This is a genomic window from Pseudomonas sp. RA_105y_Pfl2_P56, assembly GCF_963970845.1.
Classification (GTDB): Bacteria; Pseudomonadota; Gammaproteobacteria; order Pseudomonadales; family Pseudomonadaceae; genus Aquipseudomonas; species Aquipseudomonas baetica_A.
In genome coordinates, this window is sequence record NZ_CAXAPL010000012.1 from 57,672 (window position 1) to 113,318 (window position 55,647).

A 55,647-nucleotide genomic window follows, 5' to 3' on the forward strand; every position below is an offset into this window, starting at 1 on the left:
GATCGTTGGCGGCGAACAGATCGCCGTGGCTCCACTTGGTGGAGATACCGGCCATCTCGACTTTCCAGATTTCGAACGAGGTACGCGGGCGCAGGCGCAAACCAGCGTCGGAGTTTTCCAGATCCAGCGGCTTGTGAGGGTCGCCGCTCCAGTTGATGTTTTCTTTAACCTCCGGACGGAACCACTGCACGCCGTTATCCACCGGTTTTGGCAGGCTCATGGCAAGCACGCCGCTGGCCACCTGTTGATAGTGCGCGGCTGGCGGGTAAACGCTGGCCAGGTGATGGCTGGCAAATACCGGCTCACCGGTGCCTTGCAGCCATTTGTGCAGCGCACGGATTTCTTCCGGTTCCGGGCAGTGACCGTAACGGTGCAACTGATTGTCTTCAATGATGGCGATACCACCAGCGTTGGTCAGCGCCATGAGCACTTGCGGCTGGTTCGCCAACCCGTCGAAAACATTTTGCGGCGAGTCGATCATCGCCTGATTGAGCAACGCCAAAGCGTCGACTTTTTCTTCACGCTGGCGGCTGAGTTCCAGCGCTTCCATCGCACTGATCTGCAGTGACAGAACCTGACCGATAGTCTGGCAAGCCATGCGCAGGTCGTGTGGAACGTGCAGCGGCTGACGGTTGCCGCAACTGATCAAGCCCCACAGTTTGTCGCCTTTGAGCAACGAGATGCTCATCGATGACAGCACGCCCATGTTCTTCATGTACTGGCAGTGGATCGGCGACACGCTGCGCAGCGTGGCAAAGCTCAGGTCCAGGGGGGTGTGCGTATCGGGACGCAGCTTCGGCACCAGCGGCACTGGCTGATAGTCAGCATCAGGGATGATCCGCAGCCAATTGGTGCGGTACAACTCGCGAGCCTGTTCGGGAATGTCGGAGGCCGGGAAGAACAGGCCGTTGAACACTTCCATCGACGGCGATGAGGCTTCGGCGATCACCTGGCCGTGCCCTTCCTCCTCGAAACGGTAGATCAGCACCCGGTCGTAACCGGTCATGGCCTGGATTTCCTTGACGCTGATGTCGTACAGCGCCTGCAGCGTAGTGGCGGCTTGCAAGCGCTGAAGCATCCGCCCCAGGTGGGTCTGTCTGCCGGCCACGTTGCGCGGCTGGAAGTTTTCGACGTGGATTTCCAGTTCCAGAATCAGCACGCCCTGATGGCGGTGCAGCAGACCTTCGAACGCAGTGCCATTGAGCTGGAAATGCAGCGGCGGGGCATCGAAGAATGCCGACTGCAGCAACGCTTGGCGCACGGTCTGGGCTGGCGCGTCGCCAATCAGGTGCTCAAGCGGCAGGCCGATCAGATCCTCTGGTGTGCGGGCCAGCAAGGTGTCGACGTTGGCGCTGACCTGAATGATGTTCAGCGCAGGCTCGCTCAGGGTCAGCAACAAACCGTGGGGCTGGATGGCGCCAGGGAAACGAATCGGCTCGTCGGCACAGTTGTCCAACAGTTTTTCAAAAGCTTCTTTGTCTTGCGGGCTCATGCCAGTACCTCCCGGCTATCGAGCCAGCGCTCGAAACAGCTGAATGTGTTTTGCGCCGCCAGCACAACGGCTTCGCGTTCGGCGGTGGGCATTGGGCGACTGCCCAGGTATTCAATGAACTCGCGCCAGCGGCGACCGGTGGCGGCGCCGTAAACATCAAGAAACGCGGCACCGTTTTGCGCATCAAGGCCCAAACGGCTGGCGATTTCCCGGCGCAGAATCTGCCCGCCCAGGGTCGCGCCTTCAAGCACGTACAACACGCCAAGGCTGGCGGCGCTTGAGTCGATCAGTGGCAACCGCTGACACATCGGCAAGCTGTCGATCGCCGCCCCGCAATCCCCCAGGGCTTTCAGGTCGCTGTGCAGTGTCTGAGCTTTGAGGCGTGGTGACAGATCGAAATCGGCGGGAATCGCATCGCTGTCCCGCAACGCGCTTTCCAGCGGTAAATAAAAGCCGTAATAGGCCTGGATCAGCCGCTTAAAGGCGGGCACATCAAGGGCGTCGGAGAAAAAAGGCAGACGCTTTTCCAGCGCGATATGCAACTCGGCAGTCCCGGCTCGTAGGTCTTGCAACACCGGTGGCACATAAACCTCACGGGGCTTTGCTTGCATGTAGATCGCTCTTGGTGGGGCCACTTGGGGCCAGGCGGGGTTTGGAGAGACATTGGGCGAAATCTTACACGCCAATCGCCTTTTCTGACCGCAAGGATCAATTTTTTCGCCAAAAGGGACGCCTCAGATTGTTTCTGAGCGGTTCGGTATCCGGAAAGTTCGACCGGACTGACCAACGCCCCTGCCCGTGGTACCACGACGGCGATGGGCCAATAGTTCGCCAGGCCCTGTAACCGTTGTTGCGCAGGCAGTTGTCGAGGGCGACTTCGGCGCTGTTGAAGGCGAAACGCGCTTAAATCTCACACGGGCCTTTGAGTTCGACCTGATTGCCGTCCGGATCAAAGCAGTACAGGGACAGGCCGTAGCCCTCGGCACCGAAGCGGTTGGCGGCTTTTCCCACGGTCAGCCCGAAAGACTGCAAATGCGCAGTCAGCGCGTCCTCATTGAACGGTTCAATGCGCAGGCAGAAGTGATCGACGTTGCGCCGCTCGGCCCCGGCCGCCCCGCCGCCCTTGCGGCCAAGTTCGCCCTGCAGGTCGACGAGGTCGATCATTGAGGTGCCGGCACGCAAGTGCACCAGCCCCAACGGCTCGTTACGCTTGACCACTTCGGCGCCGAACACCTGGCCGTAGAACTCGATGCTGCGTTGCAGGTTCGCAACGCGCAGGACGATGTGATCGATGTGTTGGATGACGAACGGGTGCATGGGTTTGATTCCTCACATTCAGCGACCCGGTGATTGTGCTGCAAATATAAAAAAATTCACTGTCGATTTTTCGGTGGAGCCATCGACAAACTGGTTTTACTCTCACGCCATGAACATACAAACCACTGTCCTGCCGCCCCACGCCGAGATGGTTCGCGCCATGCTCGAACGCGACACTGCTTATGAAGGCGTGTTCTTCACGGCCGTGAAAACCACCGGGATCTTCTGCCGCCCCAGTTGCACGGCGCGCAAGCCGAAACCTGAGAACGTCGAATTCTTCGCCCATGCCGACGAGTGCATGTCCGCCGGTTATCGCGCCTGTCTGCGCTGCAAACCGCTGGACGCGGCGGCCATTGCGCCGGACTGGGTACAAAGCGTGCTCAAAGCCGTGGATGCCGATCCGGAGGTGCGCTGGAGCGATGCGCAACTGCTCGCCGAAGGCATCGAGCCGCTGAAATTGCGGCGCTGGTTCAAGCAGCATTTCGGCATGACCTTCCATGCCTGGTTGCGCACCCGCCGACTCGGTATGGCGCTGGGCGGAATCAAGCAAGGCACCTCCATCGACCACGCGGCGTTCGATTCCGGCTATGAATCGCTGAGCGGTTTTCGTGATGCGTTTCAGAAGTCGTTCCACATCACGCCCGGTCGCGCAGCCAACAGTGAACCGTTGCTGTTTACCCGGCTGACCACACCGCTGGGGCCGATGATTGCCATGGCTGAGCGCCGTGGGCTGGTGTTGCTGGAGTTTCTTGATCGGCCAGCGCTGACACGGGAAGTCGAAGAGTTGCAGAGCCGATATGGCTATGCGGTCGCACCGGGGCACAACGCGCCGCTACAGCAAATCGAACAACAACTGGCCGACTACTTTGCAGGCAACCTCAGCACGTTCAGCGTACCGTTGCACCTGCCCGGCAGCGAGTTCGCCCGCCAGGTCTGGTCGGCACTGCTGCAAATCCCCTACGGCCACACCACCACCTACGGCGCGATTGCTGCCGGTTTGGGCAAACCCGGCGCCAGTCGCGCTGTCGGCCTGGCCAACGGGCACAACCGTCTGGCCATTGTGGTGCCTTGCCATCGGGTGATCGGCGCGGATGGCTCGCTCACCGGGTATGGTGGAGGACAACCACGCAAGGCCTTTCTGCTGAGGCTCGAAAACGCGGCGCGACAACTCACGCAGCCTTGGCTTTTCTAACGATTGGACTCAGCCAGCAAAAGGAATCTCGATGAACACTCCTGAAATCGATGACTTGCTGAATTAGCATGGCGAATGTTTATCGCACAGCCAGTGCGTTTTTGGCCTCAATCGATACCGATTGGCAGCGGCTCGTCGCCACTGTTGGCCCTTGCCTGCATCAACCTTATCCAGCGCGGGATCCCTACGAGTCGCTGGTGCGCTCGATTGCCTATCAGCAACTGCATGCCAAGGCCGGGGATGCAATTGTCGGGCGATTGGTCGGGTTGTTTCCCGGGCAATCGTTTCCGCGGCCGGAGCAGATGCTGGCGACCGATGTTGATCGCATCCGTGGCTGCGGGTTTTCCGCGGGCAAGATTGCGACGATTCAGGGCATCGCCCAAGCCACGCTGGACGGCGTGGTGCCAGATTACGCCACGGCGTTGGCGATGGATGATGAGGCGCTGATCGAGCGGCTCGTCAGCCTGCGCGGAATCGGGCGCTGGACGGTGGAGATGCTACTGATCTACAGCCTGGAACGGATGGACATTTTGCCGGCGGACGACTTTGGCGTGCGTGAAGGCTACCGGCGTTTGAAGGGGCTGGAGGAGCAGCCGACGCGCAAGCAGATGGTTGAGATCGGGGTGCACTGGCGTCCGTTTCGGACGGTGGCCGCGTGGTATTTGTGGCGGGTGCCCAAGTCGTAGACGGCGTTATCGTTCTTGGCGAGCAAGCCTGCTCCCACATTTGTAATGCAGTTTCCTGTGGGTGCGAGCCTGCTCGCGAAGACATCAGTCGATTTAACGCCCATTTACAGGCCAGACTTCAACCGGCTGAATGCCCGAATCAACGCCCGATTGAACGCCTTGCCATTGTCATTCTTGCTGTACAGCGAAGCCCTGACCTGTGCAGAGGGATACGTCCCCGGATCATGACGAATCGCCGCATCGACCAACCCATCGGCCGCGGTAATCGCATTGGCGTAGTGAATGGTGTCGGTGATCGGCGCAATCACCTCGGGGGTCATCAGGTAGTCCATCAACGCGAGCCCGGCCTGCGGATGCGGCGCATCCTTGGGAATGACCATGGCGTCGAACCAGATCAGCGTGCCCTGTTTCGGTATCCGGTAGCTGAGCGTGAACGGCTTGTTGGCTGCCTGCGCCTGCCCCGCGGCGATGGCGACGTTGCCGTTCCATGACATCGCCACACAGGTGTTGCCATTGGCCAGATCGCTGATGTTCAGGTCATTGTCGAAGTAGCGGATGTACGGGCGGATCTTCGCCAGTTGCTGCTCGGCCAATTTCAAGTCATCGAGATTCTGCCGGTTGATGTCCAGCCCCATGTACTTCATGACGGCGGCGAACACTTCGTTGGGATCGTTGAGCAGACTGACCCCGCAATCGGCGAATTTCGACACCACCGCAGGATCGAACAGCATGGCCCAACTGTCTGTTGGCGCATCGGGCAGACGCTGTTTGATCGCCTCTTGCTGATAACCCACACCGGTGGTGCCCCAGGCGTAGATCCCTGCATAACGATTGCCCGGATCAAACACCGCCATGTGCTGGCGAAACTCCTCACCCACCCCGGCGAAATGCGGCACGCGGGCCTTGTCCATCGGTTGAATCGCGCCGCTCTGGATGGCCCGCGACAAGTGCTGGCCGGCGGTCAGCACCAGGTCATAACCGCTGCGCCCGGTGAGCAGTTTGGTTTCGACGGTTTCCAGCGAATCAAAGTGATCGGCCACCACACGAATGCCGGTTTTCGCCTCAAAATTCTTCAACGTATCCGGGGCCAGGTATTCGCCCCAGATGTACAGATTGACCACCAGTTTGTCGGTGTCGGCGGCCTGCACACACAGGGGTGCAAGCACCAGCATTAACGCTTGAGTCAGTTTGTGCAGGCCCATGCTCAGGCTCCTTTTTTCAGGCCGGCGTATTGCGGCATGGTGATGCACGCGACGTTGCCGCCGCCGAGGAGGATTTCCCGGGAGTTTTCGATGCCGACGATCTTGTGCTGCGGGAACAATTGGGCCAGCGTCGCCAGCGCGACTTTGTCCTGACGATCACCAAACAGCGGCACCACGATCGAACTATTGCCGGCGTAATAGTTGATGTACGAAGCACAGATTTTCGTGCCGGCCTGACGGGTGTGGGTACTGTCCTGCTGATCGAGACCTTCGGCCTCTTCGGCGGTCCATTCGAGCACGTCCGGTTGCGGCAGTTTGTGCACGATCAACTCACGGCCACGACTGTCGCGGGTACTGCGCAGGATGTCGTAGGCTTCCTGGTAGATTTCCCACTGCGGATCATCACGGTTGTCGGTCCACTGCAAGACCACTTCGCCGGGACGAACGAAACAGGCGAGGTCGTCGACATGGCCATCGGTTTCATCGAACTTGCACCCGCGTGGCAGCCAGATCACCTGTTCGGCACCGAGGTAATCGGTCAGGCGCCGGGTGACTTCGTCCTTGCCCATATGCAGGTTGCGATTGCGGTTGAGCAGGCACTGTTCGGTGGTGAGGATGCTGCCCTGGCCGTCGCTCTGAATCCCGCCGAGCTCGGCAATCAACGGCGCGCGATAGCGGTCGAAACGCTCGATCTCAAGGATTTTGCTGGCGATCTGGTCGTCCTTGTCCCACGGGTAATACAGCCCGCCGTCGAGTCCGCCATAGGCATTGAATTCGAAATCGACGCCACGCACTTCGCCGCTCTGATCATTGACCACAAAGCACGGGCCACTGTCGCGGAACCAGGTGTCGTTGCAGGTCATCTCGACCACGCGCACCTGGGGTGGCAACTGGCGGCGGGCGGTGGCGAATTGCGCGGCGCTGGCACACACGGTGACCGGTTCGCTGCGGGAGATGGCGGTGACGATCTGCACCCAGACTTTCTGCGCAGGCTTGGCGCCGTTGCGCCAGACATCGGTGCGTTCCGGCCAGCCGAGCCAGCAGCCGGACTTGGCTTCGAATTCGCCAGGCAGACGGAAGCCGTCGTGTTTGGGGGTGGAGTCGAGCAAACGTGCCATGGTCAAACCTCGTCTTCGGGATGGGAATGACCACAGGCTAAGGTCGCAGGGCGTTGGCCCGCCAACGATGATTATTTCGGAACAGTTGAATTCAACTCATCAATCGGCCAGTTGATCGTTGAACCATTCCAGCATCTGCGCCACGGCCGGACGCTCTAGCCGCAAGCGCTCGCAAACCAGCGCGTATTGGCCCAGAGCCGTCATGCTCGATGTGAAGGGACGCACCAGTCGGCCACTCTGCAAGTCTTCCTGCGCGGTGAGGTTGTCGCCCATCGCCACGCCCTGCCCTTGCGCGGCGGCCTCCAGCGCCAACCCGGCATGGGCGAAATACAGCTGACGCTCCGGGCGCTGATCGCCGGCGTGGCGGGTCAGCCATGCAGTCCAGGTCTTGCCGTCCTGGTCGTCGTGCAACAAGCAGTGGCGCGTCAGGTCCTTGGGCGTTTTCAGACTGCCCTGATTGAACAGGCCAGGGCTGCACACCGGGAAGAATTGCAGGTCGGGCAAAGGCCGGACGAAGTAGGCGCTGCTGTCCACCGGGCCGGTACCGTAAGTGATGGCCAGGTCGATGTCCTCGCCCGGTGCACTCGCGTCGATGGGTTGTTCATAGAGGTGCAAAGTGATGTGCGGATAGCGTGCATAGAAATCGGAGAGGCGACTCATCAGCCACTTTTGTGCAAGCTCAGCGGTGACAGCCAGGCGCAGGACCGCCAGCGACGACGGATCGCGCAACTCATCGCAGGCATCGCCCATCAGTTCGAAGGCCTGCTGCAGGCTTTGCATCAGGCGTCCGGCAGCGATGGTCGGACGAATCTGTCGGCCTTCACGGATAAACAGCGACACGCCGAGCTGTTCTTCGAGCTGGCGAATCTGATGGCTGACGGCGCTGTCGGTGACACACAACTCCGCCGCCGCTCGACCGAAATGCGCGTGGCGGGCGGCACATTCGAACGTGCGCAAGGCCGCCAATGAGGGAAGTCGTCGCATGGAAATAGATCCGTTTTTTGTGGGCCATGCTGACCGGCAACGCGGGTGCTCAGAAAACCAAGCACCCGCAGACGCTTAATGCGCCCTGTCCAGCCCCGCCAGCAATGCGCCGTCACGGCTGTAGATGTCGGGCGAATAGCGCACATGGCCCGCGCTGTCGACTTGCACCGTCCAGTAGGTCATCAGGATCGGCACCGGCGCCGCCAAGCGAAACTCATGGGTGGTGCCCGTGGCGAGCAAGGTCTCGGTGCGGGCCCTTTCTGCCGGGGTGAGCAGCAGGTCGCGCAGTTGCATCGGGTGCTCGACCCGCACACAGCCGGAGCTGAATGCTCGCGGCCCCTTGTCGAACAGCGCCTTGCTCGGCGTGTCGTGCAGGTACACCGAGAACGGGTTGGGGAAGCGGATGACCATCTGCCCCAGCGGGTTGCGCGGCCCGGCGTCCTGACGCAGCAGAATATTGCCGGGGTTATCCCAGTCGATGTCGGCTGCCGCCAAGGGCTGACCGTTGGCATCGAGCACTTGCAGGTTCTGGCGGCTGAGGAACGTCTGATCCTTGCGGATCGCCGGCAACTTGTCTTCCTTCCAGATGGTCGGCGGCACGGTCCAGGTCGGGTTCAGGGTCAGGCGCGTAACGCGCGACTTGAGCAGCGGCGTCTGGCGTTCGGCGCGACCGACTTGCGTGCGGGTCTGCCACACGGGTTTGCCGCCCTGATACAGCGTCAGTTCGGCAGCGGCGACGTTGACCAGCAGGCCATTGGGCTCGATGTCTTGCGCCAGCCAACGGAACCGTTCGAGGTTGACCCGCAATTGGTCTCGGCGGGCCAGCGGGCTGATATTGAGTTCGGCAATTGTCCCCGGCCCCACCACACCATCAGCCTGCAACGAATGATTGGTTTGAAAGTTTTTCACCGCCTCCACCAGCACATCGTCGTAGGCATTGGCGGGGGGGGCGATGTAGTCGGCCAGATAACCCTCGCTATAGAGGCGCAGCGCCAGATCCGGCACACGCTTGTCTTCCATGGCCGGGCGCAGCAGCGGTCCGCTGCCGACTGACGGCCATTGTGGCAAGGCTTTGAGCCGTTGCGCGGCGTAGAGCTGACGCAGGCTCTGGTACTGCGCCAGATGCGGACGTGCGAGGTCGAACGCTGCGCGAAGGTCATTTAGCCCCGGTACGGCGATTGCGAGCAATTCAGTCTGACGGTCGCGCGGCGTATCGTCGGCACGCCAGAGCGGCTCGAAATGAGATTGCAGCAATCGACCGAAATGCAGATCCTGCAAGGCTTGCAGGTAATAGCGGCTGATATCGATATCGGCGCATAACTCGCCATCCTGGGGCGGGGTCATCGCGACCGGGTAGCGGTTCGGGTTGAGACCATCGTCGGCCAACAACTGCAATTGCCCGTGCAAGGCCTGCAACCGCCCGGACTCACTGGCCCACACCGGCATCCAGTCCTGCTGCTGATAAAAGGCGTTGAGTCGCTCCAGTGCGGGGCCGTTGAGGTGCGCGGCGATGGCCGGGCATGCGTGTGGCAGACCGATCAGCACAGCCTGCAACGGGCTTTGCGGCTCGACGGGCATTTCGGCCGGCGGCGTGGGCAGCGTCTGCAAGGGCGGCAACGAATCATCGGCACAAGCGACAAACGGCGCAGCGAGCAAACAAATGCTCAAGTAGCATGCGTACTTTTTGAACAACTGCTTTACTCCAATCCATGGCCATCTTGATGATGGCCAACCTTACATCAGGTGCGCTGAACAGTCAGGCCCGATCTGCGGGCTTGCAGGTTATGACTGGGAGTCAGGAGCCAAAGTGCCAAATAAGTAGCCAGTGAGGACACTTTATAAATGTTGACGTTTTTGCGCCGACTTTTGCTGACCAGCGCGACGCTTGTCGCCGTGACCAGCCCAGCTTTCGCCGCCGGCAAACCATCGCCGGTGCTCTTCACCAGCCTCGCGCACGCCGCGCCAGAACTCAATCCCCAAGCGCTGAAAGGTGCCTTGAACGCCATGAAATGCGCCGTCAGCAACGGTGCGAAACCGTCTCGCCACCTGGCAATCATCGATTATTCGCAACCGTCCACCGCGCGCCGACTGTGGATTTTCGATCTGACCCGGAAAAAACTGGTGCTGCGCGACCTGGTCGCCCATGGCTCCAATTCCGGAGAAAACTTCGCCACGCAGTTCTCCAATCGCGAAGGCAGTTATCAATCCAGCCTGGGCCTGTTCCGCACGCAGGAAAGTTACGAAGGCACCCACGGCTATTCGTTACGCATGGACGGCCTGGAACCGGGTTTCAATGACATGGCGCGCGATCGCGCGATCGTGATCCACGCCGCCGATTACGTGAATCCGTTGTGGAGCAAGCGTCAGGGCCGTATCGGCCGTAGCCAGGGTTGCCCGGCAGTGCGACCTCAGATTGCCAGGCAGGTGATCGATAAACTCAAGAACGGCCAGTTCATGTTCTCCTGGTATCCGGATCAGCGTTGGCTGAAAAAGTCGCCGTACCTCAACTGTCAGCCGCAGCAGGTGGCGAGCATTCTGGGTAGCCACGCCAGCTAACGCCCCCCACGGCGCTCCTGTGGGAACGGGCCTGCTCGCGAAGGCTGTGTGTCAATCACCAGACAGGTTGACGGGGCCAACGCCTTCGCGAGCACGCCCGCGCCCACCGTTGAACCCGATTCGGCTGATGATCAGAGCCATGGCCATCAGCACCGTGGCGACGCCGAAGGTGATGTGCATTCCACTGGCGATGACCGCCGCAGGCGCCAGGGTCGGATTACCGGAAGCCATGGCAAACAGCGCCCCCATGGCCGCCGCGCCCGTGATCAATCCCAGATTGCGCGCCAGCCCGAGCAGCGCCGACACCACGCCGCGTTCATCCTGACTGACCGTCGCCATCAACCCGGTATTGTTGGCCGCCTGGAACAGCGCGTAACTGCCGGCGATCAGCGTCATCGGCAACACGTATGCCAGCACACCGAGGCTCATTGGCAAGAGTGCAAGCACAGCGCAGCCACCGATCATCCCGAGCAACGCCCCCGGCACCACCCGCCGGGCACCGAAGCGATCCACCAGACGCCCGGCCGGCACGCCGCCGAGCGCCGCCGACAGTGGCCCGACCGACAACACCAATCCGACCACGGTGCTGGCGAGGCCCAACCCGCGGCTGAGGTAAAACGGCCCGACCACCAGGGTGGTCATCATCACGGTGGCCACAAGTAACGTCATCGCCAGACTGCCGCTCAGGCGCGGGTCGGCGAACAGTGACAGGCGAATCAGCGGCGCCTTGGCTTTCATCTCGACCACAATGAACAATCCTGCGCCGCACAGGCTGATCAGCAGCAACCCCAGCGTACCCTCCTCCAGCGTCATCGCCAGCGCGTAGGCTGCCAGCGTCAACACCAACACGCCTGTACCGAGCCCGTCAAACGCAACACGCGGCCCTGCTGCCCGATCCGCCGGCAGATAGCGATACACCAGCCACGCGTTGAGCAAACCCAATGGCACGTTGAGCACAAATATCGACTGCCAGCCGACATGTGACATCAACAGCCCCCCCAGCGCCGGCCCGAGGCTGGTACCGGCGGCCGACATCGTACCCAGCAACCCCATCGCACTGCCCGCCCGCGCCTTGGGCACTGCGTCAGCCACCAGCGCGACGGTCAATGCGAACATGATCGCCGCGCCAAGGCCTTGCACTGCCCGCGCGCCGATCAGCCAGCCCAGCCCCGGGGCCAGCGCGCAGCACAACGATGCGCTGGTAAAAATACCGATGCCGATCAACAGCAATCGACGTCGACTGATGCCATCTCCCAGACGCCCAACGCTGACAATCAATGTGGTAATCGCCAACAGGTAAGCCAGAACGATCCACTGCACCTGTTGAAACGTCGCATCAAACGCCGCCGCCAATGCCGGCAACCCGGCGTTGGCGATGCTGGTGTCCAGCGACGGCATCAACATCGACAGCGCGAGGCTGGACAGGGCCCAGCGGGCTTGGGTGTTCAAGGGTTGTCGGGGCATGGCGCGCTCACAGGGCAAAGGTCGTGAGCCATAGCGTGAGTCTCGACAACACAAGGCGCAAGACGCATGATTTGCACTCGATACCTGCACAGAACGCCATGTCATGACCGCGCCGGATCTTAACCTGCTGATCACCCTCGATGTGCTGCTGCGCGAAGGCAGCGTCGCCCGCGCCGCCAAATGCCTGCAACTGAGCCCTTCGGCCATGAGCCGCGCCCTTGCCCGTTTGCGTGAAACCACTGGGGATCCGTTGCTGGTGCGCGCGGGTCGGGGCCTGGTGCCGACGCCGCGCGCGCTTGAATTGCGCGAACGGGTCAGCCCTCTGGTGCAAGAAGCCGAGGCCATGTTGCGGCCTGCCAAGGGGCTTGATCCCGGCCAGTTGCAACGCACCTTCACCTTGCGCAACACCGATGGCTTTGTCGAAACCTTTGCCGCCGCCCTGCTCGCCCGTATCGCTGAAGAGGCTCCCGGCGTGCGCCTGCGCTTTGTGCAAAAAGCCGACAAGGACAGCACACCCTTGCGCGAAGGCCGGGTGGATCTGGAGACCGGCGTGGTCGATGACAGCACCGACCCGACGCTGCACAGCCGAATCCTGTTTGAGGATCGCTGGATCGGGGTGGTACGTCAGGAGCACCCCTTGAGTTCGGGCAAGATCAGCGCCAAGCGCTTTGCCGGCGGCCAGCACATTCTCATCTCAAGACGCGGGCGCAGCAGCGGCCCGGTAGACGAGGCGTTGCTCGCCTCGGGGCTGACGCGTGACATCGTCACTTCATTCGGCGGGTTCTCAGCGGCACTGACGCTGGTGCGCGAATCAGACCTGATTGCCACCGTCCCGGAACGTCACACCAGCAAGCTGCGCAAGGGCCTGCACAGTTTTGCCCTGCCCTTCGAAATGCCCCCAGTCAGCGTCTCAATGCTTTGGCATCCGCGCATGGACGCCGACCCGGCACATCGATGGCTGCGCAACTGCGTGCGGGAAGTCTGCGCCTAACGCGCATCGCCGCCAGCGGGTTTATAGAACAGGAATTTTTTTGTCTCGGCAGTTTTACGGTAGGCCTTGGCCCAACCGGGATGCACGTTGCGGTCGTGGAAATACAACGCGCCGTGGGTGCGATCCTTGAGCTGACGGTTCAACGCCTTGCCGGCGATTTCCTTTGCCTGCGCATATTCGGCGTCTTCCTTGACCTGATCCGGCTTGCCATCGCACCACCAGGAAAACTGGCAGGTTTTGGCTTCCGACCCCTGTTTCACCACGGCGCAAACCGTGTCCGGAAACCCTTCGTGGCCAAGACGATTCATCACCACGCTGGCCACGGCTTCCATTTGCGGGGTGTCCTTGCCTTTGGCTTCCCAGTAGATGCTGCGCGCCAGGCAGGTGATGGGATCATCCAGCGGCGCGGCGCCGGCCGGGTCCACTGCTTGCACTTCAGTTGGGGTGATCGCTTCGGATTTTGGCGCCGGAGCAGCGCTGACTTTGTCCGCGGCTTTCTCTTCCAGCACTTGGGCTTTTTCTTCGGCCTTGGCCTGGATCGGCGCCTGATCGGTGGCCATTGCAACGTTGGCTAACAGGGTTAACGCGAAGCAGCCAATCAACCATTTCAATCCCATGTCAGTTCTTCCGGCAGGGCCCGAGTCGGGCAAGGTGTTACGCAGGGGAGCCCCCCGGTTTCCGGGGCCTTGGCTGAGTGTAGACGGCAAAATCGCGGGTAACGTTCCGCTGAAAAAACCACCGAATGAAGAAAAAGACATTGCACCCACCGGGGGCGTTTCGCGCATCATGGGCGCACTCAGCTCAAGGGAGATTTCCATGCGCTTCATGCCATCCGTTTTACGCGTTGCCGCGTTGACCGCAGGCATGGCCTTTGCCGCCTCGGCCATGGCCACCGATGAGTCGCAACTGATCGAGTCGATCAATAAATACCGCAGCGAACCACAACGTTGCGGCAGCCAGGCCTCCAGCGAACTACCGCCACTGTCGAGTGATCCGCGCCTGATCCTGCCGGCCAGCGGCGCCGTCGATTTGCAGCAGGCCATGGTGAGCGCCAGTTACCCAATGAACAAGGTTCAAGCGATCACCCTCAACGGCCCACGGGATGCGGGGGCGGCGATGAAGGCGATTCAGGAAAGTTTCTGTCAGGTGGTGCTGGATCCGCAGTTCGTCGATATCGGCGTCAGTCGCGCCGATCGTGATTGGCGCATTGTGCTGGCGCGACCGCTGTTGTCAGCCAAGCTGGGCGATGCACAAAGTGAGGGCCAGAAACTGCTGGAGCAACTCAATGTCGCCCGCCGTCAGCCACGTCAGTGCGGCGGCCAGGCCTTTAGCGCTGCCCCGCCGCTGGCCTGGAACGCCACCTTGGGCACTGTCTCCCAGGATCACAGCCGCGACATGGCCAACAAGAACTACTTCGACCACAAGGACCGCGACGGCCGCACACCGGGCGACCGCGCAGAACTCGCGGGTTACAGCGGTCAACGGGTCGGTGAAAACATCGCCGCTGGCCAGGACAGTGTGCGCAAAGTCGTCGACGGCTGGCTCGCCAGCCCTGGCCACTGCGCCAACCTGATGAACCCGCAATACAAGGAACTCGGCGCCGCTTACGCGACCGACCCGAAAAGCGATGCAGGCATCTACTGGACCACGATGTTTGGTGCTCAATAGCAACGCAGATCAAATGCGGGCTTGCTCACGAAGAGGCCGACACATCCAGCATCGATGTTGCCTGACCTGACGCTTTCGCGAGCAAGCCCGCTCCCACAGTAGGTCGTCGCTGGATGGAGAATCTGTGTCTGGCCATATCCGTAGGTCAAACCCAGATTGCATCCCATAGCGGGTAATCACCAAGCTTTTCCACCAGCCCTGCCCTTAAGGGATTGGCGACTACATAGCGGGCCAGCTTCACTAAATCCTCCTCCCGTCGCAACGCATGATCATGGAAGCTTGGCTGCCAAAGACTCCCCGTTCTGCCGGTCGCCTTGTTGATTGAACGAGTACTCAAGGATTTGGCCTGGCACATCAATGGGTCCAATGTTCCTTTTTGCAACTGGATCAGCCAGTGGAAATGGTCCGGCATGACCACCCACGCCAATGTTTCAGCAAAGCCCTCCTGCTGTGCTTGTCTGAACTGGTTCACGATCAATCGGCCGAGCCTGTAATCCTTGAACACCGGCTCACGCCCCAAGGTATTGGCGGTTAGAAGGTAGATTCGGTTGTTTTCGCAATAACGGCCGGTTCGCAGGCGATGTGACGAGAATCGTTGGGGCATTCCTTTGCCTTGTTGATGATTTGAGTTCAGAAAAGGCTAGATCAGCGATCACAACACGCAGGCCATGTTTTTTCGCAGAATGTGTCTGCACCGCAGATCCAAGGTGGGAGTGGGCTTGCTCACGAAGAGGTCGGCACATCCGGCATCGATGTTGCCTGACCTGACGCTTTCGCGAGCAAGCCCGCTCCCACAGGGGGATTGGTGGATTGATGAGGATTTGCGGTTGACCACGGTTCAAGGTGGGAGTGGGCTTGCTCACGAAGAGGCCGACACATCCGGCATCGATGTTGCCTGACATGACGCTTTCGCGAGCAAGCCCGCTCCCACAGGGGGGTTGGTGGATTGGCGAAGATTTGCGGTTGACCACGATTCAGGCTGGGAGTGGGCTTGCTCACGAAGAGGCCGACACATTCAGCATTGATGTTGCCTGACCTGACGCTTTCGCGAGCAAGCCCGCACAGGGGATGGGGGTGTATTGGTTCGTGGGTACTTATTCACCCTGCGCACATTGTCTGATTGCTATTCATAACCCCGCGGGCAAAAAATATCTGATCATCGACAGAATCAATCAGCCGTTCATTAACAGTGATTGGACGCCACACAACGTTGTCCATAACCTGCGCGGTCTTGTTCCGTTAATCGCGGATTTCTCACTCCTGCGAGGCTGTCATGTCAGAGCGCGTCCTGATCGATGGTTACAACCGCCGCGTCGACTATTTGCGCATGTCAGTCACTGACCGCTGCGATTTCCGCTGCGTCTATTGCATGGCCGAAGACATGCAGTTCCTGCCCCGGCAACAGGTACTGACGCTGGAAGAAATCCATCAACTGGCGCAAAGCTTCGTCGCCCTGGGCACCCGCAAGATCCGCCTCACCGGTGGCGAGCCGCTGATCCGCCCGGGCGTGGTCAAGTTGTGCGAGCAGATCGCCGCCCTGCCCGGCCTGCGCGAACTGTGCCTGACCACCAACGGCTCGCAACTGGGCAAACTCGCCGCGCCGCTGTTCGATGCCGGGGTCAAACGTCTCAACGTCAGCCTCGACAGCCTCAACCCCGAGCGTTTCAAACAGATGACCCGCACCGGCGATCTGGCTCAGGTGATCGACGGTATCGATGCTGTGCGCAAGGCCGGTTTCACCCGAACAAAACTCAACGTCGTGGTGATGCAGGGCCGCAACGATCAAGAGATCAACGATCTGGTGAGTTTCGCCATCGACCGTCAGCTGGATGTCTCCTTCATCGAAGAGATGCCCCTGGGGATCATCAGCGAGCACAGCCGGGCGGAGTCGTTTTTCTCAAGCGCGCAGGTGCGCGAAAAGATCGCCGAGCGCTATACCCTGATCGACTCTGCCGAATCGACTCAAGGTCCATCGCGCTACTGGCGGCTGGCCGAGGCACCGGACATTCGCCTGGGGTTCATCTCGCCGCACAGCCACAACTTCTGTGGCACCTGCAATCGGGTGCGGCTGACTGTCGAGGGGCGCTTGCTGTTGTGTCTGGGTAACGAGCATTCGGTGGATTTGAAAGCAGTGCTGCGCGCCCACCCTGGGCAACCGCAACGGCTGGAGAAAGCCATCATCGAAGCCATGAAGCTCAAGCCGTATCGGCACAATTTTGAAGTGAACGACGACGTTCAGGTCGTGCGGTTCATGAACATGACCGGCGGCTGAACCGTCACTCATCGGCGTAAACGGGATCGCATTGCATGTGCGGTTGTGCAAGGACAGCGAAGGCTGCGCCGTACAGCGGGCGGCTGCGCCACAAGGTCGGAGCCAGATGCTGGATTCTCAAACTGTCTGGCACTGCGTCACAAAAGCCTGATTAGATAGCCGCTCCCCACGGATTCACCTCAGGAGCCACGCTTGAGTACAACGCCCAAAGATCTACCTCGCCCCGACCCGGTCAGCCTGCGCGATGCCTGGCGCTTCTGGCTCAAGCTTGGCTGCATCGGTTTCGGCGGCCCGGCCGGGCAAATCGCGATCATGCATCAGGAACTGGTCGAACGCCGGCGCTGGATTTGCGAGAGACGTTTCCTCCACGCACTCAACTATTGCATGTTGCTGCCCGGCCCTGAGGCCCAGCAACTGGCGACCTACATCGGCTGGCTGCTGCACCGAACCTGGGGCGGTGTGATCGCGGGTGTGCTGTTTGTCTTGCCGTCGCTGTTCATCCTGATTGCACTGTCGTGGGTCTACATCGCCTTCGGTGATCTGCCGGCAGTGGCCGGGGTGTTTTACGGGATCAAACCGGCGGTCACGGCGATTGTCCTGCACGCGGCCCACCGCATCGGTTCGCGGGCGTTGAAAAACGCGTGGCTATGGGCCATTGCCGGCGCCTCTTTCGTGGCGATTTTTGCCTTCAATGTGCCGTTTCCGTTGATCGTGCTTGGCGCCGCAGTGATCGGTTATTTCGGTGGACGACTGGCGCCCCGGCGATTCGCTAACGACGCCCAGCGCAGCGGCGGAAAATCCTTCGGCGCCGCGCTGATCGATGACGACACCCCGACACCCGAGCACGCACGATTCAGCCTGCACAAATTGCTGAGAATCATGCTGATCGGTGCAGCGCTCTGGTGTTTGCCGATGGCGTTGCTGACCGCTCTATTGGGCTGGGACGGCACCTTCACACAAATGGGCTGGTTCTTCACCAAAGCGGCGTTGCTCACCTTTGGCGGGGCCTATGCGGTGCTGCCCTACGTCTATCAGGGCGCCGTCGGGCATTACGGATGGCTGACACCAACGCAGATGATCGACGGCCTCGCCTTGGGCGAAACCACGCCGGGACCGCTGATCATGGTGGTGGCGTTTGTCGGCTTTATCGGTGGTTATGTGCAACCGGCGTTCGGCCCGGAACATGCATTCGCCGCTGGCGCGTTGGCGGCGACGCTGGTGACGTGGTTTACCTTCCTGCCCTCGTTCCTGTTCATCCTCGCTGGCGGGCCATTGGTGGAGTCGACTCACAACGAGCTGAAGTTCACCGCTCCGTTGACCGCCATCACCGCAGCGGTGGTGGGGGTGATTCTGAATCTGGCGTGCTTCTTTGCCTACCACGTGTTCTGGCCGAACGGCTTTGCCGGGCACATGGACTTTTTCTCGGTGACGCTGGCGGTTGCAGCGGCGTTGGCATTGTTCGTTTTCAAGCGTGGCGTGATCACTGTGCTGATCGTTTGCGCCCTTGCCGGGCTGGCCTTTCACTTGATGGGCTGAAACGCAGCCAGCCAATCTCCCGTTTACACGCCCGTGGATTGCCCCTTACTATCCGGGCACACCGGTCGGCGGGTCAGTCCCGCCACCGACGTTTTCCGCCAACGGAAACACGCGTTATGAGTACGTCACCACAACAACGAAACTCGTTGAACGTCTCCGCTAAGTGCGCCCTCCCTCACAGGGGCCGCGCATGAATCGTATCGTCAATCTCCCCATGGCCCTGCGCCGTTCCAAGCTGCGTCACTCCGCACGCCCGCCGGATATCGCCCTGCCTGCCTGATCGCGCCTGAAAGAAGCCGCGACAGCCCCCTACTCCTTGATATACCTGCCAGGACGCCCGCGCCTAATGCCGAGCTGCGTCCGGACCGATTCTGCGCGCCTGTGCGGCGCCATCGTGAGTGATTGATTATGAAATTCGCAGCCATTGAAGACGCACGCCTGTTCCTTGAACAGAACCCCGATATCGACATGATCGAGCTGTTCATCCTCGACGCCAACGGCGTGCCGCGCGGCAAGCTTCTGCACCGCGAAGAGCTGCTCGCCGTGTACGAGATCGGCCGTCCGTTGCCAAGCACCATCCTTGGCCTGACCGTACAGGGTGACGACGTCGAAAACTCGGGGCTGGTGTGGGACGTCGGCGATATCGACTGCCGCGCCTACCCGCTGCAAGGCAGCCTGGTGCGCTTGCCGTGGCGGCAGATTCCGACGGCGGCGGTGCAGGTCAGCATGCACCCAAGCGAAGGTATGCCAGCGAGCATCGCCGACCCGCGTCACTTGCTGATAAAGGTCATCGACGGCCTCAAGGCCGAGGGTTATAACCCGATCATGGCCTGCGAACTGGAGTTCTACCTGCTCGACGCGAAACGCGATCACAACGGCCGTCCGCAACCGGCGCTGGATGCCGACGGTGGGCGACCGCGACACACTCAGGTCTACGGCTTACGTGAGCTGGAGCAGATCGAACCGTTTCTCGCCGACCTCTACAGCGCCTGCAAACTGCACGGCATTGCGGCGCGCACGGCGATCTCGGAATACGCACCGGGGCAAGTGGAAATCACCCTTGAACACGGCGACGCTCTGGAGGCGATGGATCAGGCGGTGCGCTACAAACGGCTGGTCAAAGCCATCGCGCACAAGCACGGCATGCAAGCGACATTCATGGCCAAACCGTTCGATGATCTGGCCGGCACGGGCATGCACATGCACGTCAGCCTCGCCGACGCCGAGGGGCGCAACCTGTTCGCCTCCGAAGACCCTGCCGGCACGCCGCTGCTGCGTACGGCAATTGGCGGGATGCTCGCATCCTTGCTCGATTCGCTGCTGCTGTTCTGCCCGAACGCCAACTCCTACCGGCGCTTTCAGGCCAACAGCTACGCGCCTTTGGCGCCGACCTGGGGCGTCGATAACCGCACCGTCAGCCTGCGCGTGCCGGGCGGTCCGGCCAATACCCGGCACATCGAACATCGCATCTGCGGCGCCGACGCCAACCCGTATCTAGCAGCGGCGGCGATCCTGGCGGGCATTCATCGCGGCATAAAAGAAGTCATCGATCCGGGCGAACCGGTGCAAGGCAATGGGTATGCGCAGGCGAAAGAATTGCTGCCGACCGACTGGCTGACCTCGCTCACGGCGCTGGAAAATTCGGTGTGGGCACGGGATGCGCTGGGGCAGGAATTTCTTGGGGTGTATCTGGCAGTGAAACGTGCGGAGTACCGGCAGTTCATGGCCGAAGTGGGTGAGCAGGACTGGCGCTGGTACCTGACCGAAGCCTGATCTTTTTTCCTCTTTTTGCCTTGGATACCGACATGACTGAACGCAGCAACTCCTACTACACCGCAACCCTCAACCGCGACACCGACTACCCGACTCTGCAAGGCAGGCACAAGGTTGATGTGGTGATCATCGGCGGCGGTTTCACCGGCGTCGCCAGCGCCGTCGAGCTGGCTGAAAAAGGCCTGAAAGTCGCCATCGTCGAAAGCCACAAAATCGGCTGGGGTGCCACCGGGCGCAACGGCGGGCAAGTCACCGGCAGCCTCTCCGGCGACGGTGCGATGCGCAAACAGATGCGTCCGAAACTCGGCGACGAGGTCGATGATTTCATCTGGCACCTGCGCTGGCGCGGGCACGAGATCATCCAGCAGCGCGTGGAAAAATACGGCATCCAGTGCGACCTCAAACACGGCCATTTGCACGCCGCGTACAAACCCGGCCACATGACCGGTTTGCGCAGCGATTACGAAGAAGCCGTGCGCCGCGGCCTGGGTGATGAAGTCAGCCTGCTCGACCGCAGCCAGGTGCGCGACTTGCTGCAAAGCGACCTCTATCACGGGGCGATCAAGAACACCCGCAACCTGCATCTGCACCCGCTCAACCTGTGCATCGGCGAAGCGCGTGCGGCGGAAAGTCTCGGGGCGCTGATCTTCGAAAACAGCGAAGTGCTGGAGATCATTCACGGCGCTACGCCAGGTGTGAGAACCGCCCAAGGCCAGATCGACGCCAATCAAGTGATGCTCGCCGGTGACGTCTACCACAAACTCGAACCGGGCCAGCTCAAGGGCAAGATTTTTCCGGCCATGGGCGGCATCGTCACCACCGCGCCGCTGGGCGATCTGGCCAAACAGATCAACCCCGAAGACCTCGCGGTCTACGACTGCCGCTTCGTCCTCGACTACTATCGCCTGACCGCCGACGGCCGCTTACTGTTCGGCGGCGGCGCCAACTACAGCGGCAAGGATTCACGCGACATCGCCGCCGAACTGCGCCCGTGCATCGAGCAGACCTTCCCGGCGCTCAAAGGCGTGCAGATCGATTACCAGTGGAGCTGCGCGATGGGTATCGTCATCAACCGCATCCCGCAACTGGGCAAACTCTCGGACAACGTCTGGTACTGCCAGGGCTACTCCGGGCATGGCATCGCCACCACCCACATCATGGGCGAAATCATGAGCCGGGCGATCACCGGGCAGATGGAGCAGTTCGATACGTTTGCCGCGTGCCAGCACATTCGCGTGCCGATGGGGGATTTGCTGGGTAACCCGTTGTTGGCGGCGGGGATGTGGTATTACCAGATGCTTGAAAAGTTGCGTTGACTGGACTGACCCCATCGCGAGCAGGCTCACTCCTACAAGGGGAATGCATTCCAACTGTAGGAGTGAGCCTGCTCGCGATGAGGCCCTGAGCCGCTATACAAATCTCAATCGGGCAACTGCTCCACCTCAATCCCCAAGCGCCGGTAATCCTCGAGACTTCCCGACGCCAGATGCTGCTCGGTAATCAACGTATGCACCCGCGTGCACGGCGTCACCACAAACGGCTCAACCGCGCCCAGCTTGTCCGCCGTGGTCACCGCGATCACCTGCGCGGCGCTTTCGAACAGCGCCTGTTTCACCGGCACTTCATCGAAATAAAGCGAACTCAGTCCCACCTCCGGATGAATCGCGCACACCCCGGTAAACAGCAGGTCAGCCTTGATGCTTTGCAGCAGACGCACAGTTTCGTGACCGCTGACCGACATGGTCGCCAGGTTCAACTGCCCGCCCGCCAGAATCACCTTGATGCCCTTGTATTCGGCGAGAGTGATGGCGGTCATCGGCGAGGTGGTCACCGCGGTGATGCGGATATCCGCTGGCAATGACCGCGCAATCTGCAACGTGGTGGTGCCAGAGTCGAACAGCACAATCTGACCTTCCTTCACCCGCCCGGCGGCAAGCTGCGCCAGGCGCGTCTTTACCTCATCGGTTTCACTGATGCGGGTGAAGTAGTCCTTGCCGGTGTCCTTCGGCCTTGGCAAAGCACCGCCGTGTACCCGTTGCACCAGGCCGGCATTATCCAGTTCGGCGAGGTCGCGGCGGATGGTGTCTTCGGACACAGCGAAGTGCTGGCTCAACTCGGACGCCATGACCTTGCCGTCGCGTTCGAGGATCAGGAGGATTTTCTGCCGACGCAGGGATGGGAGTTCGGTGACCGAATGATCGTGCATGGTTATGCCTGTTTATGCTTGTAATTGCAGGTTTTAACCGAGATTAGCCAAAGCCCCGGGCAAACACAAACAGGTGGGTATCAATTGTTTCGATCATTGGAATCAACACGCCGATTTTTTTCTTTGCATTGCGCCTGTTCAGAATGGCCCCACTCTCAACAGGCTCAGGATGACCACCTTATGAATCTCAATTTCGCTTTCGCTTGCATGATCGTCGTGTCTTTCGCGGTTGCCTTGGGTCACGCCTGAGGCATCAAACCGACGCTGCCAGATGCTCGCGAAACCACTTGTGCGCGGGATCACGGTGCAGTCGCTCGCCCCAGAACATCGCCATTTCGTAGCCCGGCACCTGCAGCGGTGCCTCGACCACTTGCAGTGCCGGGTTACCGCGCACCAGCCGTGACGGTAGCATCGCCACCAGATCGGTGCTCGCCAGCACCGCCATGACCATCAAAAAGTGCGGCACCGACAGCACCACTTTGCGCGACAGCCCCACGTCGGCCAGCACCTTGTCAGTCACCCCGAAAAAGCCCCCGCCTTCACGCGACACCAGCACGTGTTCCAGTGCGCAGAACTCATCGCGGCTCGGTTTACCGGTCAAACCGGGATGCCCGAGACGCCCGGCCAACACGTAACGCTCGGTAAACAGCACCCGTTGATGCAGGTCCAGCGGCGCGTCTTCGGTGATGTGCAGCGCCAGATCGAACACGCCCTGCTCCGCTTGCTTGACCAATTGCGCTGGCATCAGGTCGATAACCGCCAGCCGAGTGCCCGGTGCCTGCGTACGCAAACCACTCAGGGCTGGCAGGAGAACGGTAGATTCGCCGTAATCCGTCGCCGCGACTTTCCAGGTCTGGGTCGCCAGTGCGGGGTCGAACGCAGCAGCCGGCGCCACCGCCCGTTCCAGTGCTTGCAGCGCCTCGCGCAAAGGCTCGCGCAACTCATCGGCCCGCGCCGTCGGACGCATGCCGCGTGGGCCGGGGAGCAACAGCGGATCGCCAAAGATGTCACGAAGCTTGGCCAAATGAACGCTCACCGAAGGCTGCGAGAGGTTCAACCGTTGCGCCGCGCGGGTGACGTTGTGCTCGGACAGCAACACGTCGAGGGTCAACAGCAGATTGATATCCAGCCGTCTCAAATTATTCATGGCTATACCAGACATATCAGACATTCATTTCCAATATACCTGTGGAACGCCGATCCTGCTGCCATTCAGCCACGGAGTTCCCCCATGAAAGTGCTATTGGTCTACGCCCATCCCGAACCCACCTCCCTCAATGGCTCGCTCAGGGACTTCACCGTCCAGCGCCTCGAAGCCGCCGGTCACAGCGTGCAGGTTTCCGACCTTTACGCGATGAACTGGAAAGCCACCCTCGACGCCGACGACGCCCCAGAGCGCGATAAAAACCAGCCGTTCCACGCCTCCCTCGATTCGAAACGCGCCTACGCCCAAGGCACACAAGCCGCCGACATCGCCCGCGAGCAGGAAAAACTGCTGTGGGCCGACGCGCTGATCCTGCAATTCCCGCTGTGGTGGTTCACGATGCCGGCGATCCTCAAGGGCTGGGTCGATCGGGTTTACGCCTACGGGTTTGCCTACGGTGTGGGTGAACACTCCGACAGTCGTTGGGGCGAGCGTTATGGCGAAGGGAAGATGAAAGGCAAACGGGCGATGTTGATGGTCACCACCGGTGGCTGGGAATCGCATTACAGCCCGCGCGGGATCAATGGGCCGATGGATGATCTGCTGTTTCCGATCCAGCACGGGATTCTGCACTACCCCGGTTTTGAGGTGCTGCCGCCGTTCCTGATTTACCGCACCAGTCGCATGGATGAAGCGCGGTATGCCCAGACGACTGATGAACTGGGACGGCGTCTGGATGAGTTGTGGAGCACGCGGCCAATTGCGTTTCGACATCAGAATGCAGGGGATTACGAGATTCCGGCGTTGACGCTCAAAGATGCCATTGCCCCGGACAGTGAAGGTTTCGCCGCACACATTCGTTAAGCCCAAAAAGATCGCAGCCTGCAGTAGCTCTTACCGGGGGTACGCAATCCCAACGCAGGAGTTGCCGCAGGCTGCGATCTTTTGATCTTAATCAGCAACCACCACCCGCGCCTTGCGCACAAACAACGCATGCGCCTTCTCCCAGAAATTCCCGCCCAGCACAAAAAAACTGCCAATAAACATCAAGTCGCCCAACAATTGCAGTTGCCACAGATTGGGCCGCAACCCCGGCCAGAAGTTGTCGAAATACGGTTCCAGAAACGACGTCAGCAACGGCAGGCAAAACATCACCACGCCCACCCGATGCCGCAGCGGCGAGACTTCCGCGACAGGCGTCGGCAGCATCCCCGAGACATGCCGGCCAATCGTGCGCTTGAGTTCAGCGAACCCCGCCTTGCCCATCACCGCGATGACCAGCAGCAACAACACCTTGTTACTGATGAACAGCACGCCGGTCAGCGCCGCGACCTTCGAGCCGGGTACATCGAGGGCGGCGGCCAGCGGCACCATCAGCCACGAGCCGAGCATCAGGCAGATGATCCCGACACCGACTTTGAAGCGCCAGGTGGCGTGGCCCGGTGTCACCGGATCTTGGGCAGTTTCCATGGTCTCGTACCTGTTTGGGTGGGGGCTGATGCCCGAAAAGCGTAGCAGCAGATTCGCCCGAACAACTTGCAGTTCGTCGTCTATGCTCCACTGATACTTGCGGGTCAGGGACATAACGCAATGCCTTGGACAACAGCTCTGCTGACGCGGCCCGGTCATCTGTTGTTGCTTGTCGCCTTGAGTTTGAGCGGCTGCGTGCGCCTGGGGCCGGATTTCCAGCCGCCCGCCGAGACGTGGAGCAAGCAATGGAACAGCGTGGCGCTGGAACAAGCCAGCGAACGTGCCGCCGAGCCGGATCTGCGCCAATGGTGGCAAGTGTTCGCCGACCCCGTACTCGATCGCCTGATTGCCGAAGCCGATGCGCACAATAGCAGTCTGAAAATCGCCGGCTTGCGGGTGCTCGAAGCCCGCGCGCAACTGAACATCGCCGAGAGCGGTCGCTACCCGCAACTGCAACAGGTCGGCGTCGACAGCTTGTACGTCGACCGCCATCAGTCCGGGGGCAACAACCCACAGGATCTGCATTTCTGGCAACACAGCGCCGCGTTCGATGTCGGTTGGGAGCTGGATTTCTGGGGCCGTTTCAGCCGAGCCATCGAGTCGTCCGACGCCAGCTACTTCGCTGCCCAGGCCAACTACGAAGACGCGCTGGTGCTGTTGCGCGCGCAAGTGGCCGACACCTATTTTTCCCTGCGCACCACCGAAGCCCGGATGCGTGTCGCCCGGGAAAACGCCGTCCAGCAAAAGCGCAACTTCGAGATCACCGAAAAACTCTTCACCAGCGGCCAGACTGCCGAACTCGACTTGCAACAGGCAAAAACCCAATACCTCGGCACCCTGAGCAGCATTCCGGCGTTCGAAGATCAGCTACTGCGCACCCGTAACGCCCTGGCGGTGCTGGTCGGCCAGCCGCCCGGTGGCGCGGCGTTGCTGGCCGAACAAACCGGGCTGATTCCGTTACTGGATCGCGCGGTGCTGCAAGACGTCCCGGCCAATCTGCTGTTGCGTCGTCCGGATATACGCGCGGCAGAACTGAACGTCGCCGCGCAATCGGCGCTGGTCGGTGTCGCCGAAACCGATCTGTACCCGTCGCTGACCTTGCTCGGCAGCATCGTCTGGTCCAGCGATACCCTCGGCGCCACCCCGCGCAGCCTCGATCTGATCGGCGGCCCGAGCCTGCGCTGGAACATCTTCGATTACGGCCGTATCCGCAACAACGTGCGGGTACAGGACTCGCGCTTGCAGCAACTGATCGAAGCCTACCGCGACAAGGTACGCCAAGCCGCACGCGAGGCTGACGACGCCGCCAGCGGCCTGAACAAAGCACTGGAACGCGAACGCATTTTGCGCGAGGCCGAAGGCGCGGCGCGGCGTTCCCTGGCGCTGGCCAACACGCAATACCGCGAAGGTTATTCCGACTTTCAGCGAGTGCTCGATGCACAACGTGCGTTGCTCGAACTGCAGGACAACTATCTGGTCAGCCGCAGCAACGCCGTGAGCAACCTGATCGCCCTGTACAAAGCCCTCGGCGGCGGCTGGCAAAGCAACGCGCCGCAGGTCGATGAGCCGACACGGCAACAGATGCAACAACGCACTAATTGGGGCGATTTGCTCAGCGCGCCGCCCGACCGACCGGCGTATCCCCTTCCATCGCAGGTAACCCGTCATGACTGAAGCCGCGCCACCCGCCCCGGCCCCCGCGCCTGCCCAGGCTGATCCTGCAAAAAAAGGCATCCGCTGGGTGCTGTTGCTGATCGTACTGAGCCTGGCCTGGTACCTGCTCGCCGACCGCTACACGCCCTACACCCAGCAGGCGCGGGTCGGTGCGTTCGTGATTCCGGTGGCGGCGGAAGTCGCCGGTCGGGTGATCCGGGTCAACGTGCGCAACAATCAGGATGTGAAGGCCGGCGATATCCTGTTTGAACTCGATCCGCAGCCGCTGCAGATTGCCGTGGACCGGGCGAAAGCCGATCTGGAGTCGACCCGTCGTCAGGTCGGCGCCAGCACCGCTGGCATCGCCTCGGCGCAGGCTTCATTACGAGCAGCACAAGCCAACGAACTCAAGGCGCGGCAGGACAATCAGCGGCTCGAGGGCTTGTACAAACAAGATCCGGGCACTGTCTCCGTGCGGCTTCTGGAAGTGTCGCGGGCCAACCGTGAGCAAGCCGTGGCCCAAGTCGCCGCCGCCCGCGCCGAAGTGCAACGTGCGCAGGAACAGGAAGGTGGTAGCACGGACACTAACGCACAGTTGCGCAGCGCAGCTTCTGCATTGGCCAAAGCTGAACTGGATTTGTCTAACACCCGCATTGGCGCACGCTCTGCAGGTTTGATCACCGACCTGCGCACCGACGTCGGCCAGTTCACAGCCGCCGGCAGTCCGTTGATGACCTTGATCGCCATCCACGACGTATGGATCAGCGCCGACCTGACTGAAAACAATCTCGGTCATGTGCAACCCGGAACCCCGGTCGCCATCGTCCTTGACGCATTGCCCGGTGAAGTCCTCGACGGTCGCGTGCGCAGCGTCGGTTATGGCGTGAGCGTCGGCCAGACACCCGCGCCCGGCACCTTGCCAAGCATCCAGAACAGCCGCGACTGGCTGCGCCCGGCGCAACGTTTCCCGGTGATCATCGAGTTCTCTGAAAAGGCAAAGAAACACCTGATCGACAGCCGCGCGATCCGTGCCGGTGGCCAGGCGGAAGTCATGGCCTTCCCCACTGAAGGCAATCCGCTCAATCCGCTGGGGCGGCTGTTTGTCGGCCTGATGAGCTGGCTGTCGTATGCCTACTGAGCGCAGCGTCCCGGCGCAACGGGCCTTGCGCCTGGCGTTCGGCACGGCGCTGTGCACCGCCGCCAGTTATGCGTTGGCCTTGCCGCTGGCGTTTATTTCACCGGTACTGACGGCGCTATTGCTGGCCAGTTTGCCTCGGCCATTGCCACTGAGAGGCGCATTGGTGCTGGCGTTAGTTGCTGCGCTGACGACGAGTATCGGCCTGCTGCTGGTGCCCTTGCTGCGTTATTACCCGATGAGCGGCGTGCTGTTGATCGGCCTCGGTTTGTTTCTGGTATTTCGCTTCGGTCTGCGTGGCGGCAATCCGTTGATCGTGACCTTTCTGGTGATCGGCATGACCATGATCTGCGCCGCCGGGTTTGCCGAATTCGATCTGGCGATGGCGGTGATTGGCGCGCTGGTCAAAGGCTTGTTACTGGCCGTCGCGGTGGTCGGTGTCAGCCACGCGGTGTTTGCGGAACGACCCGACAGCCCCGCTCCACCCAAACCGCCCACCTTGCCCGACGACGAAGTCCCGCGCGTGGCGCTGCGCGCCACCCTGATCGTCATGCCGACGTTTTTACTGGCCTTGAGCGACCCGGCCAGCTACCTGCCGATCATCCTCAAAGCCGTCAGTCTCGGCCAACAAACCTCTACCCCCAACACCCGCCACGCCGGGCGCGAACTGCTCGGCTCGACCCTGCTTGGAGGCTTGCTGGCTGTGCTGCTCTGGTGTGGTTTGAGCCTGTTCGTGCATGTGTGGATGTTCTTTCTTTGGACGCTGCTGTTCGGGCTATGGCTGGCGCGCAAGCTCTATCGCCTGGGCCCGACAACGTTCAGCCCCGGTTTCTGGCTCAACACCCTGGTGACGATGATCATCCTGCTCGGCCAATCGGTGCAGGACAGCGCGGCAGGCAAAGACGTCTACAGCGCCTTCGCGGTACGTATGGGCCTGTTCATCCTGGTGACGCTCTACAGCGCATTGATGATGCACCTGCTCGCAGCGCACAAGCCTCAGCGTCAAGGTGTGATCTGATAGCCGCGCCCCTGCAGACACCCCGTGTAAGCACTGGAACTGGCTGCCGCATCGGTTTTGCTCTGTGCGCGCTGCCGTGCGCCACCGACTACAGCGCCGGCGGCAGCCGATTGCCCGGCGCGGTTTTGCCGGTAATCCTGCTGACGATCATCGTCGACCGCATCGTAGAACTCGTCGTGCTGGCGGCCGCGCACCTCAGCCGCTGTTGCACCGGCCGCAGCACCCACGGCTGCGTCCTTCAGACGACCGCCGGTTTGCGGGGCTGATGTCGTCGAGGTCGAGGCAATGGAGCGGCAGTCGTTGATATCGATCTGGGTTTGTTGCGAGGTCTGGCCCTTGAGCGGGACGACGGATTCGGCGCTGGCTTGAGTGGTGAAGATGGCAGCGATCACGAGTGGGATGAACGCTATGCGAATCACGATTACCTCCGGCGGGGCCTGGGGTTGGCTGCGAGGCGGGGTAGTCCGGGAGTGTAGTTCAATGTGCTCGAGGAAGAATGCTTAAGAGGAGAGGATACTGACCTCACCGTTATGGAATCAGTGGCTCGCACTCGCCGTTATGGATACCATCCCGACACCCCCAATTTTGCCGATCACGGATCTCGATGCGTCGTTTACTCAGCCGAATTGCCGCGCTCATCAAGCCTGAGGCAAAGCCACTTTTTGCCGGATACAGGAGCCCAAGGGTTCTAAAACGAGCGTTATTTCCTGCCGTTTTTTACGTGTTTGAGTGACGCTGAAAAACAGCGCTATTACGCAAGATTCAATGCCAGCGCCGCGTGGATAGAACAACTGGAGTTGATGTACGGCGACGATTGATTCGTTCAGGCCCCCTCCCGTACTCGCCGCACCTGCACCCACAACGCCGGCGCAAAATGCAGCAGCACCATCCGCGCCAAGTGGTGAGTGAGGATAAACACCACGTTCAGCCCACCGGCAAACGCGACAATCGCAATCGTCTCGATCGCCCCCGGCATGTACGCCAGCCATAGCGACAACGGATCGCTGCCCAACCACCGCGCCGCTACCTCTGCAAACACCGCCGCCACCACAATCATCAACCCGACCGAGACCAGCGCCGTGCGGCCATGCAGGCCCAACTCCCTGACGCCCAACCCCTGAAACCGCGAGCCGATCCGCACACCGAGAATCAGTGCCGCCAGATTCAAGCTCCAGTCGGGCATGTGAAAACCGTGCAACCAGCCTGCTTTTACAAAGACTGCGGTGATGATGATCGCCGTGAGCATGAAGGGCGCCGGCACGCCGATCACCAGCAGCAATCGACCGAGCACGACGCTCAAGCCGATTACCGAGCAAACCGTCAACGCCATGCCGGTGATCAACGGATCGCTTTCAACAGCAGCCACCGACACCTGCCCCGGAATCAAAAAGCTCACCAACACCGTGATCAGCAGTAACCGCATCAGATGCACGATGATCACCTTGCTCGACGCCTTCTCCGACTCCAGCAGATCAAACACCGCCGCCAGCGCCCCCGGATACACCGCCAGCAGCGCATCGGTGCGATTCCACCCTGCCCCACGCGTCAGCCACCAACCGGCCAGGGCAATCTGCACCGTCAGGCACAGCAGCAACACGCCAAGGCTCGGCAACATGGTCGACGCCGTCGCACTGTCCCACGCTTCGAACATCAGCCCGGTGGCGATGCCCAGGGTGACCTGGATGTAGCCCAAACCATAAGGCGTTGCGGGTACGAAGCCTGATTTAGTGACGACCAGTGCCGTGACAAGGATCGAACCCAACAGCAAACCATGAGGCACACCGAGGGATTGCAACACCGCGCCAAAACCGGCGGCGACCAACAAACACAGAATGGATTTCATATTCGCCTTCCTGGCAATTCAACTGGCTTAAGCGCGCAACCGTCCAATCGCGCGCCGATACTTCTCGATCCGTTCCAGATCTTCCCAACTCGGCGAGGCAATTCGCGACAGGTCGCTATTCTCTTCCAGATCCGCCAGTTTCACCACCCGGCCAATCGGGTTCTGCGCCGCGCGATCGACAAAATCCTCATAGGACTCACCCGGTACTTTGGTTACCGACGCAATAGCCGTCAGCACCTCCTCGCTGAAGCCTTCCTTGCGCAAATCATCAAGGCTGATATCGCAATCCTCGACCACATCGTGCAGCACCGCGACGATGCGTTCTTCCAGCGTGGTCATGCGCAGCATTACCTTCAGCGGATGCAGAATGTACGGTGCCCCGCCCTTGTCCACCTGCCCGGTGTGCGCGGTGGCGGCGATGGCGATGGCGCGTTCGAGTGTCTGGGTCATGGGGATTTCCTCGGGTTAGACGCCGTAACGGCCGCCGACGTGGATGTTGCGTTTGAGCCAGCCGCCAATCGCTTTCAACCGACCGACCGGCTCGGCGTGTTGCTTGAGGATCATGCCAACTAACGTCGCCTGATCCGCACCAGGATGTGCATCGATCAACTCAGCGACCCAGGCACAATCAGCCTTCTTCAAATGCTCACGCCACTCACCGGGCCAGGCTTCCAGCTCATTAAGCGCCAACCAGCGCGCACCGCCCTGCCCACCATGCCCTCCGGCCGTCGACTGTTCGAAGCAGAAAGGCGTGGCCGCTCGGGACAGGTCGATGTTGAAAATGTAGACGTCGTGGGTTGGGTGCTGCGACGTGGGGGCGTTGTTGCGGCTGCCGATTTCGATCATGCGCGGATCCATCCGTGGCGGGGCGTTACAAACTGTTTCCTGCATACCATCACGGATTCACCTCGCCATGGCAAATCAAAAATAAGCCGAATCGGGACAATCAATGTCCGATCACGCTTAAAAATTTCCGCCCTGCACATAGGCCGTCCATGAACTTTTCTTTAAAATGATGTCAATGCGATATCACCATTTATCTTTGGTCATGCGGCATCACTCAGCGTCAGGTTGTTTCCTGACAATCATGGAAGTACCCCCGATGAGACTGATTCTCGTGATGTTATTGATGTTGAGCGGCTACGCGCACGCCGGTTGTGAAAACATCAAAGACGATGACCAACGCAACTATTGCAAGGCCAAGGAAGGCTGGGATGGCTGCCAGAACATCAAAAATGATGACATGCGCAACGCCTGCAAATCCGAAGCTGAAGGTAGCGATAGCTGTGGGAACATCCGCGACGATGATCAGCGCAATCTCTGCAAAGGCAAGAGAGGCATCGACAGCTGCACGAACATTCACGACGATGACCTGCGTAACTTGTGCAGGGCACAACAAGGTCGGGGTGGCTGCCAAAACATCAAAAACGATGACATGCGCAGAGACTGCAGAGCCACGACCAATGGCTGATGGGTGCCACCGACGCCACTGCCCCCAATAGTCGTTCCGGCCCGGTCATCTCGCGAGTAATGTTTGCCCGCCTCTGGCACGAGGCGGGCACTCGGGATTGACCGCTCGGTATACTCCCCCGCCATGCTTGCCCCGCATCACGCCTCAACCTGGAAAGGACACCGATGAGCAGTATTCCACTCTCCGAACAGATGGGCGCAATGGCCTTGGTCGATGAGTTGCGCCATCAGCAGAAACAGGTTCAGGAACACCTCGATCTGCCGCGACGCCGAGCCGAAATTGCCGAGCACATTCGCACCTATTACCAGAACCACAACATCGTGTTCGACGACAACCTGATCGAACAAGGCGTGCGTCAGGTGTTCGCGCGTCGTCTGCTGCTGGAAATGCCGCCCGTGGGTGCAATCGACACCTGGCTGATCAACTCGTTAGTCCGGCGCTCCGGTGTGATCAAAATGCTGCGAACCTCTGCCATGGTGCTATTGGTCATTGCCTTCGCGGTCTACAAATTCACCAGCCCGACGGTTTACAGTCCGGCCGAAGTGAGCGAGGTCAGCACCGACGCCGCGATTGTCCGCGATGATCGCAAAAAGCTGTTCCAGGAGGTGGACAAGCAGCGTGGCGCCGTAGAGGCCCTGGCTCGCAGGCTGGCCGAACAACCGGACCCGCAAGCGCGCCCGAAGCGCGCTGCCGGCTACTGCAGCAGTCGACCGCGTTCAACAGCATGGTCCGCGAGCAGATTGAAGGCATGGACATTTCCACGCGCTTCATGGACATCACTCAGCGCTTCAGCTCGATCCGTGAAGACGCTTCTGCCATGGCCGAATGGATGGACGACGGCCGCCTCGACACCCTGGAAAAACTCAAGCTGAGCTGGATGAACCTGCGCCGCGGATCGATTCCCAGCCGCTTCAATGACATCCGCGAGAGCTACTTGCAGGTGTGCAAATCGGCCAATGACCAGATTACCCGGGAAAGCGTGGTGCTTGAGGCGTACATGGATTTCCGGATGGCAATGAAAGCCGCCGAAGTCGACGCCCAGCAAGTTTTGGCAGTGGCCGGCAAGGCGCTAGAGCAACGCACTCAGGCGCTGAACGACGCCGGCGCTCAGGTCACCGCTGCCGACACCGCCGAGCCGGCCCGGCGCGCCAGCCTGGAGTTGCAACGCGATGAAGCCGTTCGCGCCCTGCAGGATGAAGACAAGCGCTACCAGATCGTCAAAGACATCGCCGATGACCTCAAGGTCGGGTACAACACCGCTGAAATGGTGTTTGCCCGGATCAATCAGGTGCATGTGATCAAGGAGCGCCAGTACCAGCGCATGGTCTCGTTCTTCTCCACCAACGAAGTGGTACTGACCGGCCTCGCCGTATCCTTCACCAGCAACAGCGGCCTGGCCGAAGCGACCCACACACTCAATGCCACCACCGAAGGCGTCAGCAAAGGGCTCGAGGCGTTGGGCTCTGCCGGCTATCAACAGATCGAAGCGGCGGTCAAAGCCAGCTACGGCTCGACCATCAGGGTCGATTCGGTTCGTGCACTTGCCGATGCGACCCTGAGCTTCCAGACCGAGATGCAAAGCCTGACCGACAGCTACCGTGCCGAATCAAGCAATGCCGCCCGTGACATTGCCGATGCAGTGGAAGATGCCAAGTGCAAGTTTGCAGCGCTGCTGAGCAAGGCTGTCTGACGTTTCCAATGCAAAAACGCCGATGCCCGCCGGGGCATCGGCGTTCATGTACGTCGCATGACGTTGAAGGTTTACGCACATGAAAAAGGGACACCATTGGGTGTCCCTTTTTTGCCTTTGGAGCAAACAGATCAGTCAACGTTTCATGGCTTCGCACTGGTTGCGCAGGTCCCCATTGCCGATGCTCGCACAGCTACTGCCCTGCTTCGCTTCGCAGAAGGCGCGCTGATCACGATCCCCGATGCTGGCACATGAACCGCCTTTCTCCGCTTCGCAGGCCGTACGCAAATCGTAATTGTCGATGGAATAACAACTAGCGCCCTTCTTGGCGTCGCAATAGGCGCGCTGGTCACGATCCTCGATACCAGCGCATGAACCGCCCTTCTCCGCTTCGCAGGCCGTGCGCAAATCGTAATTGTCGATGGAATAACAACTGCTGCCTTCCTGCGTGGCCTGGCAATAGTTGCGTTTAACAGGATCACTGATGCTGGCACAACTGGCAGAAACGTAACCGCTGAACATCAATAACATTGCAAGAATCAACTTCATCTCACACTTCCTTGGGTTGCCAGGAAACAGCCTGGCACTGGTTGATGCAATCAAAACCAGATCAGCGCTTCATGGCTTCGCACTGATTGCGCAGGTCAGAATCATGGATGCTCGAACACGTGCTGCCCTTCTTCGCCTCACAAAATGCACGCTGATCGCTGTCATGGATGCTGGAGCAGGTACTGCCTTTCTCAGCCTCACACATTGCGCGCAAATCCGAATCATGAATGCTGGAACATGTGCTGCCCTTTTTCGCCTCGCAGTAAGCACGCTGGTCGCTGTCGTGAATGCTCGAACAGGTACTGCCCTTCTCGGCTTCACAGGACGCTCGCAAATCACTATCCCGGATCGAGGAGCAGGTACTGCCTTCCTGCGTGGCCTGGCAATAGTTGCGTTGATCGCTGTCACTGATGCTGGAACAACTGGCAAACGTGTAACCGCTGAACATCAATAACATCGCAAAAATCAGTTTCATCTCACACTTCCCTGGGTTGCCAGGAATCAGCCTGGCACTGCTTGATCCATTCTCAATGAGCGTCGCGACACGCCATCAAATTGACATCGCTTTTTAGGAAAGTTCAAACAGGCAAATAAGATCCGCGCAGATTTTTGAGTCTGAAAAACGCGTAGGAAAACACCACCTGTGGCGAGGGAGCTTGCTCCCGCTGGGCTGCGAAGCAGACCCAAAACCGGCCAGTCCTTTTCTCCAGGTCCACCGCATGCGCCGGAATACGCCGACTGCGTCGCCGAGCGGGAGCAAGCTCCCTCGCCACAGGGTTGGGTTGGCGTCCTACAGGTCGGTTGTGGTGGCTGAAATGGCTGACTAGAGTGGTGTCGTCGCTAACTAAATTAGCGATAGGGTTTCGCAGCCCTTAAGATTGACACCTTGTTCCGTCAAGTTCGGCCGACTCCCGGCTGTCCACGTTTTATGGCGGTTGTGCGTGGGAGACCTCCGGGTCTGCCGGGTCATGGTGTTTATCCTCCGGTCTGCGAACCCACGCATAGCTGCCACCCTTTTGTTTCGCAGCACAATGGTGGCAATTCCTCTTTGCCAAGGATTAACACCATGACGACGCAAACACCGCTCCACCACTACGCGCACATGTCCCACCCCGCCACCGACCACCCTGTCCTCCTGATCGACGCCGATGCCCCATTGCGTGAACTCCACGCCTGCCTCGCCGAACGCCTCAACGCCGTCCTCAAATACCTTGACCTCATCGCCTGCACCAGCCTCCCCGATTACGCCGAACATGACATCAACACTGTGACCAACATCGCCAGGATCATGGTGCAGGACGTGAGTGATGTGTTTCGGGTAATCGAGCAGCGAGGTTTCGACGCGCCAGCCTGATAACCAACACATTGCCAAAGTGCCAACTTCATAAACGCCCGGTCATCCAACCAGCGATAACGTCGTTGGCACTTGGGAATAATCACCTCCTGACTTCCGCGCCCCTTGTAAGACGCGTCTGAACTTCACCAATAGCGAACCAGCGCCTCACTGTCCCGGCTTTAGTTGACGGTTACTCTTCAAACAAGAGTTTTCCAGTCAATAAGGCAGAGCTTCCATGGCCAACCACAGCTACATGAGCATTACCGGAAACCGTCAAGGCTTGATCTCCGCCGGTTGCTCCGACACAAACTCAATCGGCAACAAATGTCAGTTAGGCCACCTCGACGAAATCATGGTCCTGGCCTATTCCCACAACATGACCACCGGCAATAACGGCGGCGTCACTGCCGACCGTGGCAAGCACTTGCCGATCATGATCACCAAGAACATCGACAAATCCTCACCACTACTGTCCGCCGCACTTCATGAGCGTGAAGTGCTGGACTGCACCCTCTTCTTCTACCGAACCTCACCCGCTGGAACACAGGACAAGTACTTCAAAATCCACATTGCCGGCGCAAAAATCGCCCACATCAACCTCCAGGTTCCCCACGCCATCCACTTGAACGACGCACAGCCTCAAGAATTGGTGTCATTTACTTATCGCGAAATCAGTTGGACACACCTACAGGCGGGCACGTGTGGTTTTAGCCGTTGGGGAAATGAAGATGAATGAGGATTCGTGTGACATCAACGACGTTACCCATGCCGCTTCAGACCTTATTGCCTTTGGGTGCCATTTAGGCGCAACCCAATTGTACGACAGCTTCGCGCAACTAAGATTTAGCGAGATTGTTGTTGGTTTTGCGAATGAAGTTATCGGGGCAGTTAATGATGGCATTGTTAGTGCCAAGCAAGGGTTGCAAGCACTTAAAGAGGAACACGCCGACTTATCAAATAAAATATTGTTCTACGCCCAGAACGGTGTGGGTGCTGCGGCGGGGATTATGCAGATTCAAACAGGCGCTATCGTAATTGCGAGCACGCGCGGTGGAGCCATGCCATTAGGTGTACTTTATTATGCGCATGGCGCAAACAACGTTTATGAAGGGGTAGGAAATATCTACAATGGCCCGACCGAGCCAGCGTTAGTGGGACCTATCCGAAAAGGTTACCAAGCTATTTCTGGCGACACTTCCACCGGAAATACACGCTATTACCTTGTAGACCTCAGCCTTTCGGGAATAGGAGTTTTTTTTCCTGTCCGCAAGACTGGCTCGATAGAGCTTTTCAACCGAGACCCCTTAAATTATGAGCGCGCATTTAAAAGCGCGGGAAAGCTAGCACTTTCACTTGAAATACTGGCCGACATGATTACGATCAAAAATATCAAAGACGCCCCAGACACCAAATAGTATTCAGACAGATTTCATTGAACGTTTATGGAGAAAAATGTAGGCAATCACAAATCCCGAAACCCCAACAATTCCGCGATAAAAGTTTGAAAACATGGGCGACTCGCCAACGACAAGATCATACATCTGAATAGCTACCTCCGCGCAGAACATAGAAGACATGAAGCTAAAACAACAGACAACCAGCCACGGGGTTTTCCGAATAAGAAAAGGGCGCTGAAGAACTTTAAGAATCAATTCGAAAAACAAATAACGAAAATTCAAAATCAACAAGAAAACAAATAACACAGCCCTGACAATACACCCGACAAATTCATCTAGCTGGAGCATTTTTTCAAATTCATACACCAACAATACTGCATAAAAAGCCGAAATAGCGAAACTTGCGAAACACAGCTTTATAACAACATACACCTTTACTAAAATCCCCATCAACAAGAACCACCTTAGTCTATATTGCTAGCATTCAGAATGCACAACCCACACTTTGATCCCAAAAGCACAAAAAACGTCTAACAATATACATACTCACAAACCATCGAGCGCCACACAAAAAACATCATCACTACACACTCATACTTTCCTTACACCGCTATGCGAATCATCCTACGAAATTTTCCTAGCGCCTAAAAAAGCCCTAAAAAACAAATAAACCCTAATAAGGGCCACCCATAAAAATCGATACACGAGCAAAAAAAATCCGACACCCAAACAGGTATCGGATCATTCAAAACTCACAAAAATTGAACACTTACACCAATCAAAAGTTAGCAGGCGTATTCGCACTAATTATCTCAGCCTCATCCGCCCCGATATTCCGGAACTTATGCGGCAACGTCGTCGGAAAGTAATACCCATCCCCGGCATTCAAAACACTCACCGACCCATCCACCGTCAACTCAACAGTCCCGCGCGTAACAAGCCCACACTCTTCACCTTCCGCGTGAACAATCGGCTCTTCCCCGGAGCTCGCGCCCGGTGCGTATTGCTCGCGCAGCAGGCGCATCTGGCGGCTTGGGACCGAGGCTCCGATCAGCAGCAGGCGCAGGCCGTGGCGGCCGAGGTCGGGTTGTTCGTTGGCGCGGAAGACGTATTGGTGTTCGCGTGGGGGCTGGTCGAAGGTGAAGAAGTCGGCCAGGGACATCGGGATGCCTTCGAGCAGCTTTTTCAGTGAGCTGACGGAAGGACTGACGCGATTCTGTTCGATCAGGGAGATGGTGGCATTGGTCACGCCGCTACGCCGGGCCAGCTCGCGCTGGGAGAGTTTGTAGCTTTCGCGTACTAGTTTGAGTCGAGAACCCGTATCCATGACTGCCTTATGTGAGAACGACTTAAGGGCGATGGGGGTGGGTGGCGGGTGCCGCGCAGGTCGCGCGGATCACGTTGCTCCCGTGTCCCGGAACCGTGAAAGGCGGCTATTAAATCACGTTTGGTGGTGTTGCTCAGCAGGTTCGATGGATGGTGGGGAAATCGCTACAACGTGCTGATCGTCGGTTTCACCATCGCCGCCGCCCTGGTGCCGGTGCTCGCGCCCACCCTGTTCAAACAATTACTCGAATGGTCGCAGCCGTTCCTGCACAGCAGCGTGGTCATCGCCTGCCTGGTGTCGGTGCTGCTCAATGCCGCGCTCAATGGCGTCAGCGCGCCCGAAACCACCGCCGGTAAATCTGCCTCGCACATCCTCTGACTGGAGCCTGCCCATGACTCAACTTCAGAACATTCTGATTAAAAATCCGCTCGCGGTGATGACCGGTCTGCGCGGCCCGCGTGCCCTACCCGCGTTTGAACCGGTTCACGCCGCAGTTGGCGAGGATCGCTGCAAGGTCAGGCATGGTCGAGTTGCTGCTCCACTACCTTTATCACGCCCACTGCAGCACCGAGACCGGTGACTTGCTGTTCGATCTGGCAGATGAGTTCGGTCTACGCTTTGTGCTGTGCCGAGGCGGTGCACTGGAGTCAGCCAGCGCTCATCCGGGCCTCTCGAAAACCGCGCTGCAACCGGAAAGCCTTGAGCAAATGGTCGGCGACATCGAGCGACTGAGATCGCTGTATCACCAGAACACGCCGGATGCGATGCGCCGTGTGGTGATCGCGCCAACTACGCCGACTTTCTCGCTGCCACCGACCTTGCTGCGTGAACTGGCCCATACCGCACGCGGGCTCGGTTTGCACCTGCACACGCACTTGTCCGAAACGCAGAACTACGTGAATTTCTGCCGCGAAAAATACAACTGCCTGCCCGTAGAGTTCGTCGCCGAACACGAATGGCTCGGCCCCGACGTCTGGTTTGCCCACGCCGTGCACCTGCAACCCGGCGAAATCCGCCTGCTCGCGCAGACCGGCACTGGCATATCCCACTGCCCGGTGAGCAATGCGCGCCTCGGTAGCGGCGTCGCACCCGTGGTGGCGGGCGAACCGATCACGGTGAAATACAGCCTGGTCGGCGGCCGTGTGGTGGTGATGGACAACGGCGTGATTCCGGGGCTGGATATCGAACACATGCGCACGGAGGCGTGGGAAGGCGTGCAGCAGTTGATGAATGTTGACGATTGGCCTTGTGCCCACCGAGTAATCCTGTAGGAGCTGGCTTGCCAGCGATGGCGGACTGTCAGTCAAAGCAATGTCAACTGACCCACCGCTATCGCTGGCAAGCCAGCTCCCAAAAAAGCAGGTGCATTAGCCGCTTCCCGATTTCTCGACTAAAGTTACTCCCGCATCGGACAGAGCCCCTGCCAGCCACACCGGGCTCTTGATCAAGGAGAGACTGATGACATCGCGCCCCAACTTCGAACAGACCTACCGCACCTGGTCCAGCCCGATCCTGCTGGAACTGAAAAAACGCGAACACCAGATGGCGCCGGTCGAGCGTCAGGCACTTGAGAATGTATTAGTGGAAAGAAGGTTGCTGGACATTGGCAACCCCGACGGTATTGAGCGCCGTCAGGGCAAGTCAGGATCGTGAATCTGCCAGGTGTGAGGCGCAGCATTTAAGCACGATTGGCGCAGCACACCTGTGGCCGTCATTTGAAGCGCATGGCTCAGATCGGAGAAATTGTCGCGAGCAGGCCGATCAGAATGGTCAGTACCAAAAATCCACCCAGAAAAAACGCCATCTTGTTCATGTTGCTCTCCTCAATGCTGAGTTTGCGGTGCACTGGACGCTTCGGGATGAAGGACTGTCGCGAGTGACCGAACTGCCGGGGCATTTTGAGCGGATGACTGAGCTGGTTACAGAGGCAGATAAAGCAGAAAAATACGGATCAGATGAAGATCTGATCCGTTTGAGCGATTAACCGACATTCAGATCGGCACACAAAGGTCCCGTTTCGTCATGGTTGATCTAGAGTCATTGCCGTCGCATGAAGAACAACAAAAATCCAGGAGTGCAAATGACTGACCTGAACTTGCAACCCAATGTCGCCGAATCCCTGCGAAGTTGGCACGAGATGATTCGCACCGGCGACTTGAGTGCGCTGCCCGGACTGCTTGATCCGCAAGCCGTGTTCCGCTCGCCGATGGCGCACACGCCCTACCCCGGCGCACCGGTGGTGGCGATGATTCTCAACACAGTGTTCGAGGTGTTCGAAGACTTTGAATATCACCGAGAACTGGCGACCGCGGATGGGCTGAACGTGATTCTGGAGTTCAGTGCCAAGGTTGGCGCTAAAGAGCTCAAAGGCATCGACATGATTCGTTTCGATGAACACGGGAAGATTGTCGAGTTTGAAGTGATGGTGCGACCGTTGAGTGGGTTGCAGGCGTTGGGCGAAGAGATGGGACGGCGGGTTGGGGCGTATCTGGCAACCGCAAAAGCCTGAGCACACAACAACCCGGCGGCAGTTAAAGGTTTGGACCACAAAAAAACCCACTGACCGTCGCCGGTTCAGTGGGCTTTGTGTGTCAGGGTTCTAGTTACAGAGCCATGTCACGTGCAGCGTTTTCCTTCGGTGCAGCAGCCTTGTCAGCGGCAGCCTCTGCAGCCGGAGCCACAGCCTGACCGATCACTGGAGGCGTCGGCAGTTCGAGGATCTTGGCGGTGTAAGCCCACTCTGCAGCCACTTTGGCTGGATCGCTGTTCAGCTGAGTGCCGTAGCTTGGAACGATCTGGTGCAGCTTGGTTTGCCATTCTGGGGTGGCGACTTTGTCTTTGAAGACTTTCTGCAGCACGCTCAACATGATCGGTGCAGCGGTCGACGCGCCTGGCGATGCGCCCAGCAGGCCGGCGATGGAGCCGTCTTGTGCAGCAACGATTTCGGTGCCCAGTTTCAGCACGCCGCCAGCGGCTTCATCACGCTTGATGATTTGCACGCGTTGGCCGGCTTGCCACAGGCGCCAGTCTTCGGCTTTGGCGTTCGGGAAGTATTCCTTCAGCGAGTTCATGCGGTCTTCATCCGACAGCATCAGTTGGCCAGCAAGGTACTCGACCAGCGGGTATTCCTTGATGCCGACCTTGGTCATCGGCCAGATGTTGTGGGTCGTGGTGCTGGTCAGCAGGTCCAGGTACGAACCTTCTTTCAGGAACTTGGTGCTGAAGGTGGCGAACGGGCCAAACAGCAGGACGCGTTTGCCGTCCAGGACACGGGTGTCCAGGTGCGGCACGGACATTGGCGGAGAGCCAACCGACGCTTTACCGTAGGCCTTGGCCAAGTGTTGCTCGGCGATGGTCGGGTTTTCAGTCACGAGGAACGAACCACCCACCGGGAAGCCGCCATACTCCTTGGCTTCTGGAATGCCCGACTTCTGCAGCAGGTGCAGTGCACCACCGCCGGCGCCGATGAACACGAATTTGGCGTCGGTTTCGGTTTTGGTGCCGTCTTTCAGGTTTTTGTAGCTGACGCGCCAGGTGCCATCGGCATTCTTGGTAATGTCCTCGACTTCGCTCGACAGTTTCAGATCGAAGTTAGGCTTGGTCTGCAGGTGCGCAGCGAACTGGCGGGTGATTTCACCGAAGTTCATGTCGGTACCCAGCGGGCTCCAGGTGGCCGCGATTTTCTGGTTCGGGTCACGCCCTTCCATCATCAGCGGGACCCACTTCTTGATCACAGCCGGGTCTTCGGAGTACTGCATGCCGGCGAACAGCGGGCTCGCTTGCAGGGCTTCGTAGCGCTTTTTCAGGAACTTGATGTTGTCATCGCCCCACACGAAGCTCATGTGCGGCGTGGTGTTGATGAACGAACGAGGGTTCTTCAGAACACCTTGCTGAACCTGCCAGGCCCAGAACTGACGGGAGATCTGGAACGCTTCGTTGATCTCGACCGCTTTGGGAATCACTACTTTGCCGGTTTCATCTTCCGGGGTGTAGTTCAGCTCAGCCAGAGCCGAGTGACCGGTACCGGCGTTGTTCCAGCCGTTGGAGCTTTCCAGGGCGACGCCGTCAAGACGCTCGACCATTTCCATCGACCAGCTTGGTTCCAGCTCGTTGATCCACACACCCAGCGTGGTGCTCATGATGCCGCCGCCGATCAACAGCACATCAACTTTCTTTGCCTCTTCCGCCTGAGCGGACGACAGCCCCATCGACAAAGCCAGCCCTAGCAAGGCTGTGTTCACTTTCTTAAACATCCGTTGCACCTATGATAAAACGCCTTCCGCCCGCCGCTGTTATCTGCATGCGATCCGCTTTGATGACGCTCAGGCTGGCGTCGCAGATTCCGGCACACTTCAATTTTGACGGGTGGGCACACAAGGCCGACATGCTGCATCGACCTCAGTTAATGTCCCTTCTGAACTGACTTTTTATCATTATTGGCTTCAGCTACTTGAGCGACAGGGATTCCGTCAGCTCGCCCGAAGGCAAGCAAACTGAATAAGGTCAAACCAAGTTGGCGCGCAGAATATCACGTCAGGGCAAACCCGGGCGTCTGTTCCTGACTTGATAGTCTTTTGCGCTCAGGGACTTATCGGCCGTCTGATACTGAACATGACACCGGTGAGGGCCAGTGATTGTGGGTGGGGCGCGGGCGTTCAGGTGTTGATGTTGTGAATACGCCCGTGTTGACACAGCAAAACCCTGTGGGAGCGGGCTTGCCCGCGAGGGCGTCAGTCCAGCCACCTCACGGGCAGGGCTCTACCCCACTGTCATAACCGAAACCGATCCACCGACTGCGCCAATTGTCCCGCCAGCGTCGACAGTTCATCCGTGGTGTCGGCGGTTTGCCCGATCACCCGGCTATTGCCCTCGGACATTCCCGCAATCATTTCCACTTGATGGGCAATCTCATTGCTGGCCTGGCTTTGCTCGCCAATGGTGCGGGTTATGTCGTTGACCAGTTGCGTGGTGCTCAACGTCGCCTCAAGGATCTCGCGGATCGCGCGCTCGACATCGGCCGTCACCGCCATCCCCTTATCGACCTGAGCCACACCGGCCTCCATGCTGCTGACCGCCTCACGGGTGCTGTGCTGGATGCGCGCAACCATTGTGGCGATTTCCTGGGTGGAGGCGCTGGTCCGGGCAGCAAGGTTGCGCACTTCGTCAGCCACCACCGCAAAGCCCCTGCCCTGTTCGCCTGCCCGAGCGGCTTCGATTGCGGCGTTGAGCGCCAACAGATTGGTCTGATCGGCAATACTCTTGATCACCTGGATGATATTGAAGATGCCCTCGGAGTCCTGATCCAGGGTGCGGATGACCTGCGCCGACTGCTGCGCAGAGCGGGCGATGTCGTCCATGTCACTGACCACTTGATGAATCACACCACCCCCCTCCTTGGCCAGGGCTTCGGCCTGATTGGCCATGCCCAGTGCGCGTTGGGCATGGCGAGTGATTTCCTCGATGCTTGCGGTCATCTGGCTGGCCGCTGCGGCCATGGTCCCCGCGGCGACACTTTGTTGCTGGCTGCTGTCGGCGACCTGATGACAGCCGTGGCTCAACTTCGCGCTCATGCCGCTGACGCCGTGGGCGTTGCGCCGCACGACATCGATCATGTCGCGTAGATCCCGCTGCATGGTCGCCAGCGTTCGGATCAAGGCACTGGCCTCGTCCTTGCCGGTCGGTTCGGCAATCGGTTCGCTGAGGTTGCCGTGGGCGATACTTTCGGCGATGCGGCTGGCGGATTTCAGTGGCCCCGTGATGCTCAACATCACCCAGCGCCCCTGCACCAGCAGCAACAACAGACTGGCAACCAGCACCGCTGCGAGCGCGAGATTGGCGTTGCGGATCGCCGCCTCGGTGCCCTCGGCGGTCTGCCGGGTATTGGTTTCGATCAGCTCGCTTAAAGCCGCCATTTGCGTTTCGAGCTGACTGAACGCCGTGTTGAACGTCCCGAGTTCCTGCTGCGCCGCATCCGGGCTGTCGAGCGCCAACCCGACAATCCGCTCACCCGCGTTGATGTACGTATCGAGACTCGGTTTGACCTGCTCCAGTGCGCTACGCAGGGTCGGGTTGATCGGCAATTTGAGGTTCTCATCGAGCACCTCACGAAAATGCCCGGCATGTTCATTGATCGAATCGCGCACTTCGGCCGCCGTGTCGGCACTTTTGCCCAACCCCACCAGCATTGCCGAATAGACATCGGCGCGCAGAGCGTCGTGCATCATGTCGGCCTCCATGTGGTTACGCAGCGCACTCATGCTGACGGCATTGTCGCTGACCGCCGACGCCATTCGCAGGTTGCCGATGTAACTGACCAGACTCACGATCAAGGCTGTCAGCAGGCTGGTCGCAATCAGCAACACCAAACGCAGTTTGATCGACACTTTCCAGTCCTCCCCGGGCACGCGTAAATGCGCTCGTCAGGGTTTGAGTTAAGCCTATTTGCGCGCGAATGCAGCCAGCACGCTGCCAACTGACGAGGCCGATGAAAAACACTGGCAAACGCTCAGGATTGTTCACCGCACGGAACTCCCTCCCACTGCGCCCCTCTCACACTATGTAGTACTTCCCTTTTGCTTCGCGCTTGTGGAGGAATACCGTCATGCGCAAGTCAGTCCTCATTTCTTCTTTACTTTTGTGCCTGCCCGTCGGTTCGGCGCTGGCCCGCGTTGATGCGGGTGATGTCGCCACCTCGGCAGGTGTCTCCGCGTCGCTGTACTCGACCTTCAAGGATCACAAAATGGTGATTCCGGCCCGTGACGACTTGTCTGCATTTGTCGCCAGTGGCGGGGCCATTCGTGGGGTTTATCTTGAGTCGGTGCTGCAACAGGTTCGCCAGGACAATCCAGGCATCAACGCCAGCGATGAAGACCTCGCCAACGCGATTCTGGTGCATTACGAAGGCCTGAATCAGTAGCTGCCAGGGATGAAACGGCCGATGGATGGCACCTGACAGCGCATAGGCAAAATTGTCCGCCGGCCTCTATGATGGAGGCCATGACGACTTCTGCGCCTTTGCGCTCACCCTGCCCGCCCGGCGCCTGCATTTGCGGGCGCGATCCGTTGCTGGAGACGCCCGGCTCGGATTTGCGCATCCTGCGCCTGACCCGCGAGGAAGAAAAACGCTTGCTCGCGCGTCTGGAAAGGCTCAAAGACCTTGCCGATCTAAAGCACCTGCAACAACGCATGTATGAGCAACTGGGTATCCGCGTCGAGGTCGTGCCCGGTTTCAACGAAGTGCGGACCATGCGCGGCATCGCCATTCACATCGATGAATTACCCGGCCTGTGCCGCAAGACCCGGCAGGCAATCCCGGCGGCGATTCGCCGGGGGTTGGAGAATCACCCGCAAATCGCTTTCGAACTGCTCAACGCCCACGACTTGCTGCGCGACACCTGATCGTTGCTTCATGCCGCCCCGTTTATGCATCTGGGCGGGACCGGATTTGGCTTTGGTCTATTGATTGTGCGTCAGGCCACACCCTTGGCCTGCTGCTCCAGGTGCACCTGCAAATCGGGATCGATCTGCAACGCCGCCGCCAGTTCGTCCAGATAACGGCGTTCGGCGTCTTGCTGATCGTCCACCAGCATCACGCTGGCCAGGTACATTTCGGCGGCCACTGCCGGATCGCCCTGCGCTGACTGGGCCACTTCAGCGGCATCCAGTGGTTTGGCGACTTCGGCATCCAGCCATTGCTGCAATTGCGGATCATCGGTGTGTTTGCCGATTTCGCTGCGGATCATTCGTTTTTCAGCTTCGTCGATGCGCCCGTCAGCCTTGGCTGCCGCGATCAGTGCGCGGAGCACGGCATGGCTGTGCTCTTCAATGTCTGGCCCGGCGAGCAGGTTGGCCGTTTGTGGCGTTTGTGATGGCGCGGCGCTGGCCTGGCTGCGTTGCCAGGCTTGATACGCCTGGTACGCCATCATCCCCAGCGACGCCAGCGCAGCGTAACGGGTGCCGCCGGAACGGCTTTGAGTACCGCCCCCTGCACCCAGCGCGCCACCCAATGCGCCGCCCAAACCACCAGCGCCACCGCTCCCCAGCAAGCCACCGAGCAAACCGCCCAACCCGCCAAGCCCACCGGCCGCTGAGCCTGCGCGGGTACCCGAGGAGTCCGCGCCGCCAAGCAGACCGCCCAGCAACCCACCGAGGCCACCCAGACCATCATCGGCCGAGGTGCCACTTTGTTGTCCCGCCGAGGCTCGGCCTCGCAGCAGTTGTTCAAGCAAATCACTGGTGTTCATGACGTCGTCCTCAGGCATAGGGATTGACTGCGTCTGGCAACGATAGACCGCTGCGGCCATTGCGCCAACACCGTTGGGCTGCTGCCAAATACGCTGGCAGATTTCGCCCGCGTATTTTTTCCGCGGCCAGCTAAGATTCAAGGAGGGTGAACCTTATCCCGGCCAGACCGGTCGATAGCTGCAACCCCGACCCGGTTTGCCGGCGCCCTTTGCCCGAGGGTGGTACCCGGCTTGCTTCACTTTCTGGAGAACGCCCCCGTGATATCGACCGTCCACCTTGCCAGGCTCAAGGCCTGGGGCGCCCATGGTTTTACCGCGACCGGCGTGGTCACCGCGTTCCTGGCCACCCTTGCGCTGCTGGAAAATCAGCCAACCCATTGCCTGATGTGGCTGGGTGTGGCGCTGATCGTCGACGGCCTCGACGGCGCGCTCGCACGCAAGGTCAATGTGCAATCAGTGTTGCCCAGCTTCGACGGTTCGATCCTTGACCTGGTGATCGATTACCTGACGTACGTCTTCATTCCGGCACTGTTTATCTATCGCTATATTCCCCTGCCCGATTACACGCTGCTGCTGACGGTGTCGCTGATTCTGGTGTCGTCGCTGTTCTGTTTCTGCAACGTCAACATGAAGAGCAAGGACAACTATTTCGTCGGTTTCCCCGCCGCGTGGAATGTGGTTGCTCTGTGCCTTTACATAATCGGCCCCGGCCCGTGGATCACCTTGGTGACCGTGATCGGTCTGGCGCTGCTGACGGTGACGCGGATGAAATTCCTGCACCCGTTTCGCGTACGCCGGTTCATGCCGATCAACATTGCGGTGACGGCAATCTGGCTGCTGTGCAGCCTGTCACTGGTGCTCAATCACCCGGTGATCAATCCGATGGTGATGGCTTTGTGGCTGCTGATGTCGGCTTACTTTCTGGGGATCTGTATCTGGCGGACGGCGCTGGAGTGGCTGGATCGATCCCCTGTGAAATAAGCCATTGCACACGGTGGGCGCGGGCTTGCCCGCGGATGTGGTGGGTCAGTCCAAGATGTTTCGACTGATTTACCGTATTCGCAAGCAAGCACGCTCCCACAGGGGAAGTCGCTTGAACGCGGACTAGCGTTTGGTAATGACCACTTCCAGATACTCACTCGGCACCACCAGCGAGTCCTCCCCCGCCCGATTCGACCGGTTGAGCAAATCCGCCAGATCACTCTCCAGCGCCTGACAGCTTTGCGGCGGCAGCGCTGCGAACGCTTTGTGCATCGGCCCATACCAATGGCGAAAGATGTCGATGAAGTGCGCCGCCGAGCGATAGCGAAAATTGAAGGTTCGGCGAGTCACCTGCACCACAAAATCGTGATCATCGAAGTGCTGGTGCAGCCACGCCTCCGTGCCCCAGTTTGACGGCGACTGGGCAATCGCTGGCGGTGGCAGATGGCGGCCCAGGGTTTTGAACATTTGGCCAACGAAGCCTTCCGGCGTCCAGTTCGCCAGGCCGATCCGCCCGCCCCGGCAACAGACCCGCGCCAGTTCGGCGCCGGCCTTGGCTTGATCAGGAGCGAACATGACCCCGAATGTCGACAGCACCGCGGCAAAACTGCCGTCGGCGAACGGCAATGCTTCAGCGTCGGCCACCTCAAACGTCACCTCCAGATGCTCGGCCCGGGCGCGATCCTGTCCACGTTCAAGCAGTGCCGCGACGTAATCGGTCGAGGTCACCAGACAGCCCCGGCGTGCCGCCGCCAGCGTCGCATTGCCGTTGCCGGCAGCAACATCCAGCACGGCTTCATCGCAGCGCAGGTCGCAGGCCTCAGCGAGGTTCTCGCCAACGATTTGCAACGTGGTGCCGATCACGGCGTAATCACCACTGGCCCAAGCGACTTTTTGGCGTTCCTTCAAAGCAGTCAGATCAATCGGGCTACCCATGAAGTCGAACTCCGCTAGAAGTGAGTACCGGCATCATTCGGCGGTGGTCGGGTCGATAACCGTCACTACCCGCGCCACGCTGTTGGCCGGGAATCCACCGAGCCTGGCGTGCTCGCGCACCTGTGCTTCATCGGGGGCGATGTACACGCAGTAGATTTTGTCGGCCGTGACATAGCTTTGCAGCCACTGCACCTGAGGCCCGAGTTCGCGCAACGCCTGACAGGACGTTTGCGACACGGCTTTGAGTTCTTGCTCCGACAGCTTACCGGCCCCTGGAATCTCGCGTTCAATCACGAATTTCGGCATGGCAACCTCGCGTTCTTATTGTTGTTCGGATTCATTGGCAGGGCCTACAGCCGCCCGGCTCGACTACTATCGCGCCGAGCCTGTCCGACGTCTTTGCCGATCGTCCGGCAAGCCAGCAAAACAGGGGCTTTGCCGATGAGTGGTGGGAATCTGTCAAGGCATTGAAACACCTTCGGCCTTGCCAGCATTCAAGGATCGGTTTCTGATGCTCAATCACCTTCGCAATGGACTGAAGCGATGTCACGGCGTCTCGATTGGCTAGCTCGGCACCTGCATCACCGCGCCACCTTTCCTGAAGGCCAAGGCAACGGTGACGAGGCCTGCCTGATCGCCCTCGACGGTGAACGTCTGGGTGGCGGTGCGGCACAAACTTACCGGGAGGCACCATGACACTGCTGGAATCCGTCACCCAAGTGTGTACACGTCTGGCGCCAGGTGGCTGGCATTCGCTGATGCTGGCGCATGGCCTGGATATTCTCGCCGTGCCGCTGGATGCCGAACTGAAAAAACCACTGACCGTCGACCGCTCGCTGGCCGGCTTTGCGGATTTCTCCTCTGGCGGCAGTCGTGCGATTGAAGCTGCGGCACCGGCCCGCAGCCTGCTTTATCACGCACTGGCCTCGCCACAAGTCACGCTCGACGAAACCGGAAAAGCGCTGCAGATTTTTCCAACCGCAGGCGAAGTTGAGAGCGTTCTGGACTATGTCTACGGCATCCGCCCGCCAACACTCGATGACCTGCAACAGCGGGCTCAGGGTGCGCCATTGGCGCTAGTCGCGTTTGCCAGTGAATATCGCTGCGCTGGCGACACCGTCAAAGGCGAGCATGCAGACCTGTGCTTCTCTCGCACGGGCATTGCCCGTGTGGGCACCGACCCCGCGCTTTATGACGCCAGATTGCGCAGCTTTATGCCTTCCGTGCATGAAGACGCACATGGCATCCGGGTAATGCCTGTACGCTACAGCGCCTACATCGCCATGCAACTCAAGGGCGACGCCGAGCGCTTCGGGCCGATGGACTTCCAGGCGGATGTCGACCCCGGGCTGGACTTCTGGGTGCCGTTGCACAAGGTATTCAATGGCCCGGAGTGTCTGGCCGACATGGATTTGACGTTGAGGCTGGACAACCATCAGATCAACGAAAAACTGCGGCACATTCATTTGCGTCACACCGGCACCGGTTGGCAGGAACCCGAGATCAGTCGGCCGCCCTTTGTCATCACCGAGGGGCTGGCCGACTGGGCGAACACCACGGATCTGGGATCCGGCCTGCTGCTGCCACAGGTCAGGCCCCGACTGGTCGAGCCGGTCGAATTTGAGGGGCAGCCGCTGTCCTTTCTGCTGCCGCCCAACACCTCCGGCATGGTGCATGGTCGTCACAAGGTCGAAGCGGACGGCAGCATCGTCGACCTGAACGACCACGAAGGTGTGGAAGAACGGGTTCGTCTGGGCGGGTATCAAGCACTGCACTACCACGACGGTACGGCGGATGGCTGGGTTCGAGCGCGATGCGAGGTTCTCGAGAAGCTTTTGCCAACGGTGGCGGCGTATTCGGTGATCGGCCCTCCGGATTTTTTCCCGCTGTGCACCCAGCGCAAGCTGTTGCACTGGGCGGATGAGCAACCCGTCTTCCCCGCACCGGATATCTGGCACGCTCGACTGGAGGCGTTATCCAACGTCCGTTACTGCGCCAATCTGGACTTGAAAGACCAGGTGTTCTCACCGCTGGACCGCGGTGTTACGGCGATTGTTGCCCTGCCGACTGAAACAGGGTCTTCGCACCCGCGCCAGACAGCGTCCGCCGTCTCGCGCCCAACCTCGCTGCCCGATGGCGCGGCCGGGGTTTTCGGCCCTGGATGGGAAGTAGGCTGGGTTCGCCAGCGTGGCGCGGACGATGCCTGGATCAACATCCTCGCCGGTTATCAGATGGCGAGCCCTTTTCCCGAAGACGCCAAAATCTGTGCGGCTCTGGGCTCTTTCTGGCCAGGGGTGGCGCCAGATTCGGCGCGTATCTTCGAGCCGCGCTCAAGCCTGCACACCGTTATCCCACTGACCGATCAGGAAATCGGCCAGGAGGGTGGCATGGCCTGGGATAACCAGCCACCCCCCCGGCTGATACCGCACGAGGATCGTGTGATCGTTCAGTACCGTGCCTACGCCCATGCCGATTACACACAAGTGGCCCTCGATCACCGCTTCTGCGTGCAACAGACCGGCAGCACCTCACAATCGGCGTATGAAAACCGCGTACTGTCGATGTATCGGGTGTACACCGTGCTCGGCGCCGCCAATGACAAACCGCTGCGCAACAGGTGGCCGGTGTTGTCCTTCCTCGAAGTAAAGCAGCCCAATGGCGAAGTGGACGCCGCGCAGCAGCAAACCGGCATCACGCTTCACGGCTGGATTCATCGCTACTTGATGTTTGAACGCGGCGCTATCTGGACGCCGGAAGGTGACTTCAAGTTGCGCAATGTCGAGGTCAAGCAGCAGGTGACTTTCCTCGTCAGCGCCGAAGCAATCCTGATCAAGCGCGAAGACACGCCATGGCAGATTGCTGTTGAAATGCTTTGATGTGGTAGTGGTCGGCGCCGGCCCTGCTGGATGTGCCGCAGCAATCAGTTGCGCCCAGCGCGGCTTGCGTGTGGCACTGATCGAACGTCAGCGCTTCCCAAGGTTTCGCCCCGGTGAGAGACTGCACCCGGGCATTGAACCGCTTCTGCAACAACTGGGCGTGAATACGCTGTTGTTACATCAGCAAGCCATGCGCTTTGCCGGCCACTGGGTGCAATGGAACGGGCCGGCGCGTTTCCACGCTTTGGGTAGCGATGAACACGGTCCATGGCGGGGTTTTCAAATGGCCAGAGCGCAACTGGATGCGACATTGTTGCGCCAGGCCGAAGAGCTCGGGGTGACTGTGCACCAACCATGTCAGGCCCGGCACGTCCTCAAACAGGACAATCGCATCGTTGGGCTGACTACCACTCACGGGCCGTTTTCTACCTCCTGCCTGATCGATGCCAGCGGAGCAGCGAGTTGGTTGAGTCGCCAGCTCCACCTCAAAACCCAAGTGTGTTCACCGCCAATGGTGGCTCGCTACGGCTATCTGCAAGGCTGTATCGCGCCTTATGAAACCGCGCCGCACTTGCTGGCCCATGCCACAGGCTGGACATGGATTGCGCAAGTCCAGAAACAACGGCTGCACTGGACACACCTGGACTTCGAAACACCCCGTTCAGCCCCACAAAAAGACGTTAGCCGAATGCTTCCCCAGGCACTGCAAACACTGCCACCTATCGGCCCGATTCGCGGTGCCGACGTGACCTGGCGGATCAGCACCGCAGCGGCCGGCACCGGATATTTCATGGTGGGCGATGCCGCCAGCGTGCTCGATCCGGCCTCTTCACATGGCGTACTCAAAGCCTTGATGACGGGCATGCAGGCAGCGCAAGCCGTGTTCGATTGCCTTCGCCAACCGGCGTTGCAAGCATCGGCGCAAACGCACTATTGCCAATGGCTGAACCATTGGTTCGAACGTGACAGTGAACAACTCCGCCATTTCTACCGCCAACACCCGTACCCTCCCCGGTGGTTGACCGAGACCTGAATCAGGCGACGTCGGTCACTGCCCTCACCCCAACCATTAACCGACCTGTTTGTTCAGTGTCAGTCTCGCAAACGCAGCTAGACTCAAACAGTACCCAGTCGAGGGGGACGCAGGACTCAGGCTGTGCCCTGCCCGTTTCCATGACCACCGCCCGGTGGCGCATGCCTCGACCCTCAACGCCGCCGGACTGTGATCCTGTTTCAGGAGCACACCTGATGGACGAGGCCCGACTCAACGACTTCATGGGCAAACTGGTCAACGACATGGGCGGCGCGGCGATGCTGGCCAATGTCATCGTCGGCGAAGAACTCGGGCTCTACCGGGCGATGGCCGACAGTCAGCCGATCAGCCCCGAAACCCTCGCCACAAAAACCCGCTGCAACCCGCGTCTGGTACGCGAATGGCTCAGCGCGCACGCCGCCTCCGGCTACATGGAGCACCACGACGGCCAGTTCCGCTTACCGGAAGAACAGGCCCAGGCGCTGGCTGTCGAAGACTCGCCGGTGTACATCGCTGGCGGCCTCGGGGTGGTAGCGTCGTTTTTCCATGACAAGGACAAACTGGTCAAAGCCATGCGCAGTAACGGCGCCCTGCCCTGGGGTGATCATCATCCGTGCATGTTCACCGGCACGGAACGCTTCTTCCGCCCCGGCTATAAAGGTCACTTGATCGCCGAATGGTTACCGGCCCTGGACGGTGTGGTCCCCAAACTCGAGACCGGTGCGAAAGTCGCCGACATCGGCTGCGGCCACGGCGCCTCGACGGTGATCATGGCTCAGGCGTTTCCCAATTCGCGCTTCGTCGGCTACGACTATCACGCACCGTCGATCACCGTCGCCTCCCAACGCGCCGAAGAAGGTGGTGTCAGCAGCCGGGCGAAATTCTTCGAGGGCTCGGCAAAAAGTTACCCTGGCAATGACTACGACCTGATCTGCTATTTCGACTGCCTGCACGACATGGGCGACCCGGTCGGCGCCGCACGCCATGCCTACGACGCGTTAAAAGACGACGGCACGGTGTTACTGGTCGAACCGTTTGCCAATGACACGCTGGACGACAACATCAACGCGGTCGGGCGTTTGTTTTATGCCGCATCGACGTTCATTTGCACCCCGAACTCCCTGTCCCAGGAGGTTGGCCTGGGCCTCGGTGCGCAGGCCGGTGAAGTGCGTCTGCGCAAAGTGTTTGCCGAGGCTGGCTTCAAGCGGTTCCGGCGAGCGACGCAAACGCCGTTCAACCTGATTCTGGAGGCGCGCAAGTAAGCAGCGCGTATCGCGTGCTAACCTGCTGGCACCGTCCTCCCCGGAGCGCTGACCATGCTCGACAGCCCGATCCGCGAACACTTCGACACGCTGCAACAGGCGATGGCCGAAGGCGACTTTCTGGTACTGACCGGCGCCGGCATCAGCACGCCGTCGGGTATCCCGGATTACCGCGACAGTGACGGTGTGCGCCGTGGACGCCAGCCGATGATGTATCAGGAATTTCTCGCCGCCCCAGAATCACGCCGCCGCTATTGGGCGCGGGCGATGCTCGGCTGGCCGCGCGTGCGCCAGGCGCGACCGAATGCGGCGCACGAAGCGCTGGCCCATTTGCAGACGCAGGGGCGGATCAGCGGCTTGATTACGCAGAATGTCGACACCTTGCACGATCAGGCCGGCAGTCCTGACGTCATCGAATTGCACGGCAGCTTGCATCGGGTGCTGTGCCTCGATTGCGGACAGCGAAGTGAGCGCGATGCGATACAGCGGTTGATGGAAATGCACAACCCGTACCTGGCCGGCGTCGATGCGGTGCAGGCGCCGGACGGCGATACCCTGCTCGACCCGGCGTTCGAAGCACGTTTTCAGGTACCGCTATGCCCTCATTGCGCAGGAGAGCGGATGAAACCGGACGTGGTGTTTTTCGGTGAGAACGTCGCGCAACACACGGCGGAACGGGCCATGACAGCGGCGCAAAATGCGGCAGGAATGCTCGTGGTGGGTTCTTCGTTGATGGCCTATTCGGCGTTTCGCCTGTGCCGGGTCATCGCGGATCGCGGCAAGCCCTTGCTGGCGATCAACCTGGGCAAGACCCGGGCGGATGAATTACTGGATCTGAAGGTTGAAGGGTCGTGCGAGCAACTTTTGCCCCTACTGACACAGCGCCTGACCACCTGAACACGCACAGCCCGCTTCCACAGGGTCAGTATTTTTCCCTCAAAATATCGAACAACGCCTGCGCCGCCGCCGACAGTTCATTGCCCGGTTCGGTCAAAACGCCAATCGCCCGTTCCACCGAGTCATTCAACGTCAGGCACCGGGCCCCCAGTTCCTGCATCTGCTCGGCACACAACGCCGGCACCGCACTGACTCCCAGCCCACTGGCAACCATCCGCCCGACCGTCGACAGTTGATGGCTTTCGAATTCCACCGGTAGCTTCATGCCGCGAGCCTGCAAATGTTCTTCGAGCATCACCCGCACGGTCGACGGCCGCTGCAAGGTAATGAACGGCTCGAGCAACAAGGTCTGCCAGTCAATCTCGGTGCGTGCGGCCAGCGGTGACTCCTGCGAGACCACCGCCACAAACCGATCCATATAGAGCGGTGTAAATGTCATCGAGGTGTTCTGCATCGGTTCGAACGCCACGCCCAACTCCACTTGCCGGTCGCGGACCATTTCCAATACTTGCTCGTTGATCACGTCGTTGACCGTGACGCTGACGTTCGGATACCGCGCCCGAAAGGTCTTGAGGATAGGCGGCAGCAGATTTCCGGCAAACGATGGCATCGCCGCCAGCGTGACTCGCCCGCGTTGCAGGCTGAAGCGTTGGCGCATTTCGTCTTCGGCGTTGTCCCAGTCGGCAATCAGACGCCGGGCCAGCGGCAGCAGGGATTCACCCTCCGGCGTCAGCGCCACATTGCGGGTGTTGCGGCTGAACAGACGCCCACCGAGCCCCTCTTCCAGGGCTTTGATGGTCAGGCTCAGCGCCGATTGCGACAGGTGCAACCGCTCGCAGGCGACGGCAAAACTCAGGCTTTGGGCCACGGCGAGGAAGGCGCGGATCTGCTTGATGGTCATGAACGCTATGCTTCCGTATCAGAATCCA

The 55,647-nt window shown here is 59.8% G+C and carries 57 protein-coding genes and 2 pseudogenes (1 of these 59 cut by a window edge); 30 read left to right on the top strand and 29 right to left on the bottom strand.

Annotated features, from left to right (window positions below; translation table 11 throughout):
* From AACY11_RS10690 to AACY11_RS10700, 3 genes are all read right to left on the bottom strand, one after another.
* Positions 1–1,492 carry the 5' portion of an ATP-binding protein gene (locus AACY11_RS10690; protein WP_339494699.1) on the bottom strand. It extends 746 nt beyond the left edge of the window, so 1,492 of the gene's 2,238 nt are visible here — the first part of the coding sequence; the start codon lies at positions 1,490–1,492; its stop codon lies off the left edge, out of view.
* Positions 1,489–2,103 carry a biliverdin-producing heme oxygenase gene (locus tag AACY11_RS10695; RefSeq protein ID WP_339494700.1) on the bottom strand — a complete coding sequence of 205 codons (615 nt, stop codon included), beginning with the start codon at positions 2,101–2,103 and terminating at the stop codon, positions 1,489–1,491. Before AACY11_RS10695 ends, AACY11_RS10690 begins: the two co-directional genes overlap by 4 nt.
* Before the next feature lie 292 nt (positions 2,104–2,395).
* Positions 2,396–2,809 (bottom strand): VOC family protein, encoded by a 414-nt coding sequence (locus AACY11_RS10700; RefSeq protein WP_339494702.1) that lies wholly within the window; start codon positions 2,807–2,809, stop codon positions 2,396–2,398.
* A gap of 109 nt (positions 2,810–2,918) precedes the next feature.
* Between AACY11_RS10700 and AACY11_RS10705 the strand changes: the two genes are divergently transcribed.
* On the top strand, positions 2,919–4,001 hold the full coding sequence (locus AACY11_RS10705) for a bifunctional transcriptional activator/DNA repair enzyme AdaA (protein WP_339433220.1): 1,083 nt from the start codon (positions 2,919–2,921) through the stop codon (positions 3,999–4,001).
* A 68-nt stretch (positions 4,002–4,069) separates the two neighbouring features.
* On the top strand, positions 4,070–4,687 hold the full coding sequence (locus AACY11_RS10710; RefSeq protein ID WP_339466118.1) for a DNA-3-methyladenine glycosylase family protein: 618 nt from the start codon (positions 4,070–4,072) through the stop codon (positions 4,685–4,687).
* Positions 4,688–4,791: 104 nt separating this feature from the next.
* Here AACY11_RS10710 and AACY11_RS10715 read toward each other — a convergent pair whose 3' ends face one another.
* The 4 genes from AACY11_RS10715 to AACY11_RS10730 form a co-directional block, all read right to left on the bottom strand.
* Positions 4,792–5,889, bottom strand: a complete 1,098-nt coding sequence (locus AACY11_RS10715) for an extracellular solute-binding protein (RefSeq protein WP_339494704.1) — start codon at positions 5,887–5,889, stop codon at positions 4,792–4,794.
* Positions 5,890–5,891: 2 nt separating this feature from the next.
* The gene (aguA, locus tag AACY11_RS10720) at positions 5,892–7,007 is read right to left on the bottom strand and encodes an agmatine deiminase (protein ID WP_339494705.1); all 1,116 of its coding nucleotides are present in this window, start codon (positions 7,005–7,007) and stop codon (positions 5,892–5,894) included.
* Positions 7,008–7,106: 99 nt separating this feature from the next.
* Positions 7,107–7,991 carry a LysR substrate-binding domain-containing protein gene (locus tag AACY11_RS10725; RefSeq protein ID WP_339433224.1) on the bottom strand — a complete coding sequence of 295 codons (885 nt, stop codon included), beginning with the start codon at positions 7,989–7,991 and terminating at the stop codon, positions 7,107–7,109.
* A gap of 75 nt (positions 7,992–8,066) precedes the next feature.
* Entirely contained in the window at positions 8,067–9,683 is a 1,617-nt protein-coding gene (locus AACY11_RS10730; protein WP_339433225.1) for a L,D-transpeptidase family protein, read from the bottom strand.
* A 150-nt stretch (positions 9,684–9,833) separates the two neighbouring features.
* On the opposite strand from AACY11_RS10730, the gene AACY11_RS10735 reads away from it, so the two are divergent.
* Positions 9,834–10,547 carry a murein L,D-transpeptidase catalytic domain family protein gene (locus tag AACY11_RS10735; RefSeq protein WP_339466112.1) on the top strand — a complete coding sequence of 238 codons (714 nt, stop codon included), beginning with the start codon at positions 9,834–9,836 and terminating at the stop codon, positions 10,545–10,547.
* Between the two features lie 51 nt (positions 10,548–10,598).
* On the opposite strand, the gene AACY11_RS10740 is transcribed toward AACY11_RS10735, so the two are convergent.
* Complete coding sequence (locus AACY11_RS10740) at positions 10,599–12,011, bottom strand: MFS transporter (protein WP_339494706.1); 1,413 nt, start codon at positions 12,009–12,011, stop codon at positions 10,599–10,601.
* Between the two features lie 103 nt (positions 12,012–12,114).
* On the opposite strand from AACY11_RS10740, the gene AACY11_RS10745 reads away from it, so the two are divergent.
* On the top strand, positions 12,115–13,002 hold the full coding sequence (locus tag AACY11_RS10745) for a LysR family transcriptional regulator (protein WP_339433228.1): 888 nt from the start codon (positions 12,115–12,117) through the stop codon (positions 13,000–13,002).
* Here the strand turns inward: AACY11_RS10745 and AACY11_RS10750 are convergent.
* Complete coding sequence (locus tag AACY11_RS10750; protein WP_339433229.1) at positions 12,999–13,619, bottom strand: cell wall hydrolase; 621 nt, start codon at positions 13,617–13,619, stop codon at positions 12,999–13,001. The genes AACY11_RS10745 and AACY11_RS10750 overlap by 4 nt on opposite strands.
* 199 nt (positions 13,620–13,818) lie before the next feature.
* Here AACY11_RS10750 and AACY11_RS10755 point away from each other — a divergent pair, with 199 nt between their 5' ends.
* Positions 13,819–14,670, top strand: coding sequence for a CAP domain-containing protein (locus tag AACY11_RS10755; protein ID WP_339494708.1), 852 nt, complete (start codon positions 13,819–13,821; stop codon positions 14,668–14,670).
* 145 nt (positions 14,671–14,815) lie between these two features.
* On the opposite strand, the gene AACY11_RS10760 is transcribed toward AACY11_RS10755, so the two are convergent.
* Positions 14,816–15,274, bottom strand: coding sequence for an REP-associated tyrosine transposase (locus tag AACY11_RS10760; protein WP_339433231.1), 459 nt, complete (start codon positions 15,272–15,274; stop codon positions 14,816–14,818).
* A 669-nt stretch (positions 15,275–15,943) separates the two neighbouring features.
* On the opposite strand from AACY11_RS10760, the gene moaA reads away from it, so the two are divergent.
* The 4 genes from moaA (at position 15,944) to AACY11_RS10780 (ending at position 21,567) form a co-directional block, all read left to right on the top strand.
* Positions 15,944–16,942: a GTP 3',8-cyclase MoaA gene (gene moaA / locus AACY11_RS10765; RefSeq protein ID WP_339433232.1), complete on the top strand. Its 999-nt coding sequence runs from the start codon at positions 15,944–15,946 to the stop codon at positions 16,940–16,942.
* A 192-nt stretch (positions 16,943–17,134) separates the two neighbouring features.
* Positions 17,135–18,478 (top strand): chromate efflux transporter, encoded by a 1,344-nt coding sequence (chrA, locus tag AACY11_RS10770; protein ID WP_339433233.1) that lies wholly within the window; start codon positions 17,135–17,137, stop codon positions 18,476–18,478.
* A 408-nt stretch (positions 18,479–18,886) separates the two neighbouring features.
* Positions 18,887–20,251 carry a glutamine synthetase family protein gene (locus tag AACY11_RS10775; protein ID WP_339494710.1) on the top strand — a complete coding sequence of 455 codons (1,365 nt, stop codon included), beginning with the start codon at positions 18,887–18,889 and terminating at the stop codon, positions 20,249–20,251.
* A 32-nt stretch (positions 20,252–20,283) separates the two neighbouring features.
* Entirely contained in the window at positions 20,284–21,567 is a 1,284-nt protein-coding gene (locus AACY11_RS10780) for an NAD(P)/FAD-dependent oxidoreductase (RefSeq protein WP_339433235.1), read from the top strand.
* Between the two features lie 104 nt (positions 21,568–21,671).
* Here AACY11_RS10780 and AACY11_RS10785 read toward each other — a convergent pair whose 3' ends face one another.
* Both AACY11_RS10785 and AACY11_RS10790 read right to left on the bottom strand, forming a co-directional pair.
* Complete coding sequence (locus AACY11_RS10785; RefSeq protein WP_339494711.1) at positions 21,672–22,457, bottom strand: DeoR/GlpR family DNA-binding transcription regulator; 786 nt, start codon at positions 22,455–22,457, stop codon at positions 21,672–21,674.
* Between the two features lie 253 nt (positions 22,458–22,710).
* The gene (locus AACY11_RS10790; RefSeq protein ID WP_339466103.1) at positions 22,711–23,604 is read right to left on the bottom strand and encodes a LysR family transcriptional regulator; all 894 of its coding nucleotides are present in this window, start codon (positions 23,602–23,604) and stop codon (positions 22,711–22,713) included.
* Positions 23,605–23,688: 84 nt separating this feature from the next.
* Here AACY11_RS10790 and AACY11_RS10795 point away from each other — a divergent pair, with 84 nt between their 5' ends.
* On the top strand, positions 23,689–24,465 hold the full coding sequence (locus tag AACY11_RS10795) for an NAD(P)H-dependent oxidoreductase (protein ID WP_339466101.1): 777 nt from the start codon (positions 23,689–23,691) through the stop codon (positions 24,463–24,465).
* 87 nt (positions 24,466–24,552) lie between these two features.
* On the opposite strand, the gene AACY11_RS10800 is transcribed toward AACY11_RS10795, so the two are convergent.
* Positions 24,553–25,071 carry a transporter suffix domain-containing protein gene (locus AACY11_RS10800; RefSeq protein WP_339433239.1) on the bottom strand — a complete coding sequence of 173 codons (519 nt, stop codon included), beginning with the start codon at positions 25,069–25,071 and terminating at the stop codon, positions 24,553–24,555.
* Between the two features lie 120 nt (positions 25,072–25,191).
* Here AACY11_RS10800 and AACY11_RS10805 point away from each other — a divergent pair, with 120 nt between their 5' ends.
* The 3 genes from AACY11_RS10805 to AACY11_RS10815 are packed head-to-tail and all read left to right on the top strand — an operon-like array spanning position 25,192 to position 28,877.
* Complete coding sequence (locus tag AACY11_RS10805) at positions 25,192–26,745, top strand: TolC family protein (RefSeq protein WP_339494713.1); 1,554 nt, start codon at positions 25,192–25,194, stop codon at positions 26,743–26,745.
* Positions 26,738–27,862, top strand: a complete 1,125-nt coding sequence (locus AACY11_RS10810) for an HlyD family secretion protein (RefSeq protein WP_339494714.1) — start codon at positions 26,738–26,740, stop codon at positions 27,860–27,862. The genes AACY11_RS10805 and AACY11_RS10810 overlap by 8 nt, the downstream gene beginning before the upstream one ends.
* Entirely contained in the window at positions 27,852–28,877 is a 1,026-nt protein-coding gene (locus AACY11_RS10815; RefSeq protein WP_339494716.1) for a DUF2955 domain-containing protein, read from the top strand. The genes AACY11_RS10810 and AACY11_RS10815 overlap by 11 nt, the downstream gene beginning before the upstream one ends.
* On the opposite strand, the gene AACY11_RS10820 is transcribed toward AACY11_RS10815, so the two are convergent.
* From AACY11_RS10820 to AACY11_RS10840, 5 genes are all read right to left on the bottom strand, one after another.
* A complete protein-coding gene (locus AACY11_RS10820) occupies positions 28,862–29,296 on the bottom strand; it encodes a hypothetical protein (protein ID WP_339466097.1) in 435 nt (144 codons plus the stop codon). The genes AACY11_RS10815 and AACY11_RS10820 overlap by 16 nt on opposite strands.
* Before the next feature lie 404 nt (positions 29,297–29,700).
* Complete coding sequence (locus tag AACY11_RS10825; RefSeq protein WP_339433244.1) at positions 29,701–30,720, bottom strand: AbrB family transcriptional regulator; 1,020 nt, start codon at positions 30,718–30,720, stop codon at positions 29,701–29,703.
* Positions 30,721–30,747: 27 nt separating this feature from the next.
* Complete coding sequence (locus tag AACY11_RS10830; RefSeq protein WP_339433245.1) at positions 30,748–31,170, bottom strand: HD domain-containing protein; 423 nt, start codon at positions 31,168–31,170, stop codon at positions 30,748–30,750.
* A gap of 15 nt (positions 31,171–31,185) precedes the next feature.
* Positions 31,186–31,566, bottom strand: coding sequence for a hypothetical protein (locus AACY11_RS10835; protein WP_339494717.1), 381 nt, complete (start codon positions 31,564–31,566; stop codon positions 31,186–31,188).
* Positions 31,567–31,843: 277 nt separating this feature from the next.
* Complete coding sequence (locus AACY11_RS10840) at positions 31,844–32,083, bottom strand: hypothetical protein (protein WP_339433246.1); 240 nt, start codon at positions 32,081–32,083, stop codon at positions 31,844–31,846.
* 272 nt (positions 32,084–32,355) lie between these two features.
* Here AACY11_RS10840 and AACY11_RS10845 point away from each other — a divergent pair, with 272 nt between their 5' ends.
* Positions 32,356–33,063 carry a DUF6384 family protein gene (locus AACY11_RS10845; RefSeq protein ID WP_339494718.1) on the top strand — a complete coding sequence of 236 codons (708 nt, stop codon included), beginning with the start codon at positions 32,356–32,358 and terminating at the stop codon, positions 33,061–33,063.
* Between the two features lie 953 nt (positions 33,064–34,016).
* Here the strand turns inward: AACY11_RS10845 and AACY11_RS10850 are convergent.
* Positions 34,017–34,430, bottom strand: a complete 414-nt coding sequence (locus AACY11_RS10850; RefSeq protein WP_339433251.1) for a hypothetical protein — start codon at positions 34,428–34,430, stop codon at positions 34,017–34,019.
* A 61-nt stretch (positions 34,431–34,491) separates the two neighbouring features.
* The gene (locus AACY11_RS10855; protein ID WP_064588035.1) at positions 34,492–34,905 is read right to left on the bottom strand and encodes a hypothetical protein; all 414 of its coding nucleotides are present in this window, start codon (positions 34,903–34,905) and stop codon (positions 34,492–34,494) included.
* Between the two features lie 591 nt (positions 34,906–35,496).
* Between AACY11_RS10855 and AACY11_RS10860 the strand changes: the two genes are divergently transcribed.
* From AACY11_RS10860 to AACY11_RS10870, 3 genes are all read left to right on the top strand, one after another.
* A complete protein-coding gene (locus AACY11_RS10860; protein WP_221733884.1) occupies positions 35,497–35,784 on the top strand; it encodes a fructose-bisphosphate aldolase in 288 nt (95 codons plus the stop codon).
* A gap of 217 nt (positions 35,785–36,001) precedes the next feature.
* Positions 36,002–36,502 (top strand): Hcp family type VI secretion system effector, encoded by a 501-nt coding sequence (locus AACY11_RS10865; protein ID WP_221733885.1) that lies wholly within the window; start codon positions 36,002–36,004, stop codon positions 36,500–36,502.
* Positions 36,495–37,181 (top strand): DUF4225 domain-containing protein, encoded by a 687-nt coding sequence (locus tag AACY11_RS10870; protein ID WP_339494720.1) that lies wholly within the window; start codon positions 36,495–36,497, stop codon positions 37,179–37,181. Before AACY11_RS10865 ends, AACY11_RS10870 begins: the two co-directional genes overlap by 8 nt.
* A gap of 3 nt (positions 37,182–37,184) precedes the next feature.
* On the opposite strand, the gene AACY11_RS10875 is transcribed toward AACY11_RS10870, so the two are convergent.
* A complete protein-coding gene (locus tag AACY11_RS10875) occupies positions 37,185–37,613 on the bottom strand; it encodes a hypothetical protein (RefSeq protein ID WP_339494721.1) in 429 nt (142 codons plus the stop codon).
* 328 nt (positions 37,614–37,941) lie between these two features.
* Positions 37,942–38,490, bottom strand: a complete 549-nt coding sequence (locus AACY11_RS10880) for a cupin domain-containing protein (protein WP_007950154.1) — start codon at positions 38,488–38,490, stop codon at positions 37,942–37,944.
* A gap of 129 nt (positions 38,491–38,619) precedes the next feature.
* Between AACY11_RS10880 and AACY11_RS10885 the strand changes: the two genes are divergently transcribed.
* The 5 genes and pseudogenes from AACY11_RS10885 to AACY11_RS10905 all read left to right on the top strand — a co-directional run bounded on the left by AACY11_RS10885 (position 38,620) and on the right by AACY11_RS10905 (position 40,999).
* Entirely contained in the window at positions 38,620–38,868 is a 249-nt protein-coding gene (locus AACY11_RS10885) for a hypothetical protein (RefSeq protein WP_339494722.1), read from the top strand.
* Positions 38,869–38,942: 74 nt separating this feature from the next.
* Positions 38,943–39,761 (top strand): annotated as a pseudogene (locus AACY11_RS10890) (amidohydrolase family protein); the annotation flags it as partial.
* Positions 39,762–39,948: 187 nt separating this feature from the next.
* Positions 39,949–40,143, top strand: coding sequence for a hypothetical protein (locus AACY11_RS10895; protein ID WP_221733894.1), 195 nt, complete (start codon positions 39,949–39,951; stop codon positions 40,141–40,143).
* The gene (locus tag AACY11_RS10900) at positions 40,094–40,474 is read left to right on the top strand and encodes a hypothetical protein (RefSeq protein WP_339494723.1); all 381 of its coding nucleotides are present in this window, start codon (positions 40,094–40,096) and stop codon (positions 40,472–40,474) included. Before AACY11_RS10895 ends, AACY11_RS10900 begins: the two co-directional genes overlap by 50 nt.
* 96 nt (positions 40,475–40,570) lie before the next feature.
* A complete protein-coding gene (locus AACY11_RS10905; protein WP_339433907.1) occupies positions 40,571–40,999 on the top strand; it encodes a nuclear transport factor 2 family protein in 429 nt (142 codons plus the stop codon).
* A 94-nt stretch (positions 41,000–41,093) separates the two neighbouring features.
* On the opposite strand, the gene mqo is transcribed toward AACY11_RS10905, so the two are convergent.
* From mqo to AACY11_RS28360, 3 genes and pseudogenes are all read right to left on the bottom strand, one after another.
* The gene (mqo, locus tag AACY11_RS10910) at positions 41,094–42,743 is read right to left on the bottom strand and encodes a malate dehydrogenase (quinone) (RefSeq protein ID WP_339433908.1); all 1,650 of its coding nucleotides are present in this window, start codon (positions 42,741–42,743) and stop codon (positions 41,094–41,096) included.
* 516 nt (positions 42,744–43,259) lie between these two features.
* Positions 43,260–44,123: a methyl-accepting chemotaxis protein gene (locus AACY11_RS28355; protein ID WP_401158763.1), complete on the bottom strand. Its 864-nt coding sequence runs from the start codon at positions 44,121–44,123 to the stop codon at positions 43,260–43,262.
* A pseudogene (locus tag AACY11_RS28360) lies at positions 44,115–44,894 on the bottom strand (MCP four helix bundle domain-containing protein); the annotation flags it as partial. The gene AACY11_RS28355 and the pseudogene AACY11_RS28360, both read right to left, overlap by 9 nt.
* Before the next feature lie 197 nt (positions 44,895–45,091).
* Here AACY11_RS28360 and AACY11_RS10920 point away from each other — a divergent pair.
* On the top strand, positions 45,092–45,406 hold the full coding sequence (locus AACY11_RS10920; RefSeq protein ID WP_221733806.1) for a DUF2388 domain-containing protein: 315 nt from the start codon (positions 45,092–45,094) through the stop codon (positions 45,404–45,406).
* Positions 45,407–45,486: 80 nt separating this feature from the next.
* Positions 45,487–45,888 carry a hypothetical protein gene (locus tag AACY11_RS10925; RefSeq protein ID WP_339494726.1) on the top strand — a complete coding sequence of 134 codons (402 nt, stop codon included), beginning with the start codon at positions 45,487–45,489 and terminating at the stop codon, positions 45,886–45,888.
* Between the two features lie 71 nt (positions 45,889–45,959).
* Here the strand turns inward: AACY11_RS10925 and AACY11_RS10930 are convergent, their stop codons facing one another.
* Positions 45,960–46,733: a tellurite resistance TerB family protein gene (locus tag AACY11_RS10930; RefSeq protein ID WP_339494728.1), complete on the bottom strand. Its 774-nt coding sequence runs from the start codon at positions 46,731–46,733 to the stop codon at positions 45,960–45,962.
* 258 nt (positions 46,734–46,991) lie between these two features.
* Between AACY11_RS10930 and pcsA the strand changes: the two genes are divergently transcribed.
* Positions 46,992–47,714, top strand: a complete 723-nt coding sequence (gene pcsA / locus AACY11_RS10935) for a phosphatidylcholine synthase (RefSeq protein WP_221733809.1) — start codon at positions 46,992–46,994, stop codon at positions 47,712–47,714.
* A gap of 123 nt (positions 47,715–47,837) precedes the next feature.
* On the opposite strand, the gene AACY11_RS10940 is transcribed toward pcsA, so the two are convergent.
* Together AACY11_RS10940 and AACY11_RS10945 are read right to left on the bottom strand one after the other, a co-directional pair.
* Positions 47,838–48,650, bottom strand: coding sequence for a class I SAM-dependent methyltransferase (locus tag AACY11_RS10940; protein WP_339494729.1), 813 nt, complete (start codon positions 48,648–48,650; stop codon positions 47,838–47,840).
* Between the two features lie 33 nt (positions 48,651–48,683).
* Positions 48,684–48,956, bottom strand: a complete 273-nt coding sequence (locus tag AACY11_RS10945; protein ID WP_064120013.1) for a DUF4242 domain-containing protein — start codon at positions 48,954–48,956, stop codon at positions 48,684–48,686.
* Between the two features lie 237 nt (positions 48,957–49,193).
* Here AACY11_RS10945 and AACY11_RS10950 point away from each other — a divergent pair, with 237 nt between their 5' ends.
* The 5 genes from AACY11_RS10950 (at position 49,194) to AACY11_RS10970 (ending at position 54,718) form a co-directional block, all read left to right on the top strand.
* Positions 49,194–49,346: a hypothetical protein gene (locus AACY11_RS10950; protein ID WP_339466589.1), complete on the top strand. Its 153-nt coding sequence runs from the start codon at positions 49,194–49,196 to the stop codon at positions 49,344–49,346.
* Positions 49,343–51,526 (top strand): hypothetical protein, encoded by a 2,184-nt coding sequence (locus AACY11_RS10955; RefSeq protein ID WP_339494730.1) that lies wholly within the window; start codon positions 49,343–49,345, stop codon positions 51,524–51,526. The genes AACY11_RS10950 and AACY11_RS10955 overlap by 4 nt, the downstream gene beginning before the upstream one ends.
* On the top strand, positions 51,513–52,559 hold the full coding sequence (locus tag AACY11_RS10960) for an NAD(P)/FAD-dependent oxidoreductase (protein ID WP_339494731.1): 1,047 nt from the start codon (positions 51,513–51,515) through the stop codon (positions 52,557–52,559). The genes AACY11_RS10955 and AACY11_RS10960 overlap by 14 nt, the downstream gene beginning before the upstream one ends.
* A gap of 215 nt (positions 52,560–52,774) precedes the next feature.
* The gene (locus tag AACY11_RS10965) at positions 52,775–53,821 is read left to right on the top strand and encodes a class I SAM-dependent methyltransferase (RefSeq protein WP_339433918.1); all 1,047 of its coding nucleotides are present in this window, start codon (positions 52,775–52,777) and stop codon (positions 53,819–53,821) included.
* Positions 53,822–53,875: 54 nt separating this feature from the next.
* Complete coding sequence (locus AACY11_RS10970) at positions 53,876–54,718, top strand: NAD-dependent protein deacetylase (RefSeq protein ID WP_339494733.1); 843 nt, start codon at positions 53,876–53,878, stop codon at positions 54,716–54,718.
* A 25-nt stretch (positions 54,719–54,743) separates the two neighbouring features.
* Here AACY11_RS10970 and AACY11_RS10975 read toward each other — a convergent pair whose 3' ends face one another.
* Positions 54,744–55,619: a LysR family transcriptional regulator gene (locus AACY11_RS10975; protein WP_339494735.1), complete on the bottom strand. Its 876-nt coding sequence runs from the start codon at positions 55,617–55,619 to the stop codon at positions 54,744–54,746.
* Positions 55,620–55,647: the final 28 nt, after the last annotated feature.

Bases quoted from the DNA above. Each gene is read 5' to 3' on its own strand.
- AACY11_RS10795 (WP_339466101.1), top strand. From the start codon at position 23,689: ATGAAAGTGCTATTGGTCTACGCCCATCCCGAACCCACCTCCCTCAAT.
- AACY11_RS10725 (WP_339433224.1), bottom strand. From the start codon at position 7,991: ATGCGACGACTTCCCTCATTGGCGGCCTTGCGCACGTTCGAATGTGCC.
- AACY11_RS10735 (WP_339466112.1), top strand. From the start codon at position 9,834: ATGTTGACGTTTTTGCGCCGACTTTTGCTGACCAGCGCGACGCTTGTC.
- AACY11_RS10775 (WP_339494710.1), top strand. From the start codon at position 18,887: ATGAAATTCGCAGCCATTGAAGACGCACGCCTGTTCCTTGAACAGAAC.
- AACY11_RS10715 (WP_339494704.1), bottom strand. From the start codon at position 5,889: ATGGGCCTGCACAAACTGACTCAAGCGTTAATGCTGGTGCTTGCACCC.
- AACY11_RS10955 (WP_339494730.1), top strand. From the start codon at position 49,343: ATGACACTGCTGGAATCCGTCACCCAAGTGTGTACACGTCTGGCGCCA.
- AACY11_RS10875 (WP_339494721.1), bottom strand. From the start codon at position 37,613: ATGGGGATTTTAGTAAAGGTGTATGTTGTTATAAAGCTGTGTTTCGCA.
- mqo (WP_339433908.1), bottom strand. From the start codon at position 42,743: ATGTTTAAGAAAGTGAACACAGCCTTGCTAGGGCTGGCTTTGTCGATG.
- AACY11_RS10920 (WP_221733806.1), top strand. From the start codon at position 45,092: ATGCGCAAGTCAGTCCTCATTTCTTCTTTACTTTTGTGCCTGCCCGTC.
- AACY11_RS10930 (WP_339494728.1), bottom strand. From the start codon at position 46,733: ATGAACACCAGTGATTTGCTTGAACAACTGCTGCGAGGCCGAGCCTCG.
- AACY11_RS10870 (WP_339494720.1), top strand. From the start codon at position 36,495: ATGAATGAGGATTCGTGTGACATCAACGACGTTACCCATGCCGCTTCA.
- AACY11_RS10850 (WP_339433251.1), bottom strand. From the start codon at position 34,430: ATGAAGTTGATTCTTGCAATGTTATTGATGTTCAGCGGTTACGTTTCT.
- AACY11_RS10815 (WP_339494716.1), top strand. From the start codon at position 27,852: ATGCCTACTGAGCGCAGCGTCCCGGCGCAACGGGCCTTGCGCCTGGCG.
- AACY11_RS10830 (WP_339433245.1), bottom strand. From the start codon at position 31,170: ATGACCCAGACACTCGAACGCGCCATCGCCATCGCCGCCACCGCGCAC.
- AACY11_RS10700 (WP_339494702.1), bottom strand. From the start codon at position 2,809: ATGCACCCGTTCGTCATCCAACACATCGATCACATCGTCCTGCGCGTT.
- AACY11_RS10865 (WP_221733885.1), top strand. From the start codon at position 36,002: ATGGCCAACCACAGCTACATGAGCATTACCGGAAACCGTCAAGGCTTG.
- AACY11_RS10695 (WP_339494700.1), bottom strand. From the start codon at position 2,103: ATGCAAGCAAAGCCCCGTGAGGTTTATGTGCCACCGGTGTTGCAAGAC.
- AACY11_RS10835 (WP_339494717.1), bottom strand. From the start codon at position 31,566: ATGATCGAAATCGGCAGCCGCAACAACGCCCCCACGTCGCAGCACCCA.
- AACY11_RS28355 (WP_401158763.1), bottom strand. From the start codon at position 44,123: ATGCAGCGGGATCTACGCGACATGATCGATGTCGTGCGGCGCAACGCC.
- AACY11_RS10780 (WP_339433235.1), top strand. From the start codon at position 20,284: ATGACTGAACGCAGCAACTCCTACTACACCGCAACCCTCAACCGCGAC.
- AACY11_RS10810 (WP_339494714.1), top strand. From the start codon at position 26,738: ATGACTGAAGCCGCGCCACCCGCCCCGGCCCCCGCGCCTGCCCAGGCT.
- AACY11_RS10800 (WP_339433239.1), bottom strand. From the start codon at position 25,071: ATGGAAACTGCCCAAGATCCGGTGACACCGGGCCACGCCACCTGGCGC.
- AACY11_RS10905 (WP_339433907.1), top strand. From the start codon at position 40,571: ATGACTGACCTGAACTTGCAACCCAATGTCGCCGAATCCCTGCGAAGT.
- AACY11_RS10970 (WP_339494733.1), top strand. From the start codon at position 53,876: ATGCTCGACAGCCCGATCCGCGAACACTTCGACACGCTGCAACAGGCG.
- AACY11_RS10705 (WP_339433220.1), top strand. From the start codon at position 2,919: ATGAACATACAAACCACTGTCCTGCCGCCCCACGCCGAGATGGTTCGC.
- aguA (WP_339494705.1), bottom strand. From the start codon at position 7,007: ATGGCACGTTTGCTCGACTCCACCCCCAAACACGACGGCTTCCGTCTG.
- AACY11_RS10895 (WP_221733894.1), top strand. From the start codon at position 39,949: ATGACATCGCGCCCCAACTTCGAACAGACCTACCGCACCTGGTCCAGC.
- AACY11_RS10805 (WP_339494713.1), top strand. From the start codon at position 25,192: ATGCCTTGGACAACAGCTCTGCTGACGCGGCCCGGTCATCTGTTGTTG.
- AACY11_RS10945 (WP_064120013.1), bottom strand. From the start codon at position 48,956: ATGCCGAAATTCGTGATTGAACGCGAGATTCCAGGGGCCGGTAAGCTG.
- AACY11_RS10855 (WP_064588035.1), bottom strand. From the start codon at position 34,905: ATGAAACTGATTTTTGCGATGTTATTGATGTTCAGCGGTTACACGTTT.
- AACY11_RS10925 (WP_339494726.1), top strand. From the start codon at position 45,487: ATGACGACTTCTGCGCCTTTGCGCTCACCCTGCCCGCCCGGCGCCTGC.
- AACY11_RS10790 (WP_339466103.1), bottom strand. From the start codon at position 23,604: ATGAATAATTTGAGACGGCTGGATATCAATCTGCTGTTGACCCTCGAC.
- AACY11_RS10760 (WP_339433231.1), bottom strand. From the start codon at position 15,274: ATGCCCCAACGATTCTCGTCACATCGCCTGCGAACCGGCCGTTATTGC.
- AACY11_RS10975 (WP_339494735.1), bottom strand. From the start codon at position 55,619: ATGACCATCAAGCAGATCCGCGCCTTCCTCGCCGTGGCCCAAAGCCTG.
- moaA (WP_339433232.1), top strand. From the start codon at position 15,944: ATGTCAGAGCGCGTCCTGATCGATGGTTACAACCGCCGCGTCGACTAT.
- AACY11_RS10825 (WP_339433244.1), bottom strand. From the start codon at position 30,720: ATGAAATCCATTCTGTGTTTGTTGGTCGCCGCCGGTTTTGGCGCGGTG.
- AACY11_RS10755 (WP_339494708.1), top strand. From the start codon at position 13,819: ATGCGCTTCATGCCATCCGTTTTACGCGTTGCCGCGTTGACCGCAGGC.
- AACY11_RS10750 (WP_339433229.1), bottom strand. From the start codon at position 13,619: ATGGGATTGAAATGGTTGATTGGCTGCTTCGCGTTAACCCTGTTAGCC.
- AACY11_RS10745 (WP_339433228.1), top strand. From the start codon at position 12,115: ATGACCGCGCCGGATCTTAACCTGCTGATCACCCTCGATGTGCTGCTG.
- AACY11_RS10940 (WP_339494729.1), bottom strand. From the start codon at position 48,650: ATGGGTAGCCCGATTGATCTGACTGCTTTGAAGGAACGCCAAAAAGTC.
- AACY11_RS10740 (WP_339494706.1), bottom strand. From the start codon at position 12,011: ATGCCCCGACAACCCTTGAACACCCAAGCCCGCTGGGCCCTGTCCAGC.
- AACY11_RS10950 (WP_339466589.1), top strand. From the start codon at position 49,194: ATGTCACGGCGTCTCGATTGGCTAGCTCGGCACCTGCATCACCGCGCC.
- AACY11_RS10860 (WP_221733884.1), top strand. From the start codon at position 35,497: ATGACGACGCAAACACCGCTCCACCACTACGCGCACATGTCCCACCCC.
- AACY11_RS10845 (WP_339494718.1), top strand. From the start codon at position 32,356: ATGAGCAGTATTCCACTCTCCGAACAGATGGGCGCAATGGCCTTGGTC.
- AACY11_RS10880 (WP_007950154.1), bottom strand. From the start codon at position 38,490: ATGGATACGGGTTCTCGACTCAAACTAGTACGCGAAAGCTACAAACTC.
- AACY11_RS10965 (WP_339433918.1), top strand. From the start codon at position 52,775: ATGGACGAGGCCCGACTCAACGACTTCATGGGCAAACTGGTCAACGAC.
- AACY11_RS10785 (WP_339494711.1), bottom strand. From the start codon at position 22,457: ATGCACGATCATTCGGTCACCGAACTCCCATCCCTGCGTCGGCAGAAA.
- AACY11_RS10710 (WP_339466118.1), top strand. From the start codon at position 4,070: ATGGCGAATGTTTATCGCACAGCCAGTGCGTTTTTGGCCTCAATCGAT.